The organism is Methylobacterium sp. P3_A11 (assembly GCF_056403155.1).
Map to the genome: position 1 here is coordinate 1 of NZ_JBFUGA010000024.1, position 57,356 is coordinate 57,356.

The 57,356-nt window shown below is 69.5% G+C and carries 50 protein-coding genes, 1 tRNA gene and 1 riboswitch (1 of these 52 running past the window's edge); of the genes, 29 read left to right on the top strand and 22 right to left on the bottom strand.

The features are described 5' to 3' along the window. From AC1DXK_RS10280 to AC1DXK_RS10295, 4 genes are all read right to left on the bottom strand, one after another. Positions 1–111: transposase (locus AC1DXK_RS10280; protein ID WP_477297697.1), on the bottom strand; the 111-nt coding region annotated here is incomplete at its 3' end. A 167-nt stretch (positions 112–278) separates the two neighbouring features. Then, positions 279–365 (bottom strand) — tRNA-Leu (locus tag AC1DXK_RS10285). 33 nt (positions 366–398) lie between these two features. Beyond that, on the bottom strand, positions 399–1,571 hold the full coding sequence (locus AC1DXK_RS10290; protein WP_457106742.1) for an FAD-dependent monooxygenase: 1,173 nt from the start codon (positions 1,569–1,571) through the stop codon (positions 399–401). Between the two features lie 88 nt (positions 1,572–1,659). Next, entirely contained in the window at positions 1,660–1,917 is a 258-nt protein-coding gene (locus tag AC1DXK_RS10295) for a zinc-finger domain-containing protein (protein ID WP_457106741.1), read from the bottom strand. 202 nt (positions 1,918–2,119) lie between these two features. Between AC1DXK_RS10295 and map the strand changes: the two genes are divergently transcribed. The 6 genes from map to AC1DXK_RS10325 all read left to right on the top strand — a co-directional run bounded on the left by map (position 2,120) and on the right by AC1DXK_RS10325 (position 7,896). Beyond that, positions 2,120–2,947 (top strand): type I methionyl aminopeptidase, encoded by an 828-nt coding sequence (map, locus tag AC1DXK_RS10300; RefSeq protein ID WP_457106740.1) that lies wholly within the window; start codon positions 2,120–2,122, stop codon positions 2,945–2,947. A gap of 39 nt (positions 2,948–2,986) precedes the next feature. Further along, positions 2,987–3,700, top strand: a complete 714-nt coding sequence (radC, locus tag AC1DXK_RS10305) for a RadC family protein (RefSeq protein WP_457106747.1) — start codon at positions 2,987–2,989, stop codon at positions 3,698–3,700. A 96-nt stretch (positions 3,701–3,796) separates the two neighbouring features. Beyond that, a complete protein-coding gene (locus AC1DXK_RS10310) occupies positions 3,797–5,236 on the top strand; it encodes a circularly permuted type 2 ATP-grasp protein (RefSeq protein ID WP_457106739.1) in 1,440 nt (479 codons plus the stop codon). A gap of 67 nt (positions 5,237–5,303) precedes the next feature. Further along, positions 5,304–6,251, top strand: a complete 948-nt coding sequence (locus AC1DXK_RS10315; RefSeq protein WP_457106738.1) for an alpha-E domain-containing protein — start codon at positions 5,304–5,306, stop codon at positions 6,249–6,251. A 22-nt stretch (positions 6,252–6,273) separates the two neighbouring features. Further along, positions 6,274–7,101: a transglutaminase family protein gene (locus AC1DXK_RS10320; RefSeq protein WP_457106737.1), complete on the top strand. Its 828-nt coding sequence runs from the start codon at positions 6,274–6,276 to the stop codon at positions 7,099–7,101. Between the two features lie 45 nt (positions 7,102–7,146). Then, positions 7,147–7,896 (top strand): proteasome-type protease, encoded by a 750-nt coding sequence (locus AC1DXK_RS10325; protein ID WP_457106736.1) that lies wholly within the window; start codon positions 7,147–7,149, stop codon positions 7,894–7,896. Positions 7,897–8,128: 232 nt separating this feature from the next. On the opposite strand, the gene AC1DXK_RS10330 is transcribed toward AC1DXK_RS10325, so the two are convergent. Next, positions 8,129–9,022, bottom strand: coding sequence for an HpcH/HpaI aldolase/citrate lyase family protein (locus tag AC1DXK_RS10330; protein ID WP_457106735.1), 894 nt, complete (start codon positions 9,020–9,022; stop codon positions 8,129–8,131). 215 nt (positions 9,023–9,237) lie between these two features. On the opposite strand from AC1DXK_RS10330, the gene AC1DXK_RS10335 reads away from it, so the two are divergent. Next, the gene (locus tag AC1DXK_RS10335; RefSeq protein ID WP_457106734.1) at positions 9,238–9,576 is read left to right on the top strand and encodes a hypothetical protein; all 339 of its coding nucleotides are present in this window, start codon (positions 9,238–9,240) and stop codon (positions 9,574–9,576) included. A gap of 8 nt (positions 9,577–9,584) precedes the next feature. Here the strand turns inward: AC1DXK_RS10335 and AC1DXK_RS10340 are convergent, their stop codons facing one another. Both AC1DXK_RS10340 and AC1DXK_RS10345 read right to left on the bottom strand, forming a co-directional pair. Continuing rightward, complete coding sequence (locus tag AC1DXK_RS10340; protein WP_457106733.1) at positions 9,585–10,949, bottom strand: MATE family efflux transporter; 1,365 nt, start codon at positions 10,947–10,949, stop codon at positions 9,585–9,587. Between the two features lie 41 nt (positions 10,950–10,990). Then, complete coding sequence (locus AC1DXK_RS10345) at positions 10,991–11,347, bottom strand: DUF6460 domain-containing protein (protein ID WP_457106732.1); 357 nt, start codon at positions 11,345–11,347, stop codon at positions 10,991–10,993. 274 nt (positions 11,348–11,621) lie between these two features. Here AC1DXK_RS10345 and AC1DXK_RS10350 point away from each other — a divergent pair, with 274 nt between their 5' ends. From AC1DXK_RS10350 to pdeM, 3 genes are read left to right on the top strand one after another with little or no spacing between them, the layout of a single operon-like run. Beyond that, entirely contained in the window at positions 11,622–12,578 is a 957-nt protein-coding gene (locus AC1DXK_RS10350; RefSeq protein WP_457106731.1) for an alpha/beta hydrolase, read from the top strand. Beyond that, positions 12,575–15,112 (top strand): ligase-associated DNA damage response DEXH box helicase, encoded by a 2,538-nt coding sequence (locus AC1DXK_RS10355; protein ID WP_457106746.1) that lies wholly within the window; start codon positions 12,575–12,577, stop codon positions 15,110–15,112. Before AC1DXK_RS10350 ends, AC1DXK_RS10355 begins: the two co-directional genes overlap by 4 nt. Positions 15,113–15,153: 41 nt before the next feature. Next, positions 15,154–15,867 carry a ligase-associated DNA damage response endonuclease PdeM gene (pdeM, locus tag AC1DXK_RS10360; RefSeq protein ID WP_457106730.1) on the top strand — a complete coding sequence of 238 codons (714 nt, stop codon included), beginning with the start codon at positions 15,154–15,156 and terminating at the stop codon, positions 15,865–15,867. Positions 15,868–15,988: 121 nt separating this feature from the next. Here pdeM and AC1DXK_RS10365 read toward each other — a convergent pair whose 3' ends face one another. Genes AC1DXK_RS10365 through thiO form a run of 4 tightly spaced genes read right to left on the bottom strand, consistent with a single transcriptional unit; the run spans position 15,989 to position 18,865 of the window. Further along, a complete protein-coding gene (locus AC1DXK_RS10365) occupies positions 15,989–16,630 on the bottom strand; it encodes a thiamine phosphate synthase (protein ID WP_457106729.1) in 642 nt (213 codons plus the stop codon). Then, positions 16,627–17,430, bottom strand: a complete 804-nt coding sequence (gene thiG, locus AC1DXK_RS10370; protein ID WP_457106728.1) for a thiazole synthase — start codon at positions 17,428–17,430, stop codon at positions 16,627–16,629. Before thiG ends, AC1DXK_RS10365 begins: the two co-directional genes overlap by 4 nt. 2 nt (positions 17,431–17,432) lie before the next feature. Then, positions 17,433–17,645 carry a sulfur carrier protein ThiS gene (gene thiS, locus AC1DXK_RS10375; protein WP_457106727.1) on the bottom strand — a complete coding sequence of 71 codons (213 nt, stop codon included), beginning with the start codon at positions 17,643–17,645 and terminating at the stop codon, positions 17,433–17,435. Next, positions 17,642–18,865 carry a glycine oxidase ThiO gene (gene thiO / locus AC1DXK_RS10380; protein ID WP_457106726.1) on the bottom strand — a complete coding sequence of 408 codons (1,224 nt, stop codon included), beginning with the start codon at positions 18,863–18,865 and terminating at the stop codon, positions 17,642–17,644. Before thiO ends, thiS begins: the two co-directional genes overlap by 4 nt. Before the next feature lie 65 nt (positions 18,866–18,930). Further along, a riboswitch (TPP riboswitch) is annotated at positions 18,931–19,059 on the bottom strand. A 207-nt stretch (positions 19,060–19,266) separates the two neighbouring features. Between thiO and AC1DXK_RS10385 the strand changes: the two genes are divergently transcribed. Together AC1DXK_RS10385 and AC1DXK_RS10390 are read left to right on the top strand one after the other, a co-directional pair. Further along, complete coding sequence (locus AC1DXK_RS10385) at positions 19,267–19,773, top strand: retropepsin-like aspartic protease family protein (RefSeq protein ID WP_457106725.1); 507 nt, start codon at positions 19,267–19,269, stop codon at positions 19,771–19,773. 404 nt (positions 19,774–20,177) lie between these two features. Then, on the top strand, positions 20,178–21,353 hold the full coding sequence (locus AC1DXK_RS10390; protein ID WP_477297700.1) for a tetratricopeptide repeat-containing glycosyltransferase: 1,176 nt from the start codon (positions 20,178–20,180) through the stop codon (positions 21,351–21,353). 57 nt (positions 21,354–21,410) lie between these two features. Here AC1DXK_RS10390 and AC1DXK_RS10395 read toward each other — a convergent pair whose 3' ends face one another. The 4 genes from AC1DXK_RS10395 to AC1DXK_RS10410 form a co-directional block, all read right to left on the bottom strand. Further along, a complete protein-coding gene (locus AC1DXK_RS10395; protein WP_477297681.1) occupies positions 21,411–22,670 on the bottom strand; it encodes an adenylate/guanylate cyclase domain-containing protein in 1,260 nt (419 codons plus the stop codon). A gap of 79 nt (positions 22,671–22,749) precedes the next feature. Next, the gene (gene rpoD / locus AC1DXK_RS10400; protein WP_457106722.1) at positions 22,750–24,732 is read right to left on the bottom strand and encodes an RNA polymerase sigma factor RpoD; all 1,983 of its coding nucleotides are present in this window, start codon (positions 24,730–24,732) and stop codon (positions 22,750–22,752) included. Between the two features lie 198 nt (positions 24,733–24,930). Beyond that, positions 24,931–26,826 carry a DNA primase gene (gene dnaG / locus AC1DXK_RS10405; RefSeq protein WP_477297682.1) on the bottom strand — a complete coding sequence of 632 codons (1,896 nt, stop codon included), beginning with the start codon at positions 26,824–26,826 and terminating at the stop codon, positions 24,931–24,933. A gap of 99 nt (positions 26,827–26,925) precedes the next feature. Then, positions 26,926–27,387, bottom strand: coding sequence for a GatB/YqeY domain-containing protein (locus tag AC1DXK_RS10410; RefSeq protein ID WP_457106720.1), 462 nt, complete (start codon positions 27,385–27,387; stop codon positions 26,926–26,928). A 192-nt stretch (positions 27,388–27,579) separates the two neighbouring features. On the opposite strand from AC1DXK_RS10410, the gene carA reads away from it, so the two are divergent. From carA to AC1DXK_RS10450, 8 genes are all read left to right on the top strand, one after another. After that, positions 27,580–28,812, top strand: coding sequence for a glutamine-hydrolyzing carbamoyl-phosphate synthase small subunit (gene carA / locus AC1DXK_RS10415; RefSeq protein WP_457106719.1), 1,233 nt, complete (start codon positions 27,580–27,582; stop codon positions 28,810–28,812). A gap of 145 nt (positions 28,813–28,957) precedes the next feature. Continuing rightward, a complete protein-coding gene (locus tag AC1DXK_RS10420; protein WP_457106718.1) occupies positions 28,958–29,335 on the top strand; it encodes a hypothetical protein in 378 nt (125 codons plus the stop codon). A gap of 173 nt (positions 29,336–29,508) precedes the next feature. Further along, positions 29,509–32,982 carry a carbamoyl-phosphate synthase large subunit gene (gene carB / locus AC1DXK_RS10425; protein WP_477297685.1) on the top strand — a complete coding sequence of 1,158 codons (3,474 nt, stop codon included), beginning with the start codon at positions 29,509–29,511 and terminating at the stop codon, positions 32,980–32,982. Between the two features lie 90 nt (positions 32,983–33,072). Then, on the top strand, positions 33,073–33,549 hold the full coding sequence (gene greA / locus AC1DXK_RS10430; RefSeq protein ID WP_457106745.1) for a transcription elongation factor GreA: 477 nt from the start codon (positions 33,073–33,075) through the stop codon (positions 33,547–33,549). A gap of 5 nt (positions 33,550–33,554) precedes the next feature. Then, entirely contained in the window at positions 33,555–34,055 is a 501-nt protein-coding gene (locus tag AC1DXK_RS10435) for a hypothetical protein (protein ID WP_457106716.1), read from the top strand. Positions 34,056–34,276: 221 nt separating this feature from the next. Further along, entirely contained in the window at positions 34,277–35,326 is a 1,050-nt protein-coding gene (locus AC1DXK_RS10440) for a mitochondrial fission ELM1 family protein (RefSeq protein ID WP_457106715.1), read from the top strand. A gap of 14 nt (positions 35,327–35,340) precedes the next feature. Beyond that, a complete protein-coding gene (trxB, locus tag AC1DXK_RS10445; RefSeq protein ID WP_457106714.1) occupies positions 35,341–36,321 on the top strand; it encodes a thioredoxin-disulfide reductase in 981 nt (326 codons plus the stop codon). A 259-nt stretch (positions 36,322–36,580) separates the two neighbouring features. After that, positions 36,581–37,471 (top strand): LysR family transcriptional regulator, encoded by an 891-nt coding sequence (locus AC1DXK_RS10450; protein ID WP_091779385.1) that lies wholly within the window; start codon positions 36,581–36,583, stop codon positions 37,469–37,471. Positions 37,472–37,510: 39 nt separating this feature from the next. Here the strand turns inward: AC1DXK_RS10450 and msrP are convergent, their stop codons facing one another. The 4 genes from msrP to AC1DXK_RS10470 all read right to left on the bottom strand — a co-directional run bounded on the left by msrP (position 37,511) and on the right by AC1DXK_RS10470 (position 42,767). Continuing rightward, positions 37,511–38,464 (bottom strand): protein-methionine-sulfoxide reductase catalytic subunit MsrP, encoded by a 954-nt coding sequence (gene msrP / locus AC1DXK_RS10455; RefSeq protein ID WP_457106713.1) that lies wholly within the window; start codon positions 38,462–38,464, stop codon positions 37,511–37,513. 162 nt (positions 38,465–38,626) lie between these two features. After that, positions 38,627–40,375, bottom strand: a complete 1,749-nt coding sequence (locus AC1DXK_RS10460; protein ID WP_457106712.1) for an AMP-binding protein — start codon at positions 40,373–40,375, stop codon at positions 38,627–38,629. A gap of 102 nt (positions 40,376–40,477) precedes the next feature. Continuing rightward, a complete protein-coding gene (locus tag AC1DXK_RS10465) occupies positions 40,478–41,206 on the bottom strand; it encodes a hypothetical protein (protein ID WP_457106711.1) in 729 nt (242 codons plus the stop codon). Positions 41,207–41,255: 49 nt separating this feature from the next. Continuing rightward, positions 41,256–42,767, bottom strand: a complete 1,512-nt coding sequence (locus AC1DXK_RS10470) for a leucyl aminopeptidase (RefSeq protein ID WP_457106710.1) — start codon at positions 42,765–42,767, stop codon at positions 41,256–41,258. A gap of 184 nt (positions 42,768–42,951) precedes the next feature. On the opposite strand from AC1DXK_RS10470, the gene lptF reads away from it, so the two are divergent. From lptF to rsmA, 5 genes are all read left to right on the top strand, one after another. Next, positions 42,952–44,112, top strand: coding sequence for an LPS export ABC transporter permease LptF (gene lptF / locus AC1DXK_RS10475; RefSeq protein WP_457106709.1), 1,161 nt, complete (start codon positions 42,952–42,954; stop codon positions 44,110–44,112). Positions 44,113–44,119: 7 nt separating this feature from the next. Beyond that, positions 44,120–45,208, top strand: coding sequence for an LPS export ABC transporter permease LptG (lptG, locus tag AC1DXK_RS10480; protein WP_457106744.1), 1,089 nt, complete (start codon positions 44,120–44,122; stop codon positions 45,206–45,208). A 77-nt stretch (positions 45,209–45,285) separates the two neighbouring features. Then, the gene (locus tag AC1DXK_RS10485; protein WP_457106708.1) at positions 45,286–47,865 is read left to right on the top strand and encodes an LPS-assembly protein LptD; all 2,580 of its coding nucleotides are present in this window, start codon (positions 45,286–45,288) and stop codon (positions 47,863–47,865) included. A gap of 116 nt (positions 47,866–47,981) precedes the next feature. After that, complete coding sequence (pdxA, locus tag AC1DXK_RS10490; RefSeq protein ID WP_457106707.1) at positions 47,982–49,097, top strand: 4-hydroxythreonine-4-phosphate dehydrogenase PdxA; 1,116 nt, start codon at positions 47,982–47,984, stop codon at positions 49,095–49,097. Between the two features lie 10 nt (positions 49,098–49,107). Further along, complete coding sequence (gene rsmA, locus AC1DXK_RS10495; RefSeq protein ID WP_457106706.1) at positions 49,108–49,986, top strand: 16S rRNA (adenine(1518)-N(6)/adenine(1519)-N(6))-dimethyltransferase RsmA; 879 nt, start codon at positions 49,108–49,110, stop codon at positions 49,984–49,986. A gap of 46 nt (positions 49,987–50,032) precedes the next feature. On the opposite strand, the gene AC1DXK_RS10500 is transcribed toward rsmA, so the two are convergent. The 3 genes from AC1DXK_RS10500 to AC1DXK_RS10510 form a co-directional block, all read right to left on the bottom strand. Beyond that, entirely contained in the window at positions 50,033–51,004 is a 972-nt protein-coding gene (locus AC1DXK_RS10500) for a TIM44-like domain-containing protein (RefSeq protein ID WP_457106705.1), read from the bottom strand. Between the two features lie 115 nt (positions 51,005–51,119). Beyond that, on the bottom strand, positions 51,120–52,217 hold the full coding sequence (locus tag AC1DXK_RS10505) for a two-component system sensor histidine kinase NtrB (RefSeq protein WP_457106704.1): 1,098 nt from the start codon (positions 52,215–52,217) through the stop codon (positions 51,120–51,122). A gap of 125 nt (positions 52,218–52,342) precedes the next feature. Beyond that, the gene (locus tag AC1DXK_RS10510) at positions 52,343–52,975 is read right to left on the bottom strand and encodes a S24 family peptidase (protein WP_457106703.1); all 633 of its coding nucleotides are present in this window, start codon (positions 52,973–52,975) and stop codon (positions 52,343–52,345) included. A 315-nt stretch (positions 52,976–53,290) separates the two neighbouring features. Here AC1DXK_RS10510 and AC1DXK_RS10515 point away from each other — a divergent pair, with 315 nt between their 5' ends. From AC1DXK_RS10515 to AC1DXK_RS10530, 4 genes are all read left to right on the top strand, one after another. Then, a complete protein-coding gene (locus AC1DXK_RS10515) occupies positions 53,291–53,641 on the top strand; it encodes a DUF952 domain-containing protein (protein WP_457106702.1) in 351 nt (116 codons plus the stop codon). Continuing rightward, complete coding sequence (locus AC1DXK_RS10520) at positions 53,638–54,714, top strand: quinone-dependent dihydroorotate dehydrogenase (protein WP_457106701.1); 1,077 nt, start codon at positions 53,638–53,640, stop codon at positions 54,712–54,714. Before AC1DXK_RS10515 ends, AC1DXK_RS10520 begins: the two co-directional genes overlap by 4 nt. Positions 54,715–55,040: 326 nt before the next feature. Then, positions 55,041–57,338, top strand: a complete 2,298-nt coding sequence (locus AC1DXK_RS10525; protein WP_457106700.1) for an FdhF/YdeP family oxidoreductase — start codon at positions 55,041–55,043, stop codon at positions 57,336–57,338. Next, positions 57,335–57,356: the 5' end (the start) of a hypothetical protein gene (locus AC1DXK_RS10530; protein WP_457106699.1), read on the top strand. The gene runs 245 nt beyond the window's last position; 22 of the gene's 267 nt are visible here — the first part of the coding sequence; the start codon lies at positions 57,335–57,337; its stop codon lies beyond the right edge, outside the window. Before AC1DXK_RS10525 ends, AC1DXK_RS10530 begins: the two co-directional genes overlap by 4 nt.

Sequence of the window (57,356 nt, forward strand, 5' to 3'; positions counted from 1 at the left end):
CTGGATCCCGAGCTCGGCCGCGACCTGCATCTGCGGCCGGCCGCTGCTCTCCAGCAAGGCGACCGCTTCGCGTTTGAACTCGGGTGTGAACTCTCGTCTCGTCTTCGCCATCCGACACCTTCCCCGCTCAGCATGAGCGTACCAGAGGTGTCCGTGAAACCGAGGGAGGATCACGTTGATGCCCTGAGCGATGCAGATGATCGCTTCAGAAACGGCGCGGTAGGACGCGGCGTGTTACCCCCTCTTGAGGCTGCTTCGGATCGGAAATCGGAGGTGGATGGTGCGGACGGCGGGACTCGAACCCGCACGGCCTTGCGGCCGCAAGATTTTAAGTCTCGTGCGTCTACCGGTTCCGCCACGTCCGCATGCGCCCTCGGTAGCGGGGGGCGCGGGCGCGATCAAGCGGGGGGCGTCCAGCCGTAGAGCCAGGCGTAGCGGTCGCGCATGCCGACCGGCCCGAGGCGGCCCATCACGGCGTTGCGCAGGAGCGCCACCACGCCGCCGGCATGATAGGTCCGACCGTTGCTCCGCGCCGCCTTCTGGACGCGCCGAACCCGGGCCGCCCGCGCGCCCGAGAACGCGGCGAGCGCCCCGGGAACGTCCGCATGGTCCGAGAGGGCGCGCGTCAGGACGGCGGCGTCCTCGATCGCCAAGGCCGCTCCCTGCGCCAGGTAAGGCAGGACCGGATGGGCCGCGTCTCCGATCAGCGCGACCCGACCACGGGCGAGCGGGCGCGCCACGGCCCGGTCGGCGAGCGACCAGACAAGCCAGGAATCCGGCAGGCTGAGAAGGTCGCGCAGCGGCGCGGCGCAGCCGCGCAAGTGCCCGCGCAGGACGGCCGGCTCTCCGAGGCGGCCCCAGTCCTCGTCACCCACCGCTTCCGGCACCACGGCCACGACGTTCAGGAACTGGCCGTCCCGCACCGGGTAATGCACCACGTGCCGGCCGCGACCGAGCCAAAGCCCGGTGGCGCCGCCGCGCAACGCCTCGGGCGCCGCCTCCATGGGGATCAGCGCCCGCCACGCCGCGGCCTGACCCGGGCGCAGCGGCGCCGTATCGAGGTGGGCGCGCAGGCGCGAGTGCAACCCGTCCGCCCCGATAGCGAGGTCGAAGGCGTGGTCCTGGGATCCGCTCGAACCCTCCACGGTGAGGACCGATTCGGCCGGTGTCTCGGCGAACGCCGAGACGGTGCGGCCCATCATCAGGCGTATCGCCGAGCGGCTGCGCAACGCGTCGAGCAGCAGGGTCTGCAGGTCGGCGCGGTGGATGACGTAGTAGGGGGCGCCGAATTGCGCCTGGGCCTGCGCGCCCAGCGCCACACCGCCGATGCGGCGTCCGCTGTCGAGGGCGCGCACCTCCACGGAGGGCGGCTCGCTCGCGGCCCGGCGCAGGGCGGCCGAGAGTCCGAGGGCGGCCAGCACCCGGCTGGCATTGGGCGAGATCTGGATCCCGGCCCCGACCTCGCTGAAGCCGGTCCGGCGTTCGATCACCGTAACGGAATGGCCGGCATCCGACAGCGCCAACGCCGCCGTCAGGCCGCCGATCCCGGCCCCGACGATCCCGATTCGCAAAGGCTGCCCGATTCGCAAAGGCTGCCCGATTTGCAAAGGCTGCCCGATCGGCGGAGGTCGAAGGTCCGAGGGCACTGCCGGTGCGGACCTACTCCGCCGCGAGCTTGGCGTTGTCGTGCCACACGCAGGCCTGCGGATCCGCCTCGTCGGCCTTCAGGCCGGCGCGGTAGCGGTAGAGCGTCGAGCAGTACTGGCAGATGATCTCGTTGTCGGCGCCCATGTCGAGGAACACGTGCGGGTGGTCGAACGGCGGCAGAGCGCCGATGCACATGAATTCCTTCACGCCCACGGTGATCACCGGCACACCCGGCTCGTTGTGGAAGTGCGGTACCGCCTTGCCTGCCATCCGGCCCTCACCTGCCCCGCGATCGATCGCGCGGCGAATCTGCCCGCGCGCTTCCCGGGCGCCTCGCGGCCGCTTATGCCGCCAGCCCCGCAGCCGGCGCAAGCCTTGCCCAGCCTGCGCCCGACGCGGCTTGGCCTCCCGCACCGCGCACCGTACATAGGAGGCACGCCCGATTGATGACGCCGCGAAAAAAGTCCCGACCATGCAGCAGGAACAGGCCAGTGCGCAGGGTGCGCGCCGCGCCCCGGAACCGCCGATCCACGGTCCCGAGGGTTTCGAAGGCATGCGCCGGGCGGGGCGGCTCACCGCCGAGGCCCTCGACCTGCTGATGGAGGCGACCCAGCCCGGCGTCACCACCGAGGAACTCGACAAGCTCGCCTACACCTTCGCCATGGACCACGGGGCCTACCCGGCCTCGCTGCTCTACCGCGGCTATCCGAAGTCGATCTGTACCTCGATCAACCACGTGGTCTGCCACGGCATTCCCAACGACAAACCCCTGCGCGAGGGCGACATCGTCAACCTCGACATCTGCCTGATCCTCGATGGCTGGCACGGTGATTCGAGCCGCATGGCCTATGTCGGCGAGGTGCCGCGCAAGGCGCAGCGCCTGTGCGAGATCACCTACGAGGCGCTGATGCGTGGCGTCGCGGCGGTGAAGCCCGGCGGCTCGACAAACGATATCGGCCGAGCGATCCAGTCCTATGCCGAGAGTGAGCGCTGCTCGGTGGTGCGCGACTTCTGCGGACACGGACTCGGCCGCACCTATCACGACGCGCCGACCATCCTGCATTACGTCGAGGCGAGCTACGACGTCCCGTTCAAGCCCGGTCAGTTCTTCACGATCGAGCCGATGATCAATCTCGGCCGCCCGTCCGTGAAGGTGCTGGGCGACGGCTGGACCGCCGTCACCCGCGATCGCTCCCTGTCCGCCCAGTTCGAACACACCGTCGGCGTCACCGAGACCGGCGTCGAGGTCTTCACGATCTCGCCGAAGGGGCTGCACCAGCCCGTCAACCCGGCGGCCTGACCGGCCGTGACGCCGGGGTCGGACGACGGCGAGGCCGGGCTGTTCGCCGACGGCGCCCTCCCGTCCGCCGTCGACAAGGAGCCGCCGCACTACCACGGCCACCGCGACCGCCTGCGGGAGAAGTTCTCTGCGGCGGGCGGCGACGCATTGCCCGATTACGAGTTGCTGGAACTGGTTCTCTTCCGAGCGATCCCCCGGCGCGACGTGAAGCCCCTCGCCAAGGCGCTGGTCGCGCGGTTCGGCAGCTTCGCCGAGGTCGTGAGCGCCGAGCCGGCGCGCCTCATGGAGGTGGACGGTGTGAGCGCAGGCGTCGCATCGGACCTCAAGGTGATCGAGGCGGCGTCCCGGCGCCTCGCCCGGGGCGCGATCCGCGAGCGGGCTCTGCTGGCGTCTTGGAGTGCGCTGCACGAGTATCTGCGCGCCACGATGGCGTTCGCTCCGCGCGAGGAATTCCGCGTCCTGTTCCTCGACAAGCGCAACCATCTCATCGCCGACGAGGTGCAGGGGCGCGGCACCGTCGACCACACCCCGGTCTATCCCCGGGAGGTCGCCCGCCGAGCCCTGGAACTCTCGGCGACCGCCATCATCCTGGCGCACAACCACCCCTCCGGCGACCCGTCGCCCTCGGCGGCCGACGTGGCGATGACCCGCGAGATCGTGGCCGTGCTGGCGCCGCTGAAGATCGTGGTCCACGACCACGTGATCCTCGGGCGCAACGGTCACGCCAGCCTGAAAGGCCTGAAACTGATCTGATCCTCTCGCCGCCTTGAGCGTTATCGAGCGCGGATATAGCCATGAACGGATGGCGCGCCTCTTGCCTCAAGAGCGGGAGCGTACGGGAGGAGCGAGATGGCGGTGACGGCCTTCGACGAGATGAACGGGTTCGGCCCCGGTGCCGCCGATCCGGCCGCCGTCCGCGACGCTTACGGGCAGCTCAAGGCGTGGCTCGAATCGACGCCGCCCGAGCACTTCAACACCCGCCGCAGCCAGGCCGAGCTGCTGTTCCGGCGGATCGGCATCACCTTCGCGGTCTACGGCGACAACGAGTCGACCGAGCGGCTGATCCCGTTCGACATCATCCCCCGGGTGATCACCAAGCCGGAATGGGCCTCCCTGGAACGCGGGCTGAAACAGCGGGTCACCGCCATCAACCTGTTCCTGAAGGACATCTACGGCGCGCAGGAATGCATCAAGGCCGGCATCATCCCGGCCGACCTCGTCTACCGCAACGCCCATTACCGCATGGAGATGCGGTCCTTCCGCGTGCCGCACGACCTCTACGTGCACATCGCCGGCATCGACATCGTCCGGACCGGCGAGAACGACTTCTTCGTGCTGGAGGACAACGCCCGCATCCCGTCCGGGGTCTCCTACATGCTGGAGAACCGGGAGGTGATGCTCCGGCTGTTCCCGGACCTGTTCTCCAAGCATCGGGTCGCGCCCGTGGAGAACTACCCCGACGCGCTGCTCGCGACCCTGCGGAGCCTGGCCCCGGTCTCGGCGACCCGGGATCCCACGGTGGTGCTGCTCACCCCCGGCCGCTACAATTCGGCCTTCTACGAGCACTCGTTCCTGGCCGACAAGCTCGGCGTCGAGCTTGTGGAGGCGGGCGACCTCTTCACCAAGGACGACGTGGTGTACATGCGCACCACCGAGGGGCCGCGCCGCGTCGACGTGATCTACCGCCGCCTCGACGACGACTTCCTCGACCCGCTGGTGTTCCGGCCGGACTCGGTCCTCGGCGTGCCGGGGCTGATGAACGCTTACGAGCGCGGGTCGGTGACACTGGCCAACGCGGTCGGAACCGGCATCTCGGACGACAAGGCGGTCTACAGCTACATGCCGGAGATCGTGAAGTTCTTCACCGGCGAGGAGCCGATCCTGCACAACGTGCCGACCTATCGCTGCCGCGAGAAGGATGCCTTCGCCTACGTGATGGATAATCTGTCGGACCTGGTGGTGAAGGAGGTCAACGGCTCGGGTGGCTACGGCATGCTGGTCGGGCCGCATGCCAGCAAGCGCGAACTCGACGACTTCGCCCGGAAGCTCAAGCACGCCCCGGACGGCTTCATCGCGCAGCCGACCCTGTCGCTCTCCACCTGCCCGACCTTCGTGGCCTCCGGCGTCGCCCCGCGCCATGTCGACCTGCGGCCGTTCGTGCTCTGCGGTGCCGATCAGATCCGCATCGTGCCGGGCGGGCTGACCCGGGTTGCGCTGAAGGAAGGCTCCCTGGTGGTCAATTCCAGCCAGGGCGGTGGTACGAAGGACACCTGGGTGCTCGACGCCTGAGATCCACGCGATTTCCGGGCGATCCGCGGCGCGGATTGTGAGATCCGCACGACTTGGCTGAAGACAGATGCTCTCCAGGACTGCCGACAATCTCTTCTGGCTCTCGCGCTACGTCGAGCGTGCCGACTTCGTCGCCCGCATCCTCGATGCGGCGCATCGCTTCGCGTCGCTGCCGTCGAGCTACGGCGGCGGCGAGAGCAACGAGTGGGACTCGGCCCTCGCCTCGGCCGGCGACCCGGACGCGTTCAAGAATCACTACAGCGCGGTGAACGCCGACACGGTCTGCGACTTCCTGGCCTTCAGCCCGCACAACCCGTCCTCGATCCGCTCCTGTATCGAAGCCGCCCGGGAGAACGCCCGCTCGGTGCGCACGGCGCTCACAACCGAGATGTGGGACGCGATCAACGGCGCGTGGCTGGAGCTGCGCAACTACGCCGGCAAGGATCTGAACCGCGACGAGTTCGGCCGCTTCCTCGATTGGGTGAAGACCGTCTCGCTGACCTTCGACGGCTCGGCCTTCCGGACGATGCTGCGCAACGACGCCTTCTGGTTCACGCGACTCGGCACCGCGATCGAGCGGGCCGACAACACCGCCCGCATCCTCGACGTGAAGTACCAGATCCTGCTGCCGCACGACGAGACGGTGGGCGGCAGCCTCGACTATTTCCAGTGGACCACGATCCTGCGCGAAGTCTCGGCGTTCAACGCCTATCACTGGGTGTACCGCGAGAGCGTCAAGCCGCTGCTGGTGGCGGATCTGCTGATGCTCAACAAACAGATGCCGCGCTCCTTCGCGAACTGCTATGGCGTGATCGTCGAGTATCTCGACCTCATCGCCGATGCCTACGGGCGCCGCGGTCCCAGCCAGCGGCTCGCCGGGAACATGCTGGCGAAGCTGGAGGGTGAGGATATCGACCGCGTCTTCGCTTCGGGGTTGCACGAGTTCGTCGAAGCGTTCATCGCCGAGAACAACAACGTCGGCGAGGCGATCGCCAAGCAGTATCTCGTCGGCTGACGAAAGACGGACAGGACGGCGCATGCGCATCCGCGTGGTCCACGAGACCATCTACACCTACGAGCAGCCGGCCCGCGGGCTCGTGCAGGTCCTGCGGCTGACGCCCCGGGACCATGACGGGCAATACGTCCGGACCTGGCGGATCGACACCACCGTGGACGGACGGCTCACCGCCCGCGAGGACGGGTTCGGCAACATCGTCCACTGGTTCACGCCGGACGAGCCGTCCGACGCCCTCACCATCCGGGTCACCGGCGAGGTGGACACCGACGACACGCAGGGCGTCGTGCGCGGCACGATCGAACGCCTGCCGGACGAATTCTACCTGCGCGAGACGGATCTGTGCGCCGCGAGTCCGGAGCTTCATGCCTTCGCCGAGCGCGTGGCGACGGCGGGCGACAGCGCGACGCTCCCCCTGCTCCACCGCCTGCTCGGCGCCGTGAACGGCGCGGTCGCCTACGAGGCCGGTCCGGCCTCCATCGCCGTTCCGGCCGCCAAGGCCTTCGCGACCGGGAGCGGTGTCTGTCAGGATCTCGCCCACGTCTTCATCGCCGCCGCCCGGCATATCGGCATCCCGGCCCGCTACGTCGCCGGTTACCGCGCCCGCGACGACGGACAGGCGGACGTCGAGGCGCCCCACGGCTGGGTCGAGGCGCTGGTGCCGGACCTCGGCTGGGTGGCGTTCGACCCGTGCTTCGACGCGAGCCCGACCGACAATGTCATCCGCGTCGCCACCGGCCTCGATTACCTCGGGGCGGCGCCGATCCGCGGCAGCCGCACCGGCGGTGGCACCGAAACACTGGACGTGAAGCTTCGCGTCGAGCAAGGCAGGGCCGCCACTCAATCCTGACTGTCCCGACTCCGGTCCGCCGGACCGCACGAGAGCGCGAAGACGATGACCTACTGCGTCGGTGTCCTTGTCGAGGAGGGACTCGTGATGGTCGCCGACACCCGCACCAATGCGGGGCTGGACGACATTTCGACCTACCGCAAGCTGCACCATTTCAACGTGCCGGGCGAGCGGGTGATGATGCTGGCCTCCGCCGGCAACCTGTCGATCACCCAGTCGGTCCTGAGCCTGCTTCAGGAGGGCGTGCCCGGCGAGGAGGACGAGCCGCCGCAGAAGCTCGTCGAGGCCCCGACCATGTTCCAGGCGGCGCAGCTCATCGGCCGCGCCATCCGGCACGTGCGCGCGATCGAGCAGAACGGGTTCGAGGCGGCCAATATCCGGTTCTCGATCTCCCTCCTGTTCGGCGGCCAGATCGGCAACGGCGAGATGCGGCTGTACCTGATCTACTCGGCGGGCAACTTCATCGAGTGCAGCACCGACGCGCCGTTCCTCCAGATCGGCGAGCACAAATACGGCAAGCCGATCCTCGACCGGGCGGTGAGGTACACCACCGACCTGTACGACGCCCTGAAGGTCAGCCTGGTCTCGATGGATTCGACCATGCGGTCGAACCTGGGCGTCGGCCTGCCGATCGACATCGCGGTCGCCCGCCGGAATGCCCTCAGCCTCGAAGTGAATCACCGGATCGAGGCCGGCGAGGGTTATTTCCACGACCTGCGCGAGCGCTGGTCGGCAGCCTTGCGGGCCGCGCACCGGGCGATCCCGCGGCCGCCTTACGGACCCGCCACCTCGTAGGTCGGGCGGGGACGGGCGCGATTCCCGGAGGACTTTGCGGTCGCCGACGCTGCGTTCCCGATGCTCCCGCGTTGGGTCGCTGGTTCGATGCGCAGGTCCTCAGGCGGGCAGCACCGCGACCCCGGGGGGGCGCGGGCCGGCGGTGATGATCCGCGCGCGGCCTTCCCGCCTCCGCTCCGCTCGCCGAGACGCCCGCCCGGCTGAGGGGCCGGCGAGGGGGTCGGAGAGGCGCTCAGAACCCCTTCGCCTTGATCGCCTCGGCCCAGGTCACCGCCCTGCGGTTCACGCCGAGATGCTGCCGCTCGTAGAGGCGGCCCTCCAGTTTGATCGCGCCGCGCTTCGCATATTCCGGCCGCTCGAACGCCTCGATCACCAGCTTGGCCCGGCGCACCTCCTCCTCGGTGGGGGCGAAGGAGGTGTTGGCCGGTTCCAGCTGCGTGGGGTGGATCAACGTCTTGCCGTCGAACCCGAGGTCGCGGGCCTGCCGGCACTCGTCGCGGCAGCCCTCGGTGTCGGCGATGTCGTTGTAGACGCCATCGAGGATCGCCAGACCCTCGGCACGGGCGGCGGCCAGCGCCATCATCATCCAGGGCAGCATCGGCACGCGCCCGGGCACGATCTTGGCCCAGGTGTCCTTTGCGAGGTCGTTGGTGCCGAGCACGAGGCAGGTCAGACGGTTGCGCGGGTCGCGCTTGGCCCGGGCGATCTCCTGGATGTTGAGGATCGAGGCCGGGGTCTCGATCATCGCCCAGATCGCGATGCCGTCCGGCGCATCGAGGGATTCGAGGCGGTCCGCGATGCTTTCGAGAACCGCCGGCGACGACACCTTCGGCATCAGGATCGCATCGGGCTTGGCCTCGATGGCGGCGTGGAGATCCGCCTCGCCCCAGGGCGTCTGAGGGGCATTAACGCGGATCACCAGCTCGCGGCTGCCATAGTCGCCGCTCTTCACGGCGGCGCAGACCTGCTGGCGGGCGATCTCCTTCTCCTCCGGGCCGACGGCGTCTTCCAGGTCGAGGATGATGCTGTCCACCGGCAGGGTCTTGGCCTTGTCGAGCGCCCGCTGGTTCGAGCCGGGCATGTAGAGCACGCTCCGGCGCAGGCGCAGATCGGTCGTCGTGGCCATCGGCTTCTCCCTCCTGGGCCGTCGCGCGGCCTCCCGTCGTTGCACTGCACCCTAAAGCACGAAGCCGGCCGCGCCACACCCCAAAGGGTGAGCGGCGTGAGTCCCTGCGCGGTTTGACACCGGCGCCGGTCTTCGCAGTTCCAGGCCGCGGTTTGGTCACGTTCCGCCGGTTAAAGGCTGCCTGAAACCAGTCCACGAAGGCCGGAAGCTCTACGATGCGCAAAGTCTTGGTCGTTCTCGCCTTGCTCGGGACGTTGTCGGCTCCCGAAGTGGCCCGGGCGCAGAGCCGGACGACCCTCGGCGTCGGCTCCGGCGCCGTCGCCGGGGCGCTGGTGGGCGGCCCGATCGGGGCCGTCGCCGGCGCCGTGGTCGGCGGCTTCGTCGGCAACTCGTCCGAGCGCGGCCGCCGTCATGTGCGCCGGGGCCGCCGCTACGGCTATGCGAGCCGCCGGGCGTATCCGCGCCGGGCCGAGGCGGTCCTGCCGCGCTCCACGGGTACCGTCGCCCGCCCCAGGCCGGCCGCCACCACTACGACCTGGAAGGACCCGCACTAGATCCGTGCTCACGCAGCCGGTCTGAGCGCGGGCGACGGCATCGTCAGGAAGGTCCGGCGGGCCAGCGCCGGGTAGGCGATCGCCTGGCCCAGGCCCCGGGCGCCGAGGAAGGCCACGAAGGCCAGCCACAACCCGGCATTGCCGAGGCCGAGGGTGTGCACGAGGACGAGGATCGCGCCGTATGCAGCGAGGGCGCACCCCATCAGGTTGCGCATCGCCCGGGTCCAGGTCGCGCCGATATAGATCCCGTCATACGCGAAGGGTGCGGCGGCTGCGAAGGGCGCGAGGGCCGCGAGGAGCAGGTACGACCGCGCGACCTCGCGCACCGCTCCGTTCGTCGTCACGGCATCGATGAAGGCGGGACCGCCCGCCAGCGCGAGCAGGCTGACCGCAAGCCCGAAGCCCAGGCACCAGCGCAGGCTCAAGGAAGCGGCCGCCTCGAACGCATCCGCGTCGCGGGCGCCCACCGCCTGCCCGCACAGGGTCTCGGCCGCGGTGGCGAAGCCGTCGAGGAAGAAGCCGCCGATCAGGAAGAGATTCCACAGGACCGCGTTGGCAGCCAGGACCACGTCGCCCTGCCGGGCGCCCAAAGCCGAGAACAGGACGAGGCCGGTGATCAGCGCGAGGGTGCGCAGGATCACGTCGAGGTTGACGCGGAGCGTCTTGCGGAGCGCCGCGGCGTCGCGGAGGTCGCGCAGCGGAACCCGGAACGGCCGCGAGCCGAGACGCGCCAGGGCGATCAGACCGAGGCAGAGGCCGAAGGCCTCCGCGCCGAGCGTCGCCAGCGCCGCGCCGGCAAGCCCGAAGCCGAAGCCCAGGACCAGGGTGAGCGTCAGCCCGACATTGGTCAGGTTGATCGCGACTTGGAGCAGCAGGCCGAGATCGGTGCGCCCCCGTCCCAGGACCGAGCCGAGGACGCCGTAGCTCGCCAGCACGAACGGGGCGGACAGGATGCGGATGTGGAAGTAGGTCGCCAGACCGGCCGTCACGGCCTCGCTCGCCCCGCTGATGGCGAAGGCCAGCCGGGCGAGCGGCACTTGGAGGACGACCAGGACGAGGCCGATCAGCACGCCCGCCGCAAGGGCGCGGGCGAGGATGCGGTCGATTTCGGCCCCGTCCCCTCCGCCGACCGCCTGCGCGGTGAGGCCGGCGGTGGCCATCCGCAGGGCACCGAACGACCAGAAGATCGCGTCGAAGATCACCGCGCCCAAGGCCACCGCGCCGAGCAGCGCCGCGTCCCCGAGCCGGCCGATCACGGCCGCGCCCACGAAGCCGAGCATCGGCGTGGTGACGTTGGCGAGCGTCATGGGCAGCGCCAGCGCTAGGACGCGGCGATGGGTCGGGCGCCCCGAGCTGGCGACGGCGTGCATCATCCCTCGACCTGGACGCGGTTGTGCGGCGCCGGGCAGACCCGTCAGCGCGAGACGGCGAAGAGGCGCGCGATCAGCCAGAGCGGCACGACCACGATCGCGCCGGCGACGATCCAGCCGCCGAAATCGTGCAGCGAGGCGAGGCCGACATCGATCAGCGCCCGGGCCGAATCGTACAGGTGCCAGAACAGGCGGCCCGGCGTCAGGCCGAGCATCGACAGGAAGGCGCCGACCAGGACAGACAGGAACAGGAGGCGCAGGAAGACGCCGGCCGGCGAGCCGCCGAGGAAGCGGCGCAGCGCGGAGGGGCGCGACCGGTAATCCTCCGCCCCATACGCGGCGTTCGGCGGTGGGGCGCCCTGTTGAAAGCCTTGCCGGCGCCGGTCGTGATCGACGAGCATTGCGTCCTCGTGAAGCTTCAGGGCCTTCGGATCGGCGACGAAGGGGGCGGAACCGTGGCCGGCGCACCACACCGCGTCGAAACCCGAGCGCGGATCGGGCGTTGGCGGGTTTCTCCCGTGCCGTGCAGATGGCAAGCGGCGTCGCGCACGCCAAGATGGGGACGGGGCGGAACGCAACGCGGGATGGTTGCGGCGTCGCCTCGGCCAAAGGGACGACTCCCGGGGATCGGGAGAGGTGTGAGAGGCTCTGAGTGCCGACGGGACCATACGCGCGATGATCGACCACGCCTTGTTCGACCCGGCGACCATCGATCCCGAGACGCTCCGGCTCAATGCCGAGATCGTCGCGGCGCATGCCGCCCTGCCCGACCCCTGGTCGCTGCCGATTGACGAGGTCCGCGAGCGCCGCCGCCTCGGCACGAAGGCGGCCCCCGCCATGCCGCACAGCGCCCGGGCGGAGTGGCTGACGATCGACGGCCCCGGCGGTCCGCTCAAGCTCCGCGTCGTGCGGCCCAAGCCCGGCACGAAGCTCCGCGGCGCTTATCTGCACATCCATCGCGGCGGGTGGGTCTGGGGCTCGGCCGACGAGCAGGATCCCTGGCTGGAGCGCATCGCCGATACCTGCGGCTTCGTCGCCCTGTCGGTGGAGTACCGCCTCGCCCCGGAGCATCCCTACCCGGCGGCACTGCTCGACTGTGAGGCCGCCGCCGTGTGGCTGGCCGGTCCCGGCAAGGCCGAATTCGGCGTCCACGCGCTGACCATCGGCGGGGAATCGGTCGGCGCCCACCTCGCCGTGATGGTGCTGCTGCGGCTGCGCGACAAGCACAACCTGCCGCGGGCGTTTCGGGGCGCCAACCTCAATGCGGGCTTCTTCGACCTGGGCCTGACTCCGTCCGTGCGGAACTGGGGCGAGGAGCGGCTCGTCGTGAACACCCGCGACCTCACCGCGTTCGCCGACGGCTATGTCCGCGAGGGCATCGACCGGCGCCGGCCGGACGTTTCGCCGATCTACGCGGAGCTCAAGGGCCTGCCCCCGGCCCTGTTCACCATCGGCACCGCCGATCCGCTCCTCGACGACACGCTGTACATGTCAGCGCGCTGGGCCGCGGCGGGCAATGGCGGCCATACGGCGATCTACCCGGGCGGCTGCCACGTCTTCGCCCGTTACCCCAGCCCGATGAGCGAGCGGGCGCTGGAGCTGATCGACCGCTTCCTGATGGCGCTCGCCTGAGCGATCCGTCCGAGATCCTGCCGGAGCGGTTCCGGGCCTGGTTCGCGGCACGCGGCTGGGCGCCCCGGTCCCACCAGCTCGATCTCCTGCGCATCGCCGGGGCCGGTCGCTCGGCCCTGCTGGTCGCGCCGACCGGCGCGGGCAAGACGCTCGCGGGATTTCTTCCGAGCCTCGTCGCCCTCGCGGAGCGCGGGCCGCAGCCGTTGAAGCCCACGGGTCTGCACACGCTCTACGTCTCGCCGCTCAAGGCGCTTGCCGTCGACATCGCCCGCAACCTCGACGCGCCCATCGCCGAGATGGATCTACCGGTGCGCGTCGAGACCCGCACCGGCGACACCCCCGCGCACAAGCGTACCCGCCAGATCAGCCGGCCGCCGGACATCCTGCTCACGACGCCGGAGCAGCTGGCCCTGCTGATCGCCCATCGCGAGGCGGCGGATTTCTTCGCGGGGCTGCGCTGCGTGGTGCTCGACGAGCTGCACGCACTGGTCACCTCGAAGCGCGGCGATCTTCTGTCATTGGCGCTGGCGCGGCTGCACCGGCTGAGCCCGGGGCTCGCGGTGATCGGGCTCTCCGCGACCGTGCGCGAGCCGGATGAGCTGCGGAAGTATCTGGTGCCGCAGAACCAGGACCTCGCTCCCCCCTCTGCAAGGGAAGGGAAAAACAACTCCCCCATGGCCGACCTCGTCACCGTGGCGGGCGGCGCGAAGGCGGACCTGCGCATGCTCGACCTCGGCCGGGCGCTGCCGATCTCCGGCCACACCGCCTGGCACTCGATGCCGGCCATCTACGACCTGATCAAGGACCACCGGACGACCTTGGTCTTCGTGAACACCCGCCTCCAGGCCGAGTACACCTTCCAGGAGCTGTGGCGCCTCAACGAGGACGCCCTGCCGATCGCCATCCATCACGGCTCCCTCGACGCGCAGCAGCGCCGCCGGGTCGAGGCGGCCATGGCGGCCGGCCAGTTGCGGGCGATCGTCTGCACCGCAACCCTCGACCTCGGCATCGACTGGGGTGACGTCGACCTCGTCGTGAATGTCGGCGCGCCGAAGGGCGCCAGCCGGATCATGCAGCGGATCGGCCGGGCCAACCACCGGATGGACGAGCCGTCGAAGGCCTACCTCGTCCCCGGAAACCGCTTCGAGATGCTCGAATGCCAAGCGGCCCTCGACGCCGTCGAGCAGGCCGCGCAGGACACGCCCGACGCCCGCCAGGGCGCCCTCGACGTGCTCGCCCAGCACGTGCTCGGCATGGCCTGCGCAGACGCCTTCGACCCGGTCGACTTCTACGACGAGATCGTCTCGGCGGCGCCCTATGCCGGGCTCACCTGGGAATCCTTCGAGCAGGTGGTCGACTACGTCGCCACCGGCGGCTACGCCCTGCGCGCCTACGAGCGCTTCGCCAAGATCCTGCGCGGGCCGGATGGCCTCTGGCGCGTGCGCGACGCCCGCACCGCCCAGGCCTACCGGATGAATGTCGGCACGATCGTGGAGGCGGCGCGGGTTCGGGTGCGCCTCAGCCGGACGCTGCGGGGTAAGCCCGGGACGGTCCTGCCGAAATCCGGCCGGGTGCTGGGTGAGATCGAGGACGATTTCGCCGAGACGCTGACGGTGGGCGACACGTTCCTGTTCGCCGGCGAGACCCTGCGCTTCGAGGGTCTTGCCGAGGACGAGTGCCTCGTAACCCGCGCACCGCCCGGTACCGACCCGGCGATCCCGTCCTACGCCGGGGCGAAATTCCCGCTCTCGACCTTCTTGGCGGCCCGTGTCCGGGCGCTCATCGCCGACCCGTTCGCCTGGGACCGGCTGCCGAAGCAGATCGGCGAGTACCTGCACCAGCAGCGCCGGCGCTCGGTCCTGCCGGGCGAACGCGACCTGCTGGTCGAGACGTTCCCCCGGGGCAAACGCTATTACCTGACCGCCTTCCCGTTCGAGGGGCGCCTCGCCCACCAGACCCTCGGGATGCTCCTCACCCGCCGGCTGGAGCGCGACGGGTTGCGGCCCCTGGGCTTCGCGGCCAACGATTACGGCATCGCCATCTGGACGACCCGCGACCTGTCCGAGCGCGCTGCGCGCGATACCGACTTCATCGGCGACCTCTTCGCCGTCGACATGCTGGGCGACGACCTGGAGGCCTGGCTCGACGAGTCGGCGATGATGAAGCGTACCTTCCGGCAATGCGCGGTGATCGCCGGGCTGATCGAGCGCCACCATCCGGGGCAGAAGAAGTCCGGCCGGCAGGTCACGATCTCGACCGACCTGATCTACGACGTGCTGCGCAAGCACCAGCCCGATCACCTGCTGCTGCGGGCCGCGCGGCAGGATGCGGCAACCGGACTCCTCGACGTGAGGCGCCTCGGCATGATGCTAGAGCGCATCCAGGGGCGAATCATCCACAGGTCTCTCGACCGGGTCTCGCCGCTCTCCGTGTCCGTGATGCTCGAGATCGGGCGCGAGCGGGTCTACGGCGAGGGCGCCGACGAGATCCTGGCGGAGGCCGAGGCGGAGCTTCTCCAAGAGGCTCTGTCCTGACCGTCGATCCGCCCTCCCCCGACGACACCGAGGATGCGATCTTGGCGGCCGGCCTGAGACTCGAGAAGACTCACAAGCACCCGACCCTGCAACTTGCGGGCGAGACCCTGGTGCTGGACCTGTGCGGCGGCCTCTGGCTGCCGGAGCACCGCACGCTGATCGTGTCCGACCTCCACTTGGAGAAGGGCTCCTCCTACGCGGCGCGCACCGGCCAGTTCCTTCCGCCCTACGACACCCGTGAGACCCTGGCCTGCCTGCACGAGGCGGTGGTGCGCCACGACCCCGCCCGCGTGGTCGCCCTGGGCGATTCCTTCCACGACGCCCGCGGACCCGAGCGCATGGAGCCGGGCGACCGCGCCATGGTGGCCGCGCTTCAGGAAGGACGCGACTGGATCTGGATCGCCGGGAATCATGACGCGGCCGTCAGCGAAGGTGTCGGCGGCCGCTACGCCGGGGCGCTGACGATCGGCGGCCTCGTCCTGCGACACGAACCGAGCCCCGAACCGACGCCGGGGGAGATCGCCGGCCATCTGCATCCCTGCGGCAAGGTCGCGATGCGCGGCCGAGCGGTGCGCCGCCGCTGCTTCGTAACCGACGGCACGCGCCTGGTGATGCCGGCTTTCGGCGCCTATGCGGGCGGTCTCAATGTCCGCGAGAAGGCTATCGAAAGCCTGTTCCCGAAGGGATTCACCGCCCATCTCCTCGGCGACGGGCGTGTCTTCGCCATCGGCCGGGCTCAGCTGGCCCGGGACTGAGCGCATCCCGGTCTCCCGGCGCGGCGCGACCTGATCGGGCGCCGTGCGACCGTTTGGATCGCGTCGGGCCGGGCTCGCGGACGGCCGTTCGAAGCCGTCGACCGAAGACGGTGCGAGGCGCTCACGCAGGCACGGGACCGGCTGCGTTCCAGGCCTTCAGCAAGGTCCGCGTGGCGCTTGCAGGATCGGCGGCCCCCATCATGCCCCCCATGACGGCGAAAGCCGCCGCACCGGCCCTGCGGCAATGCGGGGCCTCGTCGGGGCCGATGCCGCCCAGTGCCACCACCGGAAGCCCGCCGGCTTGGGCAGCGAGGCCTTTTAGGCCGAGCGCCGGCCCGTATCCCGGCTTGCTCGCCGTCGGAAAGATCGGGCTGAGCGTGACATAGTCGGCCCCGGCCTTTGCCGCAGCCGCGACCTCGTGTGGTGCGTGGGCCGACACGCCGATCAGCGCCTCCGCCCCCAGGGCCGCCCGCGCCGCCGCGATCGCGGCCGGAGCCGACCCGCCGCCGAGATGCACGCCGTCCGCGCCGAGGGTGCGCGCCAGTTCCACGTCCCCGCCCACCGTGAGCACGCCGCCCGCCGCCCGCACGCGTTCGGCGACGGCCTCCCCGAGGCGCCGGCGCGCCTCCGGCTCCAGATCGCGGTCCCGGAGCCAGATCCAGCGGCCGCCACCCGCCAGGATCGCCTGCACGGTCTCGGCGAGGGGGCGCGGATGCCCGTGGCGGTCCGTCACCGCCAGGAGCGGTGACGGCAGTCCCCTCACGAGCCGACGAGGCCGAGCTGCGGGCTCGACGGTTCAGCCCGGCCGCGGCGCGGGATCCGCCCCGCCAGATAGGCGTCGCGCCCGGCCTCCACCGCGCGCCGCATGGCGCTGGCCATCCGCACCGGATCGTCGGCCTTGGCGACGGCGGTGTTGATCAGGCAGGCGGAGGCGCCCAGCTCCATGGCGATCACCGCGTCCGAGGCCGTGCCGATCCCGGCATCGACCACCACCGGCACCGTGGCGCGGCGGCAGATCAGCTCGAGGTTGGCCGGGTTCGCGATCCCCATCCCGGAGCCGATCAGCGAACCCATCGGCATCACGGCGGCGCAGCCGAGATCTTCCAGGCGCTGGCAGACGATCGGGTCGTCGTTGCAGTAGGGCAGGACCACGAAGCCGTCGTCCACGAGGTGGCGGCAGGCCTCGATCAGCTCGGCGACATCCGGGTAGAGCGTCTCCCGGTCACCGATCACCTCGACCTTGATCCAGTTAGTGTCGAGGGCCTCCCGGGCCAGCTCCGCGGTCATGATCGCGTCGCGGGCGGTCTCGCAGCCGGCGGTGTTCGGCAGGAAGCGCTTGCCCTTGAGGATCGTCACCGTGTCGGAGCCGTGACCCTGGAGCGAGACGCGGCGGATCGAGGCGGTCACGACGTCGGCGCCGCTCGCCTGGACGGCGTCGCGCATGATCGCCTGCGTCGGATAGCCAGCGGTGCCGATGAACAACCGGGACGACAGGGTCACTCCGGCGATCGTCAGGCTGCCCTCCCCGCTCCCGGAGTGCAGCGGCGTGACGGTGGGGTTCATGCTCAACCTCCCTGCATGGCGCGGACGATCTCGACGCGGTCGCCGTCCGCGATCGGGGTCTGCTCCCAATCCCGGCGACGCAGCACACGGCCGTTCAGCGCGATGGCGACGCCCTGCGGGCTCTCGATGCCGCCCTCCTCCGCCTCCTGGCGGAACAGGGACTCCACGGTCTCGGCCGAGGAGTCGCGCGGCTCCCCGTTGACGAAGAGCTTCATGCCGAGGCCCTCAGGCGCTCGGGGCGTCCGAAGCGCGCCCGCGTGAAGGGCCGGGCCACCTCGGGCAGCGCGCCGCGCAGGACGAGGTCCGCGACGGCGTCGGCGGTGACGGGGGCGAGCAGGTAACCGTTGCGGTGGTGTCCGGTGGCGGCAACGAGGCCGGGGGCGAGTACATCGAGGATCGGCGCATCGTCGTCCGATGTGGGACGGTAGCCGCTCCAGACCGCCTCGACTTCCATCTCCTCGATTCCGGGCAGCACCCGGCGCGCGCCCTCCAGCAGGGCGTAGAGCCCGCCCGCGTTGACGCCGGGCCGGAAGCCGCAATCCTCCACGGTGGCGCCGACGATGAGCTGGCCGTCGCCCTTCGGTGCCATGTGGACCTGCTCGGTCCAGATCATCCGGCCGAGGGTGCCCGTACGGGCGGTGGTGCGCACGGCCAGGGACTGGCCCTTCAGCGGGCGGACCGGCAGGGCGAGATCCTCAGGCAGCAATCCGCCCTCCCCGCTCCAGGCACCGGAGGCGATGACCACGGTGTCCGCCGCGACGCCGTCCTCGCCGACCCGGACGCCGGTCACGCGATCCCCCGACCAGTCGAGGGCGCTGACGGGTGTCCGCTCCGCCAGGATGACGCCGGCCCGGCGGCAGGCCTCGGCGAGGGCGTCCATGACCAGTCGCGGGTCGACCTGGTGGTCCAGCGGGCAGTGGATCCCGGCGGTGACCGAGGGGCGCAGGCCCGGTTCCAGGCGCCGGACCTCGCTGCCCGGCAGCCAGGTGACGTCGAGGCCCGACCGGCGCTGCAGATCGAAGCGGAAACGCAGGCGCTCCACCTCGTCGCGGCCGACCGCAAGCACCAGGGTCCCGTCGGGCCGGTAATCGATCGCGCGGCCGGATTCGGCTTCGAGGGCGTCGCGGAACCCCGGCCAGAGCCGGAGCGATTCCAGGGCGAGGGGCAGAAGCGGGTCGGAGCCGGGCTCGTGCTCCGCCGCGGGGGCCAGCATGCCGGTGGCGGCGAGGCTCGCGCCGGACCCGATCGTCGCACGCTCCAGTACCGTCACGGCTCGGCCTGCCCGGGCGAGCCGCCACGCGATCGAGAGCCCGATCAGCCCGCCGCCGATGACGGCGACGTCGGTCCGGCCCGGCAGGCTCGCGGGTGCGGCGAAGCCGTCGGGGCTGCGGCGGCGACCGATCGGTGAGGCGGGGCGGTCGAGGGGCACAGGCATCTCCGCGAAGTGCCGTCGCGAGGATCGGGCCGGGTGCTTCGGTGAGAAGCTGTGACCTGCCCGTCCGGGCGGCCGCGGTCCAATCCCTACGCCGGTATGAGCCGGATCAGGTTCGAAGGATTTCCGCGCCGCAGGTCCTGACGGACGAGCCAGCGGTTTCTCAGCCCCTTGCCGGGGATCTCCCTGGAACGGGAAGAGACTTGGTCGTCCGCGCGGCCCTGGTCAACCCCGCCGCCGGTGAGGCATCCGCGCCGGATGGACATTCCCCGGTCTCAGTCACCGCTCGGATACCAAGCCGGACGAAATCCGGCCGCCGACGCCGGCAGGTTGCGCGTCGGGTACCAGCCCTTCACGGATCCTCGGCCAAACCGGCTCCGATGGCTCGGGCCGGGACGGGACGCGTGCGCACATTCGTTGTCGTCTGCACGATCGGCTTCCTGTCCGCCACGGCGTTCCAGAAGCTCCGCGAGCGCACCCGTGCGGATTCGGCTCCGGCGATTGCTGTTCCGCTCCCCTTGCCCGCCGGGGATAGCGGCGTGGTCGGCGTCGCGCTGCAGGCCGGCCGCAACGGCCATTTCTTCGTGAACGCCCTGATGGACGGCCGGGCTCTGCCGATGATGGTGGATACCGGTGCGAGTTCCTGCGCTTTCTCGGAAGAGGATGCCGACAGGATCGGGATCAGGGTCGCCCCGAAAGACTTCAACCGGGTCTGGAACACGGCGAACGGGACCGTCAACGTGGCGCCGATCCGGATCGCGGTGATGCAGGTCGGATCGATCACCGTGCGCGACGTCGACGCCGTGATCATCCCCCGCGGGCGCCTCACCACGAGCCTGCTCGGGATGTCGTTCCTGAAGCGCCTGCGCGATTTCAGTGTCAGCGGCGCGACGATGACGCTTCGGGGCTGAGCACCCATGGGGACTGTCGAGAGGCACGATCCGGATCTGGCCGGATTGGCGTGCTGAGACGGACTCGCCGGTCGCCACCTTTGCGTCCGCAGCATCCATCGCGCCAAGATGCTTTGGAGCGATGTCGATCGCTAAATAATTCTCCAGAATTTCAGCCAATACGTTTAATCAAATTCTGATGGCAGCAGAATTGTCTACCCATATTTGGAATTAAAGCTTTCGATTAACGATCAGACACGCCGCGAATCGATGTCGCTTCGAGACTCGAATTGATGCATTACATGCTGTAGCGTCATATTGCGTTCAAGTCTGCATCCGTAGATGTGTAAAAACGCGCGCTTGTCATTCGGTGCGCTTCGGGATTTGCGAGTATGAATAAGTTTGGTCAGACAATCTGTTTGTCGATGATTGTGAAGAATGAGGCGCACGTTATTCGGCGATGCTTGGATTCTGTTCGCCCTATGATCGATCATTGGGTGATCGTCGATACGGGCTCGACGGATGGCACTCAGGACGTCATCCGCGCGGCAATGGCGGATCTGCCGGGTACGCTGTTCGAGCGGCCCTGGGTCGATTTCGCATACAATCGATCGGAGTCGTTGAGATTGGCGCGCTCGCATGCGCCGTATTCCCTCATCATCGATGCCGACGACGAGCTGATCATAACCGATGATTTCGAGCTGCCGAAGCTATGCGACGCATCATATAGTTTTACAATTATCGATACGGAAAACGTGTATACCCGAAGGCATCTCATCAACAACTCGTGGGAATGGGAATATGTCGGTGTGATCCATGAGTTTCTGCACGCTCCAGGACAGCCGACTCGAACGCTTCTGCCTCTCTCGATTCGGCGCGGCCACGACGGTGCGCGTCGGCGGGATAAGGATACCGTTTCGCGCGACATCGCCGTCCTGGAAAAAGCCCTTTATTCCGAAGAAAATCCATTCCTTCGTGCAAGATACACATTCTACTTGGCAGATTACTATCATAAATCTGGCAAGAGCAAAGAGGCGCTGGAATTGTTTCTGAAGCGAACCGAGCTCGGCCACGGAGACGAAGAGATATACAAAAGCTTGATCGTCGCAGCCGTTATCATGGAGCAATTTGACAGGCCAAAAGACAGTGTCTTAAAAATCTACAATCGGGCGATTCAGTTGGCGCCGGAGCGGGCCGAGGCCCGATATGGGGCGAGCCGTTATTGCCGACACAAGAAAGATTTTGTCACTGGGTATTACTTCGCCGAGGCCGGAATTTTTCTGAAGATGCCCTCCGAAGGAATAGACTTGGAGCCTTGGATATACGCCTACGGATTGCGGCAGGAATTATCCATACACGCATACTATACAAATCAGTACCGGTGTTGCCTGTTTAATTGCTTGGAAATACTAGATCAAACAGGCGTGCCCGACGATGTTCGCGCTTTGATCGGCGATCTGGCCAAGAAAGCGCTCGCCAGGATGATCGACCCCGTTTGGGGCTGTCAGCAATCCGCCTACAGCACGGAGTTCGTCCCGGATTGGCCGTTTCTGGACCGTACGAAGGGTGCGGCGCGGATCCAGGCCATCGTGAGGCGATGACCACGGCACCTCTGCACGCAGCGGAAAGATACGATCCGCCTGCGGTCGGAAGCTGTGTCAGTTCGGCTTGCGCGGACGCAGGAATTTCGGGCGGAACACCGCCATGGGCTCGTCGAAGCCGTTGAGCCGGTGTTCGCCCAGCGAGACCGGATCCCCCCAGAGAAAATCCACGAACGGCTTCGACATCAGCAGCGGCTCGCCGAGGGTGCGGTTGAGCTGTGCGATGCGGCTCGCGAGGTTCACGTCCCGGCCGATCACCGTGAAGTCGAGACGGGAGCCCGAGYCGACATTGCCATAGGCGGCCTCGCCGTGATGGAGGGCGATGCCGGCGGCCACCGGCACGGGGAACTGGTGCAGGGCGTTGGCTTCGTCGAGAGCCGCCAGCGCATGCTGCGCCGCCGTGAGCGCGCCCTTGGCGGCGCCGCCGAGATCGTCTCCGGATTCGCGAAAAATCGCCAGCAGGCCGTCGCCGAGATACTTCAACACCTCGCCGCCTTCGCGCTCGATCGGCGGTACGAGGCAGTCGAAGAAGACGTTGAGCAGGCCTACCACCTCCTCGGGGGTCATGTCGGCGGAGGTGCGGGTATAGTCGCGCATGTCGGCGAACAGGATCGCCGAGCGGATCCGCGTGACCTTCCCTCGGCGGATGTCGCCCGCCAGGATTGCCCGGTGCGGCTCGTCGCCGACGTAGAGCCGCAGGACGTGGTCGAGTTGCTTGTTGAGGACACGCATCTCCATGACCGCCGCCAGCGCCGGCATGACGAATCGCAGGATCGCAATATCGTCGTCTCGGAAACCCTCCGGCGCCCGGGTGGCGAAGGTGATGCCGTTCTTCGTGCCGTTGGTGAAGAACAGTGGCGCCACCACGTAGTGGGTGTAGCCGCTGGTCTTCAGGTCCGGCACGATCGCGAAGGCGTCGTCCGGCGTCTCCGCGAGGTCGAGGATCAGCCACTCCCCGGTCTCGTGGACGGTATGGAACGGGCTGTTGAGGTAGGCGTCCGTCGAGCGGGCACCGTGCGGGAACAGCCGCACGGTGGTGCCGCCGTCCCGGGTCCAGATCCGGCCGACGCCGGCATATTCCGAGTGCAGGGTGTCGATCGCCGTCGAGGCGCGGTCGACGGGGACGCCGATGGCGATCAGGCGCTCGGCGAGCCCGGCGAGCAGCTCCTCGGCGTTGGGCATCCGGGCGCCCTCGCCGAGCAGCCAGTCGCGGATGCCGACGGAGGGCTGCAACGCGCCGAAAGGCACGTCGTCGGCTTCCGAACCGTCCGCGAAGGCCGTCGGCAAACCGGGCGTTGGCGGGCGGCGTTCGAGCATGGCGCCAGAGTGGATGCCGCGCAGCGCCGTGGCAACGCGGTCGACGGGGAGGCGCCGCGGCCTTGGCCGCGGCGGGGGCTCAGTTGTCCAGGAAGCTCCTGAGCTTCCGGCTGCGCGAGGGGTGCTTCAGCTTCCGCAGCGCCTTCGCCTCGATCTGCCGGATGCGCTCGCGGGTCACGGAGAACTGCTGGCCGACCTCCTCGAGGGTGTGGTCGGTATTCATGCCGATGCCGAAACGCATGCGCAGCACGCGTTCCTCGCGCGGCGTGAGCGAGGCGAGCACCCGAGTCGTGGTCTCGCGCAGGTTCGACTGGATCGCCGCGTCGATCGGCAGGACGACGTTCTTGTCTTCGATGAAGTCGCCGAGGTGGCTGTCCTCCTCGTCGCCGATGGGCGTCTCGAGGGAGATCGGCTCCTTGGCGATCTTGAGGACCTTCCGGACCTTCTCCAGCGGCATGGCCAGCTTTTCGGCCAGCTCCTCCGGGGTCGGCTCGCGACCAATCTCGTGCAGCATCTGGCGCGATGTCCGAACGATCTTGTTGATCGTCTCGATCATGTGCACCGGGATGCGGATCGTGCGCGCCTGGTCGGCGATCGAGCGGGTGATCGCCTGCCGGATCCACCACGTCGCATAGGTCGAGAACTTGTAGCCGCGGCGGTACTCGAACTTGTCCACCGCCTTCATCAGGCCGATGTTGCCCTCCTGGATCAGGTCCAGGAACTGCAGGCCGCGGTTCGTGTACTTCTTGGCGATCGAGATCACGAGGCGCAGGTTGGCCTCGATCATCTCCTTCTTGGCCTGCCGGGCTTCCCGCTCGCCCTTCTGGACCATGTTGACGATGCGGCGGTACTCGCCGATCTCCAGGCCCGTCTCGGAGGCGAGGTCGAGGATCTGCGCGCGCAGCTCGGAGACCTGCTTGGAGCCGCGCTCGACCAGGTTCTTCCAGCCCTTGCCGCCGAGCGTTCCGACCCGCTGCATCCAGTTCGGATCGAGTTCGTAGCCCTGGTAGTGGCGCAGGAACTCGTCGCGGGCCACGCCGTGGCTCTCGGCGTAGCGCATCAGCCGGCCCTCGTGGCCGATGAGCTGCTTGTTGATCGAGTAGAGCTGGCCGACCAGAGCCTCGATGCGGTTGTTGTTGAGCGACAGGGACTTCACGTCGGCGACGACGATGTCCTTCAGCTCGACCTGCTTCTGGTCCTGGGCGGGCGTGTTCTTCTCGCCCGCCGCCTTGCGCTCGGTGCCCTCGCTCTGGGACTTGCGCAGCTTGCGGTAGTTGGCGGCGATCGCGTCGAAGGTCTCCAGGACTCGCGGCTTGATCTCCGCTTCCATCGCGGCGAGCGAGACGTTGTTCTCGAGGTCGTCCTCGTCGTCGCCACCCTCCGGAGGCGCCGGCGGCTCGCCGTCCTCGGATTCCTCGCCCTCGGCGATCTGCGGCGCGTTCTTGCCGTCCGGCCCCGCGTAGGTCGCCTCGAGATCGATGATGTCGCGCAGGAGGACCTTGCCCTCCACCAGCTCGTCGCGCCAGATGATGATCGCCTGGAAGGTCAGCGGGCTCTCGCAGAGACCTGCGATCATCGCCTCGCGGCCGGCCTCGATGCGCTTGGCGATGGCAATCTCGCCCTCGCGGGAGAGCAGCTCGACCGAGCCCATCTCGCGCAGGTACATCCGCACCGGATCGTCGGTCCGGTCGGTCGGCTCCTTGGTGGTGGTCGTGGCGACCGCGACGGCACGGGCGGGGGCGACCTCAGCCACCTCGCCGCCCTCGGCCTCCTCCTCCTCGCCCTCGGCGGCTTTCTCGCCCGCCGCCTCGTCGGTCTCCTCGGCCTCGACGACGTTGATGCCCATCTCGGAGAGCTGCGAGAGCACGTCCTCAAGCTGGTCCGGATCGGACTGACCCTCGGGCAGAACCTCGTTGACCTCCTCATAGGTCACGTAGCCGCGCTTCTTGGCGAGCTTGACCATACGCTTGACCGAAGCATCCGTCAGGTCGAGGAGCGGCCCGTCGGTCTGCTGCTCGGTGGCAGCGTCCGTCTCGTCCCGTTCCGTTGCCTTCGTCGCCATGATCAGCCTATTGTTTCGCACGCGGCGCGTTGCGGAGGCCCCGATAAAGGCCGGTCCACGCCGTCGGCGCCGCCGTATGAGATCGGCCCCGGATCGCTCCGTCGCCTTGAATCGTCGGTTTCCGTATGCAAGCCTGAGGCTTGACCGATTGTTAACTATGGCGGGACGCTGCCCCCCGCCACCGCCATGACACAGGGATCACGCGGCCGTCGAGTCGCTCGACACCGGTGCATCGGCCTCCGCCTCAGCGGCGATGACGGTTTCCAGCCTCGCCTTCACTTCGCAGAGCCATGCCCACCCGGCATCGGTCGGATCATTCTCAAACGCCTGCCGTGCCTCGCGAAGTTCGGTATGTAGCGCTCCTGCCTGCCGGTGCAAGATCATTGCCTGTCGGAGCGCATCCGCACGGTGTGCAGGATCCGCATGCGGCGCCAGGGTCGTGCGGTCCCGCGAGCGGGCCAGCGCCAGGATCCGGTCAGCTGCCGGTRCGAGTGCCGCCCGATTGATGCGGTTCTGCAACACCTCCGGTGCCAGATGCTCATCCTCGGCCGCGCAGGCTAGCAGGACGGACAGCAGCGCCCGGGCATCGGGATCCTCGAAGTCGAGTTCGGCGATCTCCTCACCGAACTCCGCGACCATCTCGGGGTGGGCCAGCAGGGTGCCGACGATCACGGCCTCACGGACCGAAGCGGCGCCCGTGAAACCCGCCGAAGCGGTCATCGAGGGGCTCGGGCCTCCGGTGATGCGCGGGGAGACGGGCTCGCCGGGCCGAAGGTAGCGTTGGCGGCCCCCGCGCGTGGCCTGCTGGCCGGCGGCGCGGGCGCCGCGCGGGGACAGGCCGCGGAGGCGATCCTCGATGTCGTCGCGGTAGTAGCGGCGCACGGTCTCGTCGCGGATGGTCGCGACGGTGGTGCGCAGGGTCTGGGTCAGGCCGGCGCGCCGCTCGGGCGTGTCGACCGGGCCGGCCTCGACGGCGCGCCGCCACAGAAGCTCCGAGAGGGGCAACGCCGCCGCCAGCACCTGGTCGATGGCCCCGGAGCCTCCGGAGCGCAGCAGATCGTCGGGATCCTGACCGCCGAGCAGCAGCGCGATCCGGAGCGAGCGGCCGGGTTCTAGGAGCGGCAGCGCGATGTCGAGGGCGCGGAACGCCGCCCGCTGGCCGGCCTTGTCGCCGTCGAAGCACAGGATCGGCTCGTCGGCGTGGCGCCAGAGCAGGCCGAGCTGGTCCTCGGTCAACGCGGTGCCGAGGGGCGCCACCGTCTCGGGATGGCCGGCGAGCGTCATGGCGATGACGTCGACATAGCCCTCGACCGCGATGATCGAGCCGCGCTCGTGCGCGGCCTTCCGGGCGCCGTGGAGGTTGTAGAGTGTCCGGCCCTTGTGGAAGAGCGGCGTTTCGGGGGAATTCAGGTACTTGGCGCGCACCTCCTTGGCGAGCGCCCGCCCGCCGAAGGCCACGACCCGGCCGCGGGTGTCGGTGATCGGGAACATCACCCGGTCACGGAAATAGTCGTACGGGACCGAGACGCCCTCCCCGGCCGCGAGCAAGCCGAGTTCGACCATCAGCGCCTTGTCGACGCCCTTGCCGGCGAGATGGTCACGCAGGGCGTAGCGCTCGTTCGGCGCGTAGCCGAGGCGGAACCGCTGCTGGATCTCGCGCCCCAGCGCCCGGCGTTCGAGGTAGGCGCGCGCCTCGCTGCCCTGCCCGGATTGCAGGCGCTCCTCGAACCAGCGGGCCGCCATCTCCATCACCTCGATGGCCCCGGCGCGCCTGGTCTCCGACTCCCGATGGTCCTCGGTTTGCGCGGGCAGGCTGACCCCGGCCTCCCCCGCCAGACGCTCCACCGCCTCCGGGAAGCTCAGCCCCTCCGTTTCCATCAGGAAGGTGAAGATGTCGCCGTGCTTGGACGACGAGAAGCAGTGATAGAACTGCTTCTGGTCGTTGACGTAGAAGGACGGCGTCTTCTCGGCGTTGAACGGCGAGAGGCCGCGCCACTCGCGGCCGGCCTTCTTCAACTGCACGCGACGGCCGACCACCGAGGAGGCCGGCAGCCGGGCGCGGATCTCTTCCAGGATGTGGGGCGGATAGCGCACGGGGCCTGGGATGTGGTGTCGGAACCCGCTTCTATAGCGCGTCGGGCGGGTCGGAGTCCCTTCCCCGTCCGAAAACCGGCGTGGATTGCGGGGACAGACTCACCCCTTGGCCGCCAGCGCCGCCTTCACCAGAGCGCTCGCCTTGCCGAAATCCATCCGGCCCGTGAAGGTGCCCTTCAGGGCGCCGATCACCCGGCCCATGTCCTTCGGGCCTGCGGCGCCGGTCTCCTCGATCGCCGCCTCGACGGCCGCCTTGATCTCGGCCTCGTCCATCTGCTTCGGCAGGAAGCTCTCGACGATGGCGATCTCGGCGCGCTCGTTGGCGGCGAGCTCGGGGCGGCCGCCCTGCTCGTAGACGGCGGCCGATTCGGTGCGCTGCTTGATCATCTTCTGGAGCAGGGCGAGGATCTCCTCGTCGGAGGCCGGCTCCTTGCCGAGGCCCCGCGCCTCGATGTCCTTGTCCTTCAGGGCGGCCTGGATCATCCGCACCGTGGCGAGCCTCTCCTTGTCGCCGGCCTTCATGGCCTCCTTCATCTCGGTGGTGAAGCGCGCGCGCAGCATCGTCTTGAGCCTTCCAACGGTGGAAACGGGGGGCTGGCCTGCGGTTTGCGGGTCTTGAGCCCTGTCGGCCGTGGAGCCACATTGACCCCATCGCGGGCCGCTCGCTAAGAGCGCCGCACACGATCATGCCGCAAGCCGGGAGCGCCGCAAGACGGCGCTCGCCTTCGGCCGGACATAAGCGAGACTCAGCCCATGCTGCAAGACGCCGCCGCGAATGCCCCCGAGCCCGCCGCTCCGGAGCCGTGGGCAGAGCCCGTCGCGACGGCGCTGCTGGTGCTCGCCGACGGGACCATCCTGGAGGGCTTCGGCATCGGCCAGACAGGCGTCGCCGACGGCGAGGTCTGCTTCAACACCGCGATGACCGGCTATCAGGAGATCCTGACGGACCCGTCCTACGCCGGGCAGATCGTCACCTTCACCTTCCCGCATATCGGCAATGTCGGGACCAACGACGAGGATCTCGAGAGCCTGGAAGCGGCGCCGGCCTCGGGTGTGCGCGGCACCGTGATCGCTTCGGCGGTTACGAAGCCGTCGAACTGGCGCTCGTCCTCGCATCTCGACGGCTGGCTCAAGGCTCGCGGGATCGTCGGCATCACCGGCGTCGACACGCGGGCGCTCACCGCCCGCATCCGCGACCAGGGGATGCCGAACGCCGTGATCGCCAACGATCCGGAGGGCAGGTTCGACCGCGAGGCTCTCAAGGCCCGCGCGGCCGCGCTGGCGCCCATGGAGGGGCTCGACCTCGTGCCGCCGGTCACGAGCCGCGCGCCTTCAGAATGGTCTGAGACCGTGTGGGCGCTGGGCAACGGCTACGGCCAGCGCGCCAAGGGCGAGGGCCTGAAGGTCGTCGCCATCGATTACGGCGTGAAGCGCAACATCCTGCGGCTCCTCGCCCAGGCCGGCTGCGACGTCACCGTGGTCCCGGCCACCACCACCGCCGACGAGATCCTGGCGATGAAGCCGGACGGCATCTTCCTGTCGAACGGGCCCGGCGACCCCGCCGCCACCGGCGCCTACGCGGTCCCCGTGATCCGCAGGCTTCTCGACGAGAAGGTCCCGACCTTCGGCATCTGCCTGGGGCACCAGCTGATGGGCCTCGCCCTCGGCGGCCGGACCGTGAAGATGGGCCAGGGCCACCACGGCGCCAATCATCCGGTGAAGGACAAGACCACCGGCAAGGTCGAGATCGTGTCGATGAACCACGGCTTCGCGGTGGATCCGGGGAGCCTTCCGGAAACGGCCGTGGAGACCCACGTGTCGCTGTTCGACGGCTCCAATTGTGGCCTGACCCTCACGGACCGCCCGGCCTTCTCGGTGCAGCACCATCCCGAGGCCTCGCCGGGGCCGCGGGACAGCCATTACCTGTTTGAGCGCTTCGTGACTCTGATGCGCTCCGGCGCGCCGGAGACAGCGACGCGGGATTGAGGCCACGCCCTGGCGCGATCCCATTCGAGCCCTGCCGGGGCCATAAAATCCGCCGAATCCGCCGGCTTAAGGAACCCCAAGACAGGCCGTGCGCGGCGACGCATCCGCGTCCGCCGGCACAGGCGCCGTCGCAGGGGATAGCCGGATGACCATCGACGAGGCGCGCGACGATTTCTCCCGCCTGCACCGCACCTTCACGTTCCATCTCGGCATCGCGGTGAGCCTGTCGTGGCTGACCGCCCTCTACGCTGCGTTCTATGCCCCGTGGGTGCGCAACATCCGGGCTCTGATCGATCCGACCGGCGGCTTCGACCGGGTGGAGAGCACGGTCTCCTACCTGTTCGCCCTGCCGGCCGTCCTCGCCCTCGCCTGGGTCTCGCTGTATTTCGGCCGCGAGGCTCTGCGCCGCGCGCAGACGCTCCCCAACGTGGCCCTGGAATTCGCCGCCGCCGCCGTGGTGGCCTTCGGGGTGTTCTACCTGTCGATCGACCGCGCGCTGGCCGCACTCTACGCCGGCTTCTGAGTCTCCCACACGCAACGGGTGCAAAGCCGAGGCTGCGTATGCCTCACGGCCTTCCAATGCGCCCGTCGCCCGTGTAAACGCAGGGCTCAACGACAATCCCGCCACGCGCGTCCGGGAGCAGGGCTGAATTCAGCCCTGCCCGATCGGGCGCGCTTGGCCTGAGAAGGCCGCAGATGCCCAAGCGCACCGACATCTCCTCGATCCTGATCATCGGTGCGGGTCCGATCATCATCGGACAGGCCTGCGAGTTCGATTATTCCGGCACCCAGGCCTGCAAGGCGCTCCGCGAGGAGGGCTACCGGATCGTCCTGGTGAACTCGAACCCCGCGACCATCATGACCGACCCGGACATGGCGGACGCGACCTACGTCGAGCCGATCACGCCCGAGATCGTCGCCAAGATCATCGAGAAGGAGCGCCCCGACGCGATCCTGCCGACCATGGGCGGCCAGACGGCGCTCAACTGCGCCCTGTCGCTGCAGAAGATGGGCKTGCTCGCCAAGTACGGCGTGCAGATGATTGGCGCCACCGCGGAGGCCATCGACAAGGCGGAGGACCGGAGCCTGTTCCGCGACGCCATGACCAAGATCGGCCTCGACACCCCGAAATCGGCGCTCGCCAACGCCTCCGCGGCGAAGAAGGCCGACCGCCAGGCCTATCTGGCCGAGATCGCCCGGATCGAGGCGGGCAACACCGATCCGGCGGCGCGCCAGGCGGCCCTGGCGGCCTACGAGAAGAGCTGGGCGGCGGGCGAGACCGAGCGGCGCAAGCGCTACGGCGAGCACGCGATCGGGCAGGCGCTGATTGCCCTCGCCGAAGTCGGCTTGCCGGCGATCATCCGGCCGTCCTTCACCATGGGCGGCACCGGTGGCGGCATCGCGTACAACCGCGAGGAGTTCCTCGACATCGTCGAACGCGGCATCGACGCGTCGCCGACCAACGAGGTGCTCATCGAGGAAAGCGTGCTCGGCTGGAAAGAGTACGAGATGGAGGTCGTCCGTGACCGGAACGACAACTGCATCATCGTCTGCTCCATCGAGAACATCGACCCGATGGGTGTGCACACCGGTGATTCGATTACCGTCGCACCGGCGCTGACGCTCACCGACAAGGAGTACCAAGTGATGCGCGACGCATCGCTGGCGGTGCTCCGCGAGATCGGCGTCGAGACCGGCGGCTCCAACGTGCAGTTCGCGATCAACCCGGAGAACGGGCGCATGATCGTGATCGAGATGAACCCGCGCGTGTCGCGCTCCTCGGCACTCGCCTCGAAGGCGACGGGCTTCCCGATCGCCAAGGTCGCAGCCAAGCTCGCGGTCGGCTACACCCTGGACGAGATCGCCAACGACATCACCGGCGGCGCGACTCCGGCCTCGTTCGAGCCGACGATCGACTATGTCGTCACCAAGATCCCGCGCTTCGCCTTCGAGAAATTCCCGGGCGCCGAGCCGACGCTGACCACCGCGATGAAGTCGGTGGGCGAGGCCATGGCGATCGGCCGCTGCTTCGCTGAATCGCTCCAGAAGGCCCTCCGCTCGCTCGAGACCGGCCTGACCGGCCTCGACGACATCGAGATCGAGGGGCTCGGCAAGGGCGACGACCACAACGCCATCAAGGCGGCCATCGGCACGCCAACCCCGGACCGGCTGCTCAAGGTCGCGCAGGCCCTGCGCCTGGGCGTCAGCCATGAGCAGGTCTACGCCTCCTGCAAGATCGATCCGTGGTTCCTGGAGCAGCTTCAGGCGATCATCGACCTGGAGAACCGCGTGAGGACCCACGGCCTGCCGAAGACGGCCGGCGCCTTCCGTCAGCTCAAGGCCGCCGGCTTCTCGGATGCCCGCCTCGCGGTGCTGGCCAAGGCCGACGAGGCCGCCGTCAGCGCGGCCCGGCGCGCCCTGGCCGTGCGCCCGGTCTACAAGCGGATCGACACCTGCGCGGCCGAGTTCAAGTCGCCGACCGCCTACATGTACTCCACCTACGTGGCGCCCTTCGCCGGCACGGTCGCCGACGAGGCGTTCCCGAGCGACCGCAAGAAGGTCATCATCCTCGGCGGCGGCCCGAACCGGATCGGTCAGGGCATCGAGTTCGACTATTGCTGCTGCCACGCCTGCTACGCACTGTCGGATGCCGGCTACGAGACCATCATGGTCAACTGCAACCCGGAGACGGTGTCGACCGACTACGACACCTCCGATCGGCTCTACTTCGAGCCGCTCACCGCCGAGGACGTGCTGGAGATCATCGAGACCGAACGGCAGGCCGGCACCTTGCACGGGGTGATCGTGCAGTTCGGTGGCCAGACCCCGCTGAAGCTCGCCCGCGCCCTCGAGGCCGCCGGCGTGCCGATCCTCGGCACCTCGCCCGACGCCATCGACCTCGCCGAGGACCGCGATCAGTTCAAGCGCCTCCTCGACCGCCATGGCCTGAAGCAGCCGAAGAACGGCATCGCCTATTCGGTCGAGCAGAGCCGGCTGGTGGCTGCCGATCTCGGCCTGCCCTTCGTGGTGCGCCCGAGCTACGTGCTGGGCGGCCGCGCCATGGCGATCATCCGCGACGAGACGCAGTTCGCCGACTACCTCCTCGACACCCTGCCGAGCCTGATCCCGTCGGACGTCAAGGCCCGCTACCCGAACGACAAGACCGGCCAGATCAACACGGTGCTGGGCAAGAACCCGCTCCTGTTCGACCGCTACCTGTCGGACGCGGTCGAGATCGATGTCGACGCGGTCTGCGACGGCAAGGACGTGTTCATCGCCGGCATCATGGAGCACATCGAGGAGGCCGGGATCCATTCCGGCGATTCGGCCTGCTCCCTGCCGCCGCGCTCCCTATCGCCTGAGATCATGGACGAGCTGGAGCGTCAGACCAAGTCGATGGCGCTGGCGCTCAACGTCGTCGGCCTGATGAACGTCCAGTACGCCATCAAGGACGGCACGATCTACGTGCTGGAGGTGAACCCGCGCGCGTCACGGACCGTGCCGTTCGTCGCCAAGGTCATCGGCGAGCCGATCGCCAAGATCGCGGCCCGCATCATGGCGGGCGAGGCCCTCGCGACCTTCGGCCTGAGGCCCAAGACCCTGGCGCACATCGCCGTGAAGGAAGCGGTCTTCCCGTTCGCCCGCTTCCCCGGTGTCGACGTGCTGCTCGGCCCGGAGATGCGCTCCACGGGCGAAGTGATCGGGCTCGATGCCAGCTTCGGCGTGGCCTTCGCCAAGAGCCAGCTCGGTTCCGGCACGCAGGTGCCGAAGGCAGGAAGCGTGTTCGTCTCGGTGCGCGATGCCGACAAGGCGCGCATCCTGCCGACCATGAAGCTCCTGTCCGATCTCGGCTTCTCGATCCTGGCGACCGGCGGCACGCAGCGCTATCTCGTCGAGAACGGCGTCCCGGCCGAGCGGATCAACAAGGTCCTCGAAGGACGGCCCCACGTCGTCGACGCGATCAAGAACGGCGGCATCCACCTCGTCCTCAACACCACCGAGGGGGCCGGCGCCCTGTCGGACTCGCGCTCCCTCCGGCGTGCGGCCCTCTTGCATAAGGTGCCGTATTACACCACTCTAGCGGGCGCGATGGCCGCGGCCGAGGGGATCAAGGCCTATCTAGAAGGCGATCTCAAGGTCCGCGCGTTGCAGGAATACTTCGCGGCCTGAGCCTCAGGGTTCCGCTGACTTCATTTCGTGGCCCGGAGGGAGTGCTACACTCTCGGCCGGGCCTCTTCATTGTGGCGCGAGACGATGGCGATAGACAAGGTTCCGATCACGGTGCGCGGCTTCGCAGCCCTCGAAGAGGAGCTGAAGCATCGCCAGCAGGTGGAGCGCCAGCGGATCATCCAGGCGATCGCGGAAGCCCGCGCGCTCGGCGACCTGTCGGAGAACGCCGAATACCACGCCGCCAAGGAGGCGCAGTCCCACAATGAGGGCCGCGTCATGGAACTGGAGAGCATGATCGCGCGCGCCGAGATCATCGACGTCACCAAGCTCTCGGGCAACAAGATCAAGTTCGGCGCCACCGTGAAGCTCGTCGACGAGGACACGGAGGAGGAGAAGACCTACCAGATCGTGGGCGAGCCGGAGGCCGACGTGCGCTCCGGTCGCGTCTCGATCACCTCGCCGATCGCCCGCGCGCTGATCGGCAAGGGCGTCGGCGATACCGTCGAGGTCACGACGCCGGGCGGCGGCAAGTCCTACGAGGTCGTCGCCGTCCAGTTCGGCGGCTGAGCGCTATGCGCCCGCGTTCCTGGAGCCGGCTCGCCGGCGTCGCACTCGGCATGGTCGCCACCGCCGCGGCGGCGGACGGTTTTCCGCCCACCGCCCGGTTCTCCGACATCCGCGTCGATGTCCGGCCGCTGCTCGACAAAGGCGGCGGTCTCCAGGCGGAGGCGCTCGCGGCCGACCTGACCGAGGCCCTCCGGAAGACCTTCGCCGATCGGATCGGCGGTCCCGGGCCGCGTCTCGTCGTGGTGGTGAGCGGCCTGTCGCTGCGGTCCTATGTCGGAAGCGGCGCGCGGCCCGGCTTGGGCGGAAACTTCCAGACCGACTATCTGGAGGGCGAGGCGCTGCTCGTCGGACCGAAGGGGCAGGTGCTCGGACGGCACCCGCAGATGACCGCGACGCCGTCGAGCTCCGGCGGCGCCTGGTACGATCCGCAATTCGAGGGTCGGCGGCTCGCCGCCATCGCCGACATCTATGCCCAGTGGCTCGCCCGGGACCTGCCGCGGGAGTAAAGCGGAGCGCGAGGACGGCCGAGGCCGTAGCGAGCGGTCTGTTCAAGGTGTACCGCTGTCGACTGCCCCCCGAGGATGCGCGTGGCAATCGTCTCCCGCAGGGACATGGGCCGTATCGCGGCCGTCGTGACGGGCGGCGGACACGGGGGATCGGGCGCGCGGCGTCGGTCGACCCGAAGACCGGGGCGGGCGAATTGAAGCGGGTTTCCTGAGCGAGGAGCATGGCAAGCATCGACGCGCCGGAGGCGAGACCCGCCCCGCTCGGCCCCTTGGAGGTGCGGTCCGAGCATCTGCCCGAACTCTCCCGCGCCCGCGCCTGGATCGTCACAGACGGCAAGGCCGGCGACGAGAACCAATGCGTCGGGATCGCCGAGACGCTGGGCCTCGCCTTCGAGACACGGCAGGTACCGGCCTCCGGTCCGTTCGGCTGGATGGCGCCCTGGGGACCGATCGACCCCCGCGAGGGACCCCGCCGTCGTGCCGGCGCTCTGTCGGGTCCTTATCCGGATGTCCTGATCGCCTCGGGACGACGGTCCGTGCCCTATCTCCGGGCCGTCCGCCGCGCCACCGGCGGACGCACCTTCACGGCGTTCCTGAAGGACCCGCGCACCGGCGCGGACAGCGCCGACTTCATCTGGGTCCCCGATTACGACGACCTGCGCGGCCCCAACGTCTTCACCACGCTGACGGCGCCCCACCTCGTCACCGCCGCGCGGCTGGCCGCGGCTCGCGCCCGACCGGACCCGCGCCTCGCGCGCCTCGACGGCCCGCGGGTCGCGGTCCTCGTCGGCGGCGACAGCCGGCACCTGAGCTACCGCAAGACCGACATGATCCGCCTCGTCGAGGATCTGCGCGGGCTGGCCGGTCAAGGCTGCCGCCTGATGGTGACGATTTCGCGCCGGACGCCGAACCCGCTCCGGGACGCCGTGAAGGCGCTGGCCGCCGAGACCGGCGGCTTCCTCTGGGACGGCAGCGGCGACAATCCCTACGTCGCCATGCTGGCACTCGCCGAAGCGATCGTGGTGACCTCCGATTCGGCCAACATGGTCAGCGAGGCCGTGGCCACCGGCGCGCCGGTCCTGCTGTTCGACCTGCCCCGCACCTATATCCGGCATCGGCGGATGTTCGCCGGCCTGGCGATCGCAGGGGCGCTCCGACCGTTCACCGGTCAGTTGGCGAATCTGACGTACAAGCCGATCGACGCAACGCCGGTGATCGCGCAGGCGCTCGCCGACGCCTATGATGCGCGCCGCGCGGCCGGCCCGGCCTGAGGAGACCGAGACAGATGGCCCACACCCACGCCAAGCTCGTGATCGTCGGCTCGGGACCCGCCGGCTACACGGCGGCGATCTACGCGGCCCGCGCCATGGTCGAGCCGCTGCTGATCTCCGGCTTCCAGCCCGGCGGCCAGCTCATGATCACCACGGATGTCGAGAACTATCCGGGCTTCGCCGAGGCGATCCAGGGTCCCTGGCTGATGGAGCAGATGCGCCTCCAGGCCCAGCATGTCGGCACCCGGATCGTGTCGGAATACATCACGAAGGTCGATCTCAAGCAGCGGCCGTTCCGCCTCGAGGCGGATTCCGGCGAGACCTATTCCTGCGACGCGCTGATCATCGCCACGGGCGCCCAGGCCAAGTGGCTGGGGCTGCCCTCCGAGGCGGCCTTCCAGGGCGGTGGCGTCTCGGCCTGTGCCACCTGCGACGGGTTCTTCTTCCGCGGCAAGGAGGTGGTCGTGGTCGGCGGCGGCAACACCGCGGTCGAGGAGGCGCTCTACCTCGCCAACATCGCCAGCAAGGTTACGGTGGTCCATCGTCGCGACACGTTCCGGGCGGAGCGGATCCTGCAGGAGCGCCTGTTCAAGCATCCGAACGTCGAGGTGCTGTGGCACCGGGAGGTCGCCGAGATCTGCGGCGTGCAGAAGCCTGCGCCGGCCGTCACCCATGTCCGGCTCAAGGATCCGCGCTCGGGCGAGATCAGCGAGGTGAAGGCCGACGGCGTGTTCGTGGCGATCGGCCACCAGCCGGCGACCGCGATCTTCGAGGGGCAGCTGCCCATGCGCCACGGCGGATACCTGACGGTGAAGCCCGGCACCACCGAGACGGAGATCCCGGGCGTGTTCGCAGCGGGCGACGTGACGGACGACGTCTACCGTCAGGCGATCACCGCGGCCGGCATGGGATGCATGGCGGCGCTGGAGGCCGAGAAGTTTCTCGCCAACCTCGATATCGGTGAGAGCCCGGTTCAGGCCGCCGCAGCGGAATGACCACGGTTCCGGTCTCCGCGGACGGAGACCGGAGCGACCCTTTCAACAACTTCCCGCTGCTTCTGCTTGCGCTGGACCATGCGCCGTGTGCATAGGGGTGCTGACTGCGCCGGGATGCACTGATTGCATGCCCGCGCGGTGCTGCGGGCGGCCATCCGCCCCCGGGACCGCGCAGCTTGCCCGGTGATCTGCCCGCCGCATCACGTGCCGGTTTCTCCCGGGCGCGGAGAGCGGGGCCGCGCTGGTAGGGGTTCTTGCCTTGGACTGGGATAAGATCCGGATCTTCCTCAACGTCGCCGAGGCGGGGAGCTTCACCAAGGCGGGGGACGATATCGGGCTCAGCCAATCGGCAGTGAGCCGTCAGATCAGCGCCCTGGAGCGGGAGCTGAAGGCGCCGCTGTTCCACCGCCATGCCCGCGGCCTCCTCCTGACCGAGCAGGGTGACCTGCTGTTCCGCGCCGCTCGGGACATGAAGCTGCGCCTGGAGAACACCCGGGCACGTCTCGTCGAAACCTCCGAGCGCCCGACCGGCGACCTGAAGGTGACCACCACGGTGGGCCTCGGCACGTCCTGGCTGTCACAGCGGGTGGGCGAATTCCTCGATCTCTATCCGGATGTGCGCATCGAGCTGATCCTCACCAACGAGGAACTCGATCTGGCCATGCGTGAGGCCGACGTGGCGATCCGCATGCGGCGGCCGGCCCAGCCGGACCTGATCCAGCGGCGGCTGTTCACCGTGCACTACCACGCCTTCGCGAGCCCGGATTACGTCAAGCGCTTCGGCGAGCCCAAGACGATCGAGGAACTCGACGACCATCGCCTCGTCTCGTTCGGCGGGAACGAGCCCTCCTACCTGCTTGCCGCCCATTGGCTGGCCGATGCCGGCCGCGAGGGCCGGGACCGGCGCCAGGTCCACCTCACGGTGAACAATATCGGCGCCCTGCAGCGCGCCATGGAGGCGGGGGCCGGGATCGGGATCCTGCCCGACTACGCCGTGGATGGCGGCCAGCAGCTCGTGCAGGTGCTGCGCGAGACCGAGATGCCGAGCCTGGAGAGCTATCTCGTCTATGCCGAGGAGATGCGCTCGGTCGCGCGGGTCCAGGCGTTCCGGGATTTCCTGGTCTCGAAGGCTCAGCGCTGGACTTACTGAGGCCGGCTTCGCCGGCGCTCAGCATCGCGCGTGGCGGGATCAGACGAAGAGGCGCTCGCCCTCCAGGCCCTTGTACAGGCCCGCGACCTGCTCGCCGTAGCCGTTGTAGATCAGCGTCGGCACCCGCTGGTCCGTTCCGAGGACGCGCTCCGTCGCTTGGCTCCAGCGCGGATGCGGCACGGCCGGGTTCACGTTCGCCCAGAAGCCGTACTCGGAGGCCTGGAGCCCCTCCCAGAAGGTCTTCGGCCGCTCGGCGGTGAACGAGACCTTCACCAGCGACTTCGCCGACTTGAACCCGTACTTCCACGGGACCGCGACGCGGATCGGTGCGCCGAACTGGTTGGGCAGCGGCTTACCGTAGATCCCAGTCACCACGAAGGCGAGGTCGTTGCCGGCCTCGGCGAGCGTCAGGCCCTCGGTATAGGGCCAGGGGTAGAAGAAGGCCCGCTGGCCCGGCGCCATCGCCTTGTCCATGAAGGTCTCGAAGCGGATGTACTTCGCGCCGGAGGCGGGCTTGGCGAGCGCCACGAGCTTCGCCAGCGGGAAGCCGGTCCATGGCACCGCCATCGACCACGCCTCGACGCAGCGGTGGCGGTACAGACGCTCCTCCAGCCCGACCTTCCGGATTAGGTCGTCGACGCCGATCTCGAACGGCTTTTCCACGAGGCCGTCGATCTTCAGCGTCCAGGGCTGCGTCTTGAGGGCGTTCGCCGCCGGCAGGACCGTCTTCGACGTCCCGAACTCGTAGAAATTGTTGTAGTCGGCGCTGAAGCGCTCCGGCGTCAGGGGCCTGTCGAGGGTGTAGGCGGGATTCTGCGGCGCCGGGTACAGCGTCGGGTCGCCCGCGGCCGCCAGGGCCTGACGGCCGCCAAGGAGCGAGCCGGCCGCGAGCCCGGCCGCGCCGCCGATCAGGGACCGGCGGTTGAGGAAGACGGTCTCCGGCGTCGCCAGATGCTCCGGAATTTCCCAACCGCGTCTGCGCTTGATCAACATCGCCGTCTCCTCGGATATCCTGCGCGGACAACCCACAGATCGCTCGGGGGCGACAGGGGCGCAAACGCCGCAGTCTCCCCTTTCGACGACCGGCGCCCAGGGTTACGTGGCGGGAGAGCGGCGGCGCGACGCAGGCACGGAGCGTGTTCCGCCGCCCGACGATCAGGGCGGGGGAACGTCGTCGCGCAGCATCCGCCGCAGAACCTTGCCGACATTGGTCTTGGGCAGCGTGTCGTGGACCACCACGCGGCGGGGCACCTTGTAGCCGGTGAGCTGGGTGCGCGCATGCGACCGCAGGGCGTCGGCCGTGACCGTCGGATCCTTCAGGACGACATGGGCCACCACCATCTCGCCGGTCTCTTCGCTGGGCGCGCCGACCACCGCGCATTCGAGCACGCCGGGATGGGCGGCCAGGACATCCTCGACCTCGTTCGGATAGACGTTGAAGCCGGAGACGAGGATCATGTCCTTCATCCGGTCGACGATCTTGAACTGCCCGTCCGCCTGCATCACCGCGACGTCGCCCGTACGGAAGAAGCCGTCCGGGGTCATGGCGCGGTCCGTCTCCTCCGGCCGGTTCCAGTAGCCCCGCATGACCTGCGGACCACGCACGCAGATCTCGCCGGCCTGCCCCGCGGGGACGGGCTGCCCGGACACGTCGCGGATCGAGACTTCGGTCGAGGGCAGCGGAAACCCGATGGTCCCCGAGAAATCCCGCATCCCCAGCGGGTTGACGCACACCACCGGGGACGTCTCGGACAGGCCGTAGCCTTCGATGATCGTGTTGCCGGTGAGCGCCCGCCAGCGCTCGGCCACCGCCCGCTGGACGGCCGTGCCGCCGCCGACCACGAAGTCGAGGTTCGCGAAGTCCACCGTGCCGATCTTCGGATGGTTGATGAGTACGTTGAACAGCGTGTTCACGCCCATCAGGTGGGTGAAGCGGGTGCGGCTCAGCGTCTTCACCATGCCGTCGCAGTCGCGCGGATTGGGGATCAGAAGGCATGATCCGCCGCTGCGCATGAACTGGAAGAAGCAGGCGGTGAGCGCGAAGATATGGTAAAGCGGCAGTGCCGTGACCACGCAGCGCGGGACGCTCGGATCCTTCGAGTTGAACCAGACCTGCGACTGCTCGACATTCGCCATGATGTTGCGGTGGCTGAGCATCGCGGCCTTGGCGATGCCCGTGGTGCCGCCGGTGTATTGCAGGAAGGCGAGATCCTCCGGTTCGACCGGGATCGCGGTCCGTTTCATGGATCGTCCCCGCCGCAGGACCGTGGCGAAGGGCGTTGCCAGACCGTCCGGCAACCGGAACGGCGGGACGGCCTTGCGGACGTGCTTGCTGGCGAGGTTGATCACCTGACCCTTGACGCCGAGCCCGTCGCCGGGACCGACGAGGACGACCCGGTCGAGGGTGACGTCCGGCAGCGCCGCCGCGACGGTCGCGCCGAAGTTCTCCAGGACGATCAGGATCCGCGCGCCGGAATCGTTGATCTGCTGCGCGCATTCCCGGGGCGTGTAGAGCGGGTTGGTGTTGACCACCGTTCCCCCCGCCAGCAGAACGCCGAAGATCGCCACCGCATAGGCCGGCACGTTCGGCAGCATGATCGCGACGCGGTCGCCCTTTTTCAGGCCCTGTCCCTGCAGCCAAGCCGCGAGGTCGCGCGCCTGCTGGCCGAGGGTCGCGTAGGTCAGGGTCGAACCGAAGCACAGCATGGCCGGCCGGTCCCCGAAGGCGGCCATGCTGGTCTCGAACAGGTCCACCAGGGTCCCCAGGCTGGCGACCTCGATCTCCGCCGGAACCCCGGCGGGGTACGAGGCCAGCCACGGCCGGTTCGAACTTCCGTCGCCCACCACCCCCGGTCCGGCCGTGGCGGCTCGAGCGCCGTGTGCGATCACGTTCGCCTCATGCATCGCGATGCCTCCCGCGGGCACGGCTCTCTAGGGCCGAGTCCCGCAACGCCCGACTCTCCGGAGACTCTGCGGGAAGCGACGCCGGCCCGCAAGGCGAGGGCTTCAGGGCTTCGGACGATGCCGGCGCACTGTCGCCAGCGCCGTGTGCGGCAGGGCCGCGGCCACCAGGAGGAGCGCTGCGAGCCCGGCCTCGTCCGCGCGCAGAGCCCGGCGGGGCCAGGGGCCGAATCCCAGGTCCCCTGCGAGGCCGATCAGGGCGGCGCCGAACCACAGCGCCAGGAAGGCCAGCGCCGCGAACCCGACCCGGCGCAGGCGCGGCCGCAGCGGTCGGTTCGCCGCGATCGCGAACAGGCCGAGGATGCCGCCGAACAGCGCGGCGGCGATGCCGGCGCCGAGGCCGTAGGCGAGCCACAGGGGCTGGTGCGTGAGGAACGCCATGCCGCCGGTGGCGAAGGCGCCGCGCAGGATGAGGCCGCCGAAGGTCGGATAGAGCCCGGCCGCGGCGAGCGCCACCGCCCCGGCGAGGCCGAACAGCACCCGTCGCGGGACGGAGGCAGGCCCAGAACCCGCCGCCACCCGTGCGAGATGCCCGAGCCCGTAGACGAGTGCGAAGGCGAAGAGCGGGTAGCGGCCGATGAAGTAGCCGAAGATCCAGGGCTCGAGGGCCTCCGGCACGGCGTCGCGCTGGCTCATTCCGGTCAGCGCGACGATCGCCAGGGCGGCCAGCATGGCGAGGATCGGGCTCGACGCCGCCAGCAGGCCGCCGGCGGATCCCCGTGCCGCAGCGCCGGGACGCGCCGGATCGCGCGAAGAATCGGCGTAGGCCGCCATGCTTCGGTCCCCCGGGACGGGCATCGCGTGGCGGACCGTCGGCGCGATCCTAGCGGGCCTCGTAATGGTCGTGGATCAGCCGGTCGAGGAGGCGCACGCCCCATCCGGCGCCCCAGCTGCGGTTGATCTCGCTGGCATTCGACGACATCGCCACGCCGGCGATGTCGAGATGCGCCCACGGAACGTCCTCGACGTAGCGCTTGATGAAGGAGGCCGCGGTGGCCGCGCCGCCGTGGCGGCCGCCGGTATTCTTCATGTCGGCGAACTTCGAATCGATCGCCTTGTCGTAGGCCGGGATCAGCGGCATCCGCCAGACCTTCTCCCCCGTCGCCTCGCCGGCGGCGTGGATGTTGGCCGCCAGCGCGTCGTCGTTCGAGAACATCCCGGCGATGTCCTGGCCGAGCGCGACGATGATCGCGCCCGTAAGCGTCGCCAGATCGACCAGCGCCTTGGGCTTCGTGCTGCGGATGACGTGGGTGATCACGTCCGCCAGGACCAGCCGGCCCTCCGCGTCGGTGTTGATCACCTCGATCGTCTGACCGGACATCGAGGTCAGGATGTCCGAAGGACGGTAGGCGTTGCCGTCCGGCATGTTCTCCACGATGCCGATGGCGCCGACGACGTTGCAGCGGGCCTTGCGGGACGCCAGGGCGTGGAGCGCGCCGACCACGGCGGCGGCGCCGCCCATGTCGCCCTTCATGTCCTCCATGCCGCCGCCGGGCTTGATCGAGACGCCGCCGGAATCGAACACGACGCCCTTGCCGATGAAGGCCACGGGCGCCTCGGCCGCGGGGCCGCCGTTCCAGCGCATGATCACGATCCGCGGCTCGCGGGCCGAGCCCTGCGCCACCGCGAGCAGCGCGCCCATGCCGAGGTCCCGCATCCGGGCCGGCTCCAGCACCTCGATCTCGACGCCGAGCTTGGCGAGTTCCGAGGCGCGGCGGGCGAATTCCGCCGGGAAGAGCACGTTCGGCGGCTCGTTCACGAGGTCGCGGGCCAGGATCACGCCCTCGGACAGGCTCCGGGCACCCTCGCCCGCGCGGGTCGCCGCGCCGTGATCGGCGAGCAGCAGGGTCAGGGCGGTGCCGGACTTGTCGTCGGCGTCGGGCTTCTTCTTGGTCTTGTAGCGGTCGAACGTGTAGGTGCGCAGGCGCGCCCCGAGGGCGAATTCGCCGGCCTGCGCCGCCGTGACGGTCGCGCCGGGCCAGTCGAGCAGGACCCGGGCGGTCCGCCCCGCCACCTTGCCGGCAGTGAACCCGCCGAGCGCCGGCCAGTCGGTCTTGGCGCGGTCCTTGTCGGAGCCGAGGCCCACCACAACCAAGCGATCGGCACTGACCCCCGCGGGAGCCGGGAGGGTCAGGGCGCTGAGGGAGCGGCCCTTGAACTTCTCCGAGGCCGCAGCGCGGGCCACGAGATCCGCGCCCGCGGCGCCCAGGGCATCCCGGGCCGCCGATCCGAGGGCGAGGTCGTCGCCGACAAAGACCACGAGATCGCCGGATCCGCCAGGACCCTGGCCGCCCTGCTCCAGGGGACCGAAACCGATCTCGATACCGTCCGCCATACCCGTCGCCCTGCCCGTTATCCCGGAGCCGTACTACGCACCCGCACGTCGCCGTGCCGGCCATCCGCCCTGTGTAGCCGCTGATGCGGAGAACGCAACGCGGCGCGAAAGCCCTGGAATCGCCCCTTTTGTCGGGTCCCTGCCGCCCCGAGGGCGCGCGAGGACGAGCGGGACTGCCGGGCCGATGAGGCAGATCGAACGCTACATCTTTCGGATCGCCCTGGGCGCGACCCTTGCCTGCCTGATCGGGCTGACCGGCACGATCTGGTTGACGCAGGCCCTGCGGGAGCTCGATCTCGTGACCGCCAAGGGCCAGACGCTGCTGGTCTTCCTGTTCGTCACCGGCCTGTCGCTGCCGACGCTCGTGGTGGTGATCGCCCCTGTCGCGCTGTTCATCGGCACGATCTACGCCCTCAACAAGCTGAACGGCGATTCCGAGCTGATCGTCATGTCGGCGGCCGGGATGCCGCCGCGCTCGCTGCTGCGCCCCTTCCTGACGCTGGCGCTGATCGTCAGCTTCCTGACCGGGTTCCTCGTCGTTGTCGTGATGCCCGCGAGCTTCCAGGAGTTGCGCGACGTCATCACCCGGGTCCGCGGCGACTTCATCGCGAACGTCGTCAAGGAGGGGCAGTTCACCCAGCTCGACAACGGGATCACCTTCCACTTCCGCGAGCGCGGGCCGGGGGGCACCCTGAAGGGCCTGTTCATCCAGGACCGCCGGGAGGCCGGCAAGACCAAGGTCTACCTCGCCGAGCGCGGCAACGCGGTCGAGGTCGACGGGCAGAGCTACCTGATCCTGGAGAACGGCAGCGTCCACCAGCAGCAGAAGGACTCGCGCGATTCCTCGATCCTGACCTTCGAGCGCTACACGATCGACCTCGCGGCCTTCGCGCCCCCGGATTCGGACACGATCTACAAGCCCCGCGAGCGCTCCACGGCGCAGCTCCTGTTCCCGGACCAGACCGAGGGCTACTACAAGCTCCAGAAGGGCCGCTTCAGGGCCGAGCTGCACGACCGGCTCTCCACCTGCCTGTACCCGCTGGCGCTGGTCTTCATCGCCTTCGCGGCGCTCGGCGACCCGCGCACCACGCGCCAGGGACGTGGGCTCGCGGTCGCCGGCGCGATCGTCGCCGTCGTGGCCCTGCGCATCGGCGGATTCGCGGCGGTGAGCGCCGCCGCGCGCAGCCCGGCGGCGGTCGCGGCGGTCTACGGCGTGCCGCTGCTGGCGATCGTGCTGTCGAGCCTGCTGATCTTCTTCGGGCCGGGCGTTCGTGCGTTCAACGCCGCCCTCGCCCGCCGGCTGCGGGCTCTGGTCCGCGGCCCGCGCCTCGCACCGGCGGCCTGACCCGATGATGCTGATCGGCCCCACCCTCGGGCGGTACTTCGCCGCCCGGTTCCTGCGCACGGTGCTCGGCGTGTTCGTCACCGTGTTCGCCCTGGTCTACACCCTCGACTTCGTCGAGCTGCTGCGCCGCGCCGGGGAGGCCCAGGGCGCCTCCACGGGGCTGATGGCGCAGCTCTCCCTCTACCGCACCCCGGCGGTGGCCGAGGGCGTCCTGCCGTTCGCGGTCCTGTTCGGCTCCATGGCGGCCCTGCTGCAGCTGTCGCGCAAGCTGGAACTGGTGGTCGCCCGCGCGGCGGGAATCTCGGCCTGGCAGTTCCTCCAGCCCGGCTTCTTCGTGGCGCTGGCCCTCGGGGCGCTGGCGGTCGGCGTCTACAACCCGGTCTCGGCCCTCCTGAAGCAGCGCTCCACCGAGATCGAGGCGAAGATCTTCGCCAAATCCACCAAGGCCGGCTCGGGCAAGGACCTTTGGATCCGCCAGAAGGGCCTCGACGGCGAGGCGATCCTGCGCGCCGAGACCGCCATCGAGGGCACCACCACCCTTGCGGGCGTCTCGGTCTTCACCTTCGACGCGGCCGGCAAGTTCGCCGAGCAGCTGGTCGCCGCCCGCGCCGCGCTCCACGACGGCTATTGGGAACTCTCCGATGTGCGCGTTCTCACACCGGACGCCCCGCCTGAGTCGTTCGACACCTACCTGATCGCCTCGAACCTCGATCCCGGGCAGGTGCGGCAGCGCTTCACCCCCCCGGAATCTGTGCCTTTCTGGCAACTTCCCACAACCATCGCGCGGACCGAGCGGGCCGGTTTGGACGCCACCCGGTACCGTCTCCAGTACGATGTCCTGTGGGCGAGGCCGGTCCTGTTCGTCGCCATGGTGATCGTGGCGGCAACCGTTTCCTTACGGTTCTTCCGCTTTGGTGGGGTCGGCAAACTCGTCCTCGGAGGCGTCGCGGCCGGCTTCGCCCTCTACGTGATCCGACAGGTCATGGAGGGGCTCGGCGCGTCCGGACTCGTCGCCGCACCGGTGGCGGCCTGGTTCCCGGCCGTGGTAGGCAGTCTTCTCGGTACGCTCACGCTTCTGTACCAGGAAGACGGCTGACTTCCGCGATCCTGCGCGGGACGGGGGACGGGTGTTGAGGTTGGTGACGGCAGACGTCACAGGGGTTGGGACGCGCGTTGCGTAAGGTCGCCGACATCCTGCGGAAGGTAGGTTTCCTGGCCGTGCTGGCGCTCGCCGCGCCGCTGGCGGGGGGCCTGTCCGCGCACGCGCAGGGGCTGCCCGCCGTGACGGCCGGCAAGCCCGGCGACAAGCTCCTCGTCGAGGCCGACGAGCTGATCTACGACAACGATCACGGCACCGTGACCGCACGGGGCAATGCCGAGCTGCATTACGGTCCGCGGACCCTGCAGGCCGACCGCGTCCGCTACGACCGGAACAGCGGCCGGGTCTTCGCCGAGGGCAATGTCCGCCTGACCGAGGCCGATGGCGGCGTCGTGACCGGCGCGCGGATGGAGCTCACCGACGACTTCAAGACCGGCTTCGTCGACGCCTTCCGCGGCCAGCAGACGGTGCAGCGCAAGTTTGAGACCGTCCGCACCCGCTTCTCGGCCCCCCGCGCGGAGCGGCTGAACGGCGAGCAGACGAGCTTCGAATCCGGCAGCTACACCGCCTGCGAGCCGTGCAAGGACAACCCCGAGACGCCGCCGCTCTGGCAGATCAAGGCGAAGAAGATCATCCACGACAACGAGACCCACACGGTCTATTTCGACGCGTCGACGCTGGAGATCGCCGGCATCCCGGTGGCCTACCTGCCGTATTTCGAGGCGCCGGACCCGACGGTGAAGCGCAAGACCGGCTTCCTGACGCCGCGCTTCGTCACGACGACCGCACTCGGCAACGGCGTGTCGCTTCCGTACTTCATCAATCTCGCGCCGAATTACGACCTGACACTGACGCCGACCCTGCTCAGCCGTCAGGGGCTGCTGGCGCAGGGCGAGTTCCGGCAGCGGATCGACAACGGCTTCTACAACATCCGCCTGTCGGGCATCTCGCAGACGACGCCCTCGGCCTTCCTGCCGAGCCCGCTGGGTGCCGGCGAGCGCGACTTCCGCGGCTCGGTGGAGTCCCAGGGCCGGTTCTACATCAACCCCCGCTGGCGGACGGGCTGGGACCTCGTCGGCGTCACCGACAAGTGGTTCCTCGACAATTACCGGATCCGCAATCAGAACATCACCACGGACTATTTCCGGGAGGCGACCTCGACCGCCTACCTAATCGGCCAGGGCGACCGGTCGTGGTTCGAGGCGCGGGGCTACTACTTCAAGGGACTGTCGAGCTTCGACTGGCAGAAGCAGCAGCCGATCGTCGCGCCGGTCATCGACTACGACAAGCGCGTCAACGGTCCGTCCGAGATCGGCGGCGAGGTACGCTTCCAGGCCAATATCACCAGCCTGAACCGGGAGACCACGCAGTTCCAGGGGCTGCCGCGCACCGCAAGCTACCTGTTCTCGCCGAGCGTCAACGGCGTCAGCTTCCCGCTCTACCAGACCTGCACGGTGTTCCAGCGCGGCACCTGCGCGATCCAGGGGCTCGCCGGAAACAACACCCGCGCCTCCGCGGAGCTGTCCTGGCGGCGCAGCTTCATCGACGACATGGGCCAGAAGTTCACCCCCTTCGCGTATCTGCGCACCGACGCGTTCTTCAACAGCACGAGCTTCTCAGGCTACCAGAACGACCTCGTCCCCCAGGTCGCCCATGTCGACCAGGGCTTCGCCGGCCGGGTGATGCCGGCGATCGGCCTCGACTATCGGTACCCGTTCGTCGCCAACTTCGGCGCGCTCGGCGTCCACACCCTGGAACCGATCGGCCAGATCATCGCCCGCCCCTCGGAGACGCGGATCGGCCGCCTGCCCAACGAGGACGCGCAGAGCCTCGTGTTCGACGACACCTCCCTGTTCGAGTGGGACAAATTCTCCGGCTACGACCGGGTCGAGGGTGGCGTGCGCACCAATCTCGGCGGCCAGTACTCGGTCGTGACCCCGTCGGGCTGGTACGCCAACGTGCTGTTCGGCGAGTCCATCCAACTCGCCGGCGTCAACTCGTTCCGCCGCGGCGACATCGCCAATGTCGGCCTCGATTCCGGGCTCGAGACGCAGCGGTCGGACTTCGTGGGACGGTTCCAGGTCTCGCCGAACCAGAATATCACGTTCATCAGCCGAGCCCGGTTCAACCAGTCCGACTTCCACGTGTCGCGGTTCGAGACCGGAGCGACGGCGCGGTTCGCGCCGTTCCTGCCCCTGAGCGTGTCGGCGTTCTACTCCTACTATGAGGCGCAGCCGCTGCTCGGCTACAGCCACTACCGCGAGGGCATCACCGCCACAGCGACCTACAACATCACGCCGAACTGGTTCATCTCGGGCTCGCTGCTCGTCGACCTCACGCACTACCTCGACGTCCGCAACACCTATCAGGACGCGCTAACCTCGTACCTGGCCAACCCGATCGGGACGGTACCGGTCTACCAGAACCCAGGACGCTTCTACCTGTCGGGTGCGAGCTTCGGTGGCGGCTACCAGGACGAGTGCACGACGGTCTCGCTGAACTACATCAACTCGCCGATCGCCACCGCCACCGGCGTGCGCGAGCGCAACCAGACCGTGCTGCTCCGCGTCGAGTTGAAGACCCTGGGCGAGGCGGACCTGCGCCAGAACGTCGGCACCGCGATCACGGCGGACGGCATCGCCTCGGTGCGCTGACGGCCTTCCGGCGCGGCGCCGTCGATCCGGCGAGCGGGCGGCGGACTCCACGATCGCCGTTCCGAACGCCCCCCACCGGGGATGCGCCTGACCCGCGCGGGCGCTATAGACCCCCCATGCCGCCCCTCGCCCTCACCCTCGGAGACCCTGCCGGGATCGGTCCGGAGCTGGCGCTCAGCGCCTGGCTCGGGCGGGGCGGCGCCGATCCGCTGCCGCCGTTCTTCCTGGTGGCGGATCCCGACTTCATCGAGCGCCTCGCCCATCGCCTCGGCCGCGCCGTCCCGGTGGCGGAGGTCGATCCCGAGACCGCCGCCGAGGTTTTCCCGCGCGCCCTCCCGGTGGTGCCGCTGCCCAGCGGCGCCCGCGTCGCGGCCGAGCCCGGTGTCCCGGATTCCGTCAATGCCGGCGCGATCATCGAGTCGATCACGGCGGCGGTGGCGTTCGTGAAGGCCGGGCGCGCGCGGGCGGTGGTCACCAACCCGATCGCCAAGTTCGTGCTGACCCGGGCGGGTTTCGCGCATCCCGGCCACACCGAGTTCCTGGCCGCCCTCTCGGCGCCGCCCGGCCGGACRCCGCCCCGGCCCGTCATGATGATCTGGAGCGCCGGCCTCTCGGTGGTGCCGGTGACGATCCACGTTCCGCTCAAGGACGTGCCCGGTCTCCTGACGCAGGACCTCGTCGAGGAGACCGCTCTCATCGTCGCCCGGGACCTGCGGGACCGGTTCGGCCTCCCCGAGCCGCGCCTCGTGCTGGCCGGCCTGAACCCGCATGCGGGCGAGGCGGGGACTATCGGCCACGAGGACCGGGACGTCCTCGCGCCCGCGGTGGCGCGGCTCAGGGCGCAGGGCATCGATATTCGCGGGCCGCTGCCGGCCGATACCCTGTTCCATGCTCGCGCGCGCGCCACCTACGACGTCGCCTTGGCGCCCACGCACGATCAGGCCCTGATTCCGATCAAGACCATCGCGTTCGACGACGGCGTCAACGTCACCCTGGGTTTGCCGTTCGTGCGGACCTCGCCGGACCACGGCACCGCCTTCGACATCGCCGGCAAGGGCATCGCGCGGCCCGACAGCCTCATGGCGGCCCTGCGCCTCGCCGACCGGCTGGCCGCCCACGAGGCGGCGCGGACCGGCGCGGCGGACGGGGCCGCGATCATTCCGTTCAGCGTGTATGCCGGACGGCCCCGGCCCGTGGGCGCACAACATTTCGATCCCGAGGACGAATTGTGACGCACGCATCATGAGTGCCGGCGACGGGCTCCCGCCGCTGCGCGATGTGGTCGCCCGGCATGGCCTCGAGCCCAGGAAGGCCCTCGGCCAGAACTTCCTGTACGACCTCAACCTCACCGGCCGGATCGCCCGCGCGGCGGGACCGCTGGCGGGCGTGACCGTGGTGGAGGTCGGCCCCGGGCCGGGCGGCCTGACCCGCGCGCTGCTGGCCGAGGGGGCGGCGCGCGTCGTGGCGATCGAGCGCGACCCGCGCGCCCTGCCGGCCCTTGCCGAGATCGCCGCCCACTATCCCGGTCGCCTCGAGGTCATCGACGCCGATGCCCTCGCCTTCGACCCGCGGCCACTCGTGGGCGCCGGGCAGGCGCGGATCGTCGCCAACCTGCCCTACAATGTCGGCACGGCGCTGCTCACCGGCTGGCTCGGCGGCGAGGCCTGGCCGCCCTGGTGGGATCAGGCCGTGCTGATGTTCCAGCGCGAGGTCGCCGATCGCATCGTCGCCGGGCCGGAGACGCGGGCCGATTACGGCCGGCTCGGCGTGCTCTGCGGCTGGCGCAGCGAGGCCGAGATTCTGTTCGATGTCAGCCCCTCGGCCTTCGTCCCGCCGCCGAAGGTGACGTCCAGCGTGGTCCGGCTGGTGCCGCGGGCAAAGCCCCTGCCCTGCCGCGCTGGTGCCCTGGAGGCCGTCACCCGGGCGGCGTTCGGCCAGCGGCGCAAGATGCTGCGCCAGAGCCTCAAGGTGCTGACGCAGGATGCAGGGGCGCTCTTGGCCGAAGCGGGCCTGACCGAGACGGCGCGGGCGGAGGAGATCTCGGTGGCGGGCTTCGTCGCCCTCGCCAACCTGTGGGACGCACACAGAAAAGCCGGCGCCGCTGTGACGGCGCCGGCCTGAAGGATGTCTCGGAAGCCCCGGCGCGGAGGCCGGGACGCGGTGGCGGTCAGCGCGTCTGCTGGATCGCCGACAGCACCCAGCCGCGGCCGGGCTGCCGCAGGAAGGTCCAGAGCTCGGTCGCCTCGGACGAATCCGTGGAGACGACGCGGCCGCCGGCCCGTTCGACCATCACGTCCTTGAGGGCATAGCGCATCGCCACGGTGGCGTAGTCGGTGCGATCCTCACCCCAGGATTCCGCGAGGTCGCCCTGAAGCAGCTTCACGTCGGAGATCTTGTTCACCACCCCGCGGGCCGCGTTGTTGCGCAGCTCCTCGTCGAAATACGCGACCATCTCGGGCGTCGACAGGTTGCCCAGCGTCACCCGATCCTCGTGGGAATAGGCGTCCTGGATGTCCCCGAGCAGACGCTCGAAGGCCTGATAGTCGGCCGGGCCGATCTGCACCGGGCGTGCCTGCGGGGGCCGCTGGCCGCCGCGGAACGTCCCGCCCGCAGGACCGGCGGGAGCCCCGCCCATCGGGCCGCCCGGACCCTGCGGCCCGTCGAGGTTCGAGCGGGCGTAGGGGGCGCCGGCACCAGCCGGCTCGTTCCGGCGGCGGAAGAACCGCAGCGCGAGCATCACCACGAGGACGACCAGCCCGACCTGGAACAGCAGGCCGATCATCGACGCGAGACCGCCGAGGCCCCCGAAGAACCCGCCGCCGAGGAGCGCGCCGATCAGGCCTGCCCCCAGGAGGCCCGCAAAGAAGCCGCCGCCGAAGCGCCGGCCCGGCGCGGCCGGAGCCTGCATGCCGGGGCTGCCCATGCCGGGGGATGGCGCGGTCTGCGAGCGCTGCATCGACATGCCGCCGCCCGGGGCCGTCGGCGTCGCGGACGGCGCCGTGTAGGTGCGCGATCCGCGGGATCCGAAGGATCCACCACCGCCCGGACGGGCTTCGGCGACGGGTGCCGCGACGGTCAGCGCCGCGGCCAGCGCCAGGAGGGCAGCCACGCGCCGGCGACGCGAAAACTCAGTAAACATGTACACGCCTCTGAGGACGAGAACCGGAGGGCGCATTGCGCCAGTGACGATATGGGAACGGCCGGGCTCGGGTTTTAGTCCTGCCCACCAACCGTGGAATCTCGTTTTCTACCGCTCAGTGCAGCGTGCGCTCCGGCGCCGCCGGGAACGAGAGGCGCACCTGGGTCCCCGTTCCGATCTGGCTGTCGATGGTGATGGTGCCGTTCTGGCGCTTCATCAGCCCATGCACGATGGCGAGGCCTGCGCCGCGCCCGGCCTCGTGGCTGGTCTGGAACGGCGCCAGTGCCCGGGCGAGCATCTCCGGCGACATGCCCTGCCCGGTATCCCCGATGGCGATCCCGACGCTGCCCTGGCTCGGCTGCTGCAGGGAGCGGTCGCCGGGATCGATCCGGAAGGTCGCCAGCGTCAGGGTCCCCCCCGAGGGCATGGCCTCGCAGGCATTGGCGACGAGATGCCGCAGGGCGAATTCGATCTGGGTCGGGTTGCTGATCGCCCGGGGCAGGCCCGGCGTGGCCGCGACGGTGAGCCGGATCCCCGCCGGCAGATCGGGGGCGAGGCGGGCGGCGACATCCGCCACGATCGCGTCGAGGTCGACCGCCCGGACGTCGGGGGCGATGCGACGGGAATAGGCCAACAGGTGCCGGGTCAGGATCGCCGCCCGCTCGGTGGCGTCGGCCGAGCGCGCGATCGCCCGCTGGATGAACGGTTCCTGGCGGTCGCCGAGGCGGCGTTTCAGGCCGTCGATGTAGCCGATCAGGATCTGCAGGAAATTGTTGAACTCGTGCGCCACGCTGTTGGTCAGGAGCCCCAGCGCTTCGCGCTGGCGGGACAGGGCCAGGGCGCCTTCGGCCTCGCGGCGCGGCGTGACATCCAGGATCTGGCCGATCCGGCACTGGGTGTTGGGCAAGGGGGCCGTCGTCAGTTCACCCCAGAAGCTGGTTCCGTCGGCGCGCGCCGCCAGGAAATCTTGGCCTTCGGACCGGGTTGGATCGAGCGGTGTCGCGCGCGGCGCCACGATCAGGTCGAAGCCCCGCGCGACGAGTGCCTCCGCCGGGAAGCCGGTGAGATGTGCCAGGGCGGGATTGGCGTGGAGGATGCGGCCCTGCGCGTCGAGCACGAGGCTCGGCGTCGGCAGCGCGTCGAGGAGCGTGCGGGCCTCGTCTGAGAGCGATCCGCCCTCGGCCGCGCTGTGATCCGTCCCGGGCTGCTCCATGCTGCTTTCGCACTCAGCGGATGCGGAAGGTCCGCGACGGATGAGCGATAGCGACGAACCGCGTCACGGCCAAGCGAGGGGGCCAAGCGAGGGGGCCAAGCGAGCCGGCCAGTTCGTCCGCGGGCTTACTGGCGCACCCACATGACCCGGGCCATCCAGGCGACCTCACCGAGATTCAGGATCCGGTCTTCGTGCTCCGGGTTCAGCGAGGCCAGCTCGACGGTCCGGGCCGTACGCCGCTTCAATTCCTTGGCCAGGACCTCGCCGCCGTGCAGGCGAACCACGACACGGTCGCCCTTGCGCACGCTCGCCGTCGGCGACACGATCAGGACGTCCCCGTCCCGGAACAACGGCAGCATGGAATCGCCCTGGATCTCCAGCGCGAAGGCCCGCTCCTCGCCGAGGTCGGGGAACTCGATTTCCTCCCAGCCGGCGCCGCCGGTGGGCATACCCTCGTCGGTGAACAGGCGGCCGGCCCCGGCCTGGGTGAGACCGATCAGCGGGACCATGGTCCGGGCCGGGATCTCCCGGGCCTCGATCAGGCGCAGGAACTCGTCGAGGCTCGATCCGGTCGCGGCCAGGACCTTCGACACCGATTCCGTAGAGGGCCAGCGCTTGCGACCGTCGGCGCCGACGCGCTTCGAGCGGTTGAAGCTGGTCGCATCCAGGCCGGCCCTGCGGGCGAGTCCGGAGGCCGAGTAGCCGTGCCGTTCGGCGAGCCGGTCGATGGCGTTCCAGATCTGCTCGTGCGACAGCATAGCGGGCTCGGAAGCTCACCCAGAGCGGGGAGGCGCCCCCGTCTCACCAGCCGGAATCCGGCTGCCTCGGAGGCATGCAGACGGTCTTGCCGTCGGGTGCGGTCGACACCCGCCGGGTACGCGCGGCGATACTTGACGATGCGCAGTCCGGACACGGTCTCCCGCTCCGGACACGGCTCTATGACGGTCAGCCTACTCGTAGGAAAGTAGAACTACGGGCGGCAGAATGCAATCGCTCCTCGAATCCTCGGGGCGTATCGGTGTTGCCGCGGGCACGCGGCCCCTCTATCGACGCGTCGGTTCCGAGGAGCTTCGATGCCGCTCATCTACAAGATCTGCCCGCGCGCCCTGTGGCGCGAGGCCGAGACCGCCGGCGCATTCAGCGGCGCGCCGATCGACCGGCAGGACGGCTTCATCCACTTCTCCACGGCTGCCCAGGTTGCCGAGACGGCGGCCCGTCATTTCGCGGGACAGGGCGACCTGCTCCTCGTCGCCGTYGCGGCCGATGCCCTCGGGGAAAGTCTGCGCTACGAGCCCTCCCGGGGCGGCGCGCTGTTCCCGCATCTCTACGGACCGCTCCCCCTCGCCGCGGTGGTCTCGGTGGACGAAATGCCGCTTGGGGCGGATGGACAGCATGCCTTCCCGGTCGGGATCCTGCCCGCATGATCGAAGCCGCCTTCCCCCTGGTACGGCCCCTGCTGCACCGCCTGGACGCGGAGCGCGCGCACGACCTGACGCTGCACGCCCTCGCCCTCCTGCCTCCGGCAGCTCCCCCGGCAGATGATCCGCGGCTCGCCGTCGACCTCCTCGGCCGCCGCTTCCCGAACCCGGTCGGTCTCGCGGCCGGCTTCGACAAGGGCGCGCGGGTGCCGGACGCGCTGCTCGGTCTCGGCTTCGGCTTCGTCGAGGTCGGCGGGGTCGTTCCGCGGCCGCAGCCCGGCAATCCCCGGCCCCGGGTGTTCCGCCTCGCCGCCGACCGGGCGGTGATCAACCGCTTCGGGCTCAACAGCGAGGGGCTGGAGGTGGTGGCCGACCGGCTGCGCGCCCGGAGGGGGCGTCCGGGCCTCGTCGGCGTCAATATCGGCGCCAACAAGGACTCGACCGACCGCCTCGCCGACTACGCCGCCTGCACGGCCGCGCTCGCGCCCCTGGTGGACTTCGTCACCGTCAACGTATCCTCGCCCAACACGCCGGGCCTGCGCGACCTCCAGGGCGAGGCCTTCCTCGACGAGCTGCTCGCCCGGACGATCGAGGCCCGCGACGCGGCCGGCGCCAAGGCGGCGATCCTCCTGAAGATCGCCCCCGACATGGCGCTCGATGCCCTCGACGCGGTCTGCGACACCGCCCGGCGGCGCGGTGTCCAGGCCCTGGTCGTGTCCAACACCACGGTGGCACGGCCGGCGAGCCTCCGCGAACGTGGGCTCGCCAGGGAAACAGGCGGCCTCTCCGGTCGCCCCCTCTTCGGTCCGGCGACCCGGATGCTGGCCCAGACCCGCCTGCGCGTCGGGGACGACCTGCCGCTAATCGGCGTGGGCGGCGTCGATTCGGCGGAGGCCGCCTGGACCAAGATCCTAGCCGGGGCGAGCCTGGTGCAACTCTACTCGGCCCTCGTCTACGAAGGCCCGGGGCTGGTCGGGCGCATCAAGGCGGGACTCCTGGAGCGCATGAAGCGGGATGGGATCGCGTCGCTCCGGCAGGCCGTCGGACGTGGCGCCGCCGATCTCGCCCGCGGGGACTGACCCGACATCAGGACGACCGCCTCGGCGCCTTGGTGAATGCGAGCGAGGCGGAGCCATCGAGCCGCGCCGCGCCGCGTCCCTCCCTCCGGCGGCGCCTGAGGTCGCTTCGCCGCACGCGAACGCCGCGAGCGCGGCGCTCCGTCGGCGAAGCCGGCGCCCAGGCCGCCGATCCGCGCCTTGACGGTTTGGAAAGGCTTTACGGAGCGGGAGGTTAGCCTGTGTCCCGTGCATGAGGGGCCTGCGCGGACACGCCATTGTGAGGGTGCTGCGGAGACGCTTATCTCGCGGTTGCGAGAGCCTTCGCGCCACCAATTCCAGGACGGTTCATGGCCCAGTCTGAAGGGTCTTCCAAGCGCTCATCCGCCGCCGGCGGCTGGGGCGCTCTGAAGAGCTGCGGCAAGCACCTGCTCGGCAGCCGCGCGCCCCTCACCGGCGCCCGCGCGCTGCTGAAGGCCAACCAGCCCGACGGGTTCGACTGCCCCGGCTGCGCCTGGGGCGACCCGGAGCACGGCTCGTCCTTCGAGTTCTGCGAAAACGGCGTGAAGGCAGTCTCCTGGGAGGCCACCGACAAGCGCACGAAGCCGTCCTTCTTCGCCAAGCACACGCTGACCGAGCTGCGGGGCTGGAGCGACTACGCCCTCGAGGGGCAGGGCCGCCTCACGCATCCGATGCGCTACGACGCAGCGAGCGACCGCTACCTGCCGGTGAGCTGGGACGTGGCCTTCGCGGAGATCGGCGCGACGCTCCGCGGCCTCGACCATCCGGATCAGGCGGAGTTCTACACCTCGGGCCGCGCCTCGAACGAGGCGGCCTATATCTACCAGCTCTTCGCGCGGGCCTACGGGACCAACAATTTCCCCGACTGCTCGAACATGTGCCACGAGGCCAGCGGCGTCGCGCTGATCGACGCGATCGGCATCGGCAAGGGCACGGTCCTGCTGGAGGATTTCGAGAAGGCGGACGCGATCTTCTGCGTCGGCCAGAATCCCGGGACCAACCATCCGCGCATGCTCGGCGACCTGCGTCGGGCGGCCGAGCGCGGGACGCAGGTCGTCGTGCTGAACCCTGTGCGCGAGCGCGGCCTGGAGCGGTTCGCCGACCCGCAGAACACCGTCGAGATGCTGCGCGGGGCGAGCCGCCCCATCGCGAGTCATTACCTCCAGCCGCGCTCCGGCGGCGACATGGCGGCCTTCCGCGGCATCGCCAAGATCGTGTTCGCTCGCGACGCCGAGGCGTTGGCGGCCGGCCGCCCCTCGCTCCTCGACCGCGCCTTCCTGGAGCACCATACCGACGGGCTCGAGGCCTACCGGACGGCCGTCGAGGCGACCTCCTGGGAGGCGATCCTCGACCAGTCCGGCCTCACGATGGACGAAATCGCCGCCATGGCGGACGTCTATCTCGGGGCGCAGCGCGTCATCGCCACCTGGGCCATGGGCGTAACCCAGCACCGCCACTCCGTGGCGACGATCCGGGAGATCGCCAACCTCCTGTTCCTGCGGGGCCATATCGGTCGGCCCGGCGCGGGCCTTTGCCCGGTCCGCGGCCATTCCAACGTGCAGGGCGATCGCACGGTCGGCATCAACGAGCGCCCCGCCGCCGCCTTCCTGGATGCCCTGGAGCAGCATTTCGGCCTCGCCATGCCGCGCCGGCACGGCCACAACGTGCTCGCGGCGATCCGCGCCATGCGCGACGGCACGTCCAAGGCCTTCATCGGGCTCGGAGGCAACTTCCTGCGCGCGACGCCCGACACGCCGGTCGTCGCGCGGGCGCTGGCCTCGTGCCGGCTCACCGTGCACATCGCCACGAAGCTCAACCACGCCCACCTGGTGCCCGGCGCGGTCGGCTACCTGCTGCCCTGCCTGGGCCGCACCGAGATCGACCGGAACGCCGAGGGCAAGGTCCAGATCGTGACCGTCGAGGACTCGATGAGCATGGTCCACGGGTCGGGCGGCATCAACAAGCCGGCCTCGGCAGAGCTGCGCTCCGAGATCGCCATCATCGCCGGGATGGCGCAGGCGACGGTCGGCTCGGCCGCCATCGACTGGGCCGGCTTCGCCGCCGATTACGACCGGATCCGCGAGGCGATCGCCGCCACGATCCCGGGCTTCACCGGCTACAACACCCGGGTGCGCAAGCCGCGTGGCTTCATGCTGCGCAACCTCGCCGCCGAGCGTGTGTTCGAGACCGGAACGGGCCGCGCCAATTTCTCGGCGGAGGCGCTGCCGGCCGAGACCGAACACCAGGCCGCGCAGAAGGCGCCGGACACGTTCGTGCTCCAGACCTTCCGGAGCCACGATCAGTACAACACGACGATCTACGGCCTGGATGACCGCTACCGGGGTGTGTACGGCGAGCGCCGGGTGGTCTTCGCCCATCCGGACGACCTCGCGGAGATCCGCGACCGGCTCGGGGAGCGCGTCGACATCGTCGGCCTCCACGCGGACGGCACCCCTCGGCGGGCCGAGGACTTCCGCTTGGTACCCTTCGACATGCCGCGGGGTTCGCTCGCGGGCTACTACCCGGAACTCAACGTCCTGGTGCCGCTCTCGACCTTCGGTGAGAAGAGCGACACGCCGACCTCCAAGTCGGTGCTAGTGACGCTGCAGGCGCGCGCGGCGGCGTGAGTGGGGCGCCCGACGAGG

What these genes read in the sequence shown, in the direction of transcription:
- AC1DXK_RS10525 (WP_457106700.1), top strand. Translation starts at nt 55,041, where the DNA reads ATGGCCCAGTCTGAAGGGTCTTCCAAGCGCTCATCCGCCGCCGGCGGC.
- AC1DXK_RS10435 (WP_457106716.1), top strand. Translation starts at nt 33,555, where the DNA reads ATGCGCCCGCGTTCCTGGAGCCGGCTCGCCGGCGTCGCACTCGGCATG.
- AC1DXK_RS10320 (WP_457106737.1), top strand. Translation starts at nt 6,274, where the DNA reads ATGCGCATCCGCGTGGTCCACGAGACCATCTACACCTACGAGCAGCCG.
- AC1DXK_RS10350 (WP_457106731.1), top strand. Translation starts at nt 11,622, where the DNA reads ATGATCGACCACGCCTTGTTCGACCCGGCGACCATCGATCCCGAGACG.
- AC1DXK_RS10410 (WP_457106720.1), bottom strand. Translation starts at nt 27,387, where the DNA reads ATGCTGCGCGCGCGCTTCACCACCGAGATGAAGGAGGCCATGAAGGCC.
- msrP (WP_457106713.1), bottom strand. Translation starts at nt 38,464, where the DNA reads ATGTTGATCAAGCGCAGACGCGGTTGGGAAATTCCGGAGCATCTGGCG.
- map (WP_457106740.1), top strand. Translation starts at nt 2,120, where the DNA reads ATGCAGCAGGAACAGGCCAGTGCGCAGGGTGCGCGCCGCGCCCCGGAA.
- AC1DXK_RS10460 (WP_457106712.1), bottom strand. Translation starts at nt 40,375, where the DNA reads ATGCATGAGGCGAACGTGATCGCACACGGCGCTCGAGCCGCCACGGCC.
- AC1DXK_RS10325 (WP_457106736.1), top strand. Translation starts at nt 7,147, where the DNA reads ATGACCTACTGCGTCGGTGTCCTTGTCGAGGAGGGACTCGTGATGGTC.
- AC1DXK_RS10420 (WP_457106718.1), top strand. Translation starts at nt 28,958, where the DNA reads ATGACCATCGACGAGGCGCGCGACGATTTCTCCCGCCTGCACCGCACC.
- AC1DXK_RS10310 (WP_457106739.1), top strand. Translation starts at nt 3,797, where the DNA reads ATGGCGGTGACGGCCTTCGACGAGATGAACGGGTTCGGCCCCGGTGCC.
- lptG (WP_457106744.1), top strand. Translation starts at nt 44,120, where the DNA reads ATGCTGATCGGCCCCACCCTCGGGCGGTACTTCGCCGCCCGGTTCCTG.
- AC1DXK_RS10465 (WP_457106711.1), bottom strand. Translation starts at nt 41,206, where the DNA reads ATGGCGGCCTACGCCGATTCTTCGCGCGATCCGGCGCGTCCCGGCGCT.
- AC1DXK_RS10335 (WP_457106734.1), top strand. Translation starts at nt 9,238, where the DNA reads ATGCGCAAAGTCTTGGTCGTTCTCGCCTTGCTCGGGACGTTGTCGGCT.
- AC1DXK_RS10505 (WP_457106704.1), bottom strand. Translation starts at nt 52,217, where the DNA reads ATGGAGCAGCCCGGGACGGATCACAGCGCGGCCGAGGGCGGATCGCTC.
- thiO (WP_457106726.1), bottom strand. Translation starts at nt 18,865, where the DNA reads ATGCCTGTGCCCCTCGACCGCCCCGCCTCACCGATCGGTCGCCGCCGC.
- AC1DXK_RS10390 (WP_477297700.1), top strand. Translation starts at nt 20,178, where the DNA reads ATGATTGTGAAGAATGAGGCGCACGTTATTCGGCGATGCTTGGATTCT.
- AC1DXK_RS10510 (WP_457106703.1), bottom strand. Translation starts at nt 52,975, where the DNA reads ATGCTGTCGCACGAGCAGATCTGGAACGCCATCGACCGGCTCGCCGAA.
- AC1DXK_RS10345 (WP_457106732.1), bottom strand. Translation starts at nt 11,347, where the DNA reads ATGCTCGTCGATCACGACCGGCGCCGGCAAGGCTTTCAACAGGGCGCC.
- AC1DXK_RS10340 (WP_457106733.1), bottom strand. Translation starts at nt 10,949, where the DNA reads ATGATGCACGCCGTCGCCAGCTCGGGGCGCCCGACCCATCGCCGCGTC.
- lptF (WP_457106709.1), top strand. Translation starts at nt 42,952, where the DNA reads ATGAGGCAGATCGAACGCTACATCTTTCGGATCGCCCTGGGCGCGACC.
- thiS (WP_457106727.1), bottom strand. Translation starts at nt 17,645, where the DNA reads ATGAAGCTCTTCGTCAACGGGGAGCCGCGCGACTCCTCGGCCGAGACC.
- rpoD (WP_457106722.1), bottom strand. Translation starts at nt 24,732, where the DNA reads ATGGCGACGAAGGCAACGGAACGGGACGAGACGGACGCTGCCACCGAG.
- trxB (WP_457106714.1), top strand. Translation starts at nt 35,341, where the DNA reads ATGGCCCACACCCACGCCAAGCTCGTGATCGTCGGCTCGGGACCCGCC.
- AC1DXK_RS10520 (WP_457106701.1), top strand. Translation starts at nt 53,638, where the DNA reads ATGATCGAAGCCGCCTTCCCCCTGGTACGGCCCCTGCTGCACCGCCTG.
- AC1DXK_RS10315 (WP_457106738.1), top strand. Translation starts at nt 5,304, where the DNA reads ATGCTCTCCAGGACTGCCGACAATCTCTTCTGGCTCTCGCGCTACGTC.
- AC1DXK_RS10500 (WP_457106705.1), bottom strand. Translation starts at nt 51,004, where the DNA reads ATGTTTACTGAGTTTTCGCGTCGCCGGCGCGTGGCTGCCCTCCTGGCG.
- rsmA (WP_457106706.1), top strand. Translation starts at nt 49,108, where the DNA reads ATGAGTGCCGGCGACGGGCTCCCGCCGCTGCGCGATGTGGTCGCCCGG.
- AC1DXK_RS10470 (WP_457106710.1), bottom strand. Translation starts at nt 42,767, where the DNA reads ATGGCGGACGGTATCGAGATCGGTTTCGGTCCCCTGGAGCAGGGCGGC.
- AC1DXK_RS10295 (WP_457106741.1), bottom strand. Translation starts at nt 1,917, where the DNA reads ATGGCAGGCAAGGCGGTACCGCACTTCCACAACGAGCCGGGTGTGCCG.
- AC1DXK_RS10440 (WP_457106715.1), top strand. Translation starts at nt 34,277, where the DNA reads ATGGCAAGCATCGACGCGCCGGAGGCGAGACCCGCCCCGCTCGGCCCC.
- thiG (WP_457106728.1), bottom strand. Translation starts at nt 17,430, where the DNA reads ATGAACCCCACCGTCACGCCGCTGCACTCCGGGAGCGGGGAGGGCAGC.
- carA (WP_457106719.1), top strand. Translation starts at nt 27,580, where the DNA reads ATGCTGCAAGACGCCGCCGCGAATGCCCCCGAGCCCGCCGCTCCGGAG.
- AC1DXK_RS10330 (WP_457106735.1), bottom strand. Translation starts at nt 9,022, where the DNA reads ATGGCCACGACGACCGATCTGCGCCTGCGCCGGAGCGTGCTCTACATG.